Raw genomic sequence first — 56678 nt, 5'->3', positions numbered from 1 at the left:
GGGTCCCGGGGGTCCATGGCGCCTATTGTAGGCCAGTCCCTATAGTGGGTCCGCACCCACTATTCATGGAGCGGAGTCATGGACGCACTGCACCCCCGCCTGCTGGTCACGGACTTTCCCCGGTCGTTCGCCTTCTACGAGGCGGTGCTGCCCCGGCTCGCCGGAGCGAACCTGGCCCGGGGCGGTGCGGGCGGCCCGTACGCCAGCTGGGACGTCGACGGCCAGGGCCTGCTGTCGCTGTTCGACCGCCGGGGGATGGCGGCGATCGCGGGCGATATCGGCGGCGGTGGCGCCGCCATGCTGGTGTGCCGGGTGGATGATGTCGACGAGGGCGCGCGGCTGTGCGCCGAGCACGGGGCGGTGCTGGTCGCGGCGCCGACCGACCGGCCGCAGTGGGGTCCGGGGCTGCGTACGGCGCACCTGCGCGACCCCGACGGCGTGCTGATCGAGCTCCAGTCGTACTGACCGGACAGCCGGGTTCAGCGCTCGGCGCCGGTCCCGGCCGGTCCCAGGTCCAGGACCCAGGTCTGGCCGACGAGGTCGTGGCCGAAGCTGCGGTGCGGCCGCTCGTCGGCGAGCGTGAACCCGAACGCCTGGTAGATCCGGCGCGCCGAGGTCAGCACGTCGTTGGTCCACAGGGTGACCTGCCGATAGCCGGCGTCGCGGGCGAAGTCCAGGCAGGTCTGGACCAGCCGGGTGCCGACGCCGAGGCCGCGGGCGGCCGGGTCGACCAGCAGGATCCGCAGCTTGGCGACCCCGGGCTCGTCCCCGGCGACGAGGAACACGCATCCCGCGCGTACGCCGTCGACCTCGGCGATCCGGGCCGCCTCCCGGACCGGGTCGTGCGCACCGGCGTAGTCGGCCACGATCCGGGCGACCAGCGCCTCGAAGCCGGTGTCCCAGCCGAACTGCCGGTCGTAGAGCTCGCCGTGGGCCATGACCACCCAGCCCAGATCGCCGGGCCGGTCCGCCGCCCGGATCGCGACGCGCGAACGGCGATCCTGCGGGCTCATGGGCGCCTCCTGGTGGCACGACACTCTCCGCCACGGTACGCCGAGCCGGTCCGGGCGCCCGGCTGGAAACTGTCGGGGCGCGACGGTAGTTTCACCCGCGCCGCCGCAGCCGATCACGGCCGGTGGAACACCGACGAGGAGGTGGATGCGGGTGAATGCTGCCCTGACACCGTTCGAGCAGCGCAGCGCCGCGCGGGTCGTCGCCCCGGCCCGGCCGCGCAAGCTCGCCAAGGTGCCGTTCGTGGAACTGGCCGACGGACGCCTGCAGGGAGTCGTGTCGAGCGGTTCGGACATCGAGCGGGTGTACGTGTCGTCGGTCTCGGCCGACCACACGTTCCACTGCAGCACCAACAACAACCGCCCGTGCGGGGGCATCCGCCTCAGCGGCTGCAACCACCTGCGCGCCCTGGCCGACGAGGCGGTGCTGCAGTACGGCATCGACCGTGTCGCCCGCTACCTGCGCGCCGACCTGCCCGACGGGGCGTCGACCGGCTGGGACGTGCTCGTGGCGATCAAGGCCAGGCACGAGGCCACGGCGGGCGCGCCGGTGTTCGCCCGGTTCCTGCGGCACCTGTCGTACCTGGAGCTGGCCGCGTCGACCGAGCCGGTGACCGAGATGCACTGGTTCCCGGCGGGCGGGGCGGTGCGCTGATGCGGTTCGACCTACTGACCGCGCCGGGCGACGGCGTCGCCGAGGCGTACGAGGTGGTGGACGGGTTCGACGGCGCGCTGGTCCCCGGCCTGCTGCGTCCCGGCGCCGAGCAGATCACGGCGCTGCACGCCCTGGCCGCGGCCCTGTCGGGCACGCCGCTGGCGGGCCGGGTCGCCGAGGCGGTCGAGAAGACGGTCGCGGGCTCGGTCTCCGACGAGCACCTGGCGGCGCTGGCCGCGGCCCGGTCGGCGCTGCTGGGCGCCTGCCACGACGAGCTGCTGTCGCGACTGGACGAGGCCTGCGGACGTACCCGCGCGTCGTGGCCGGGCGCCGCGGGCGCCTCGGCCGGGGGAGCGAACCTGCTCGCCGCGGCCCGGTCCTGGCTGTCCGAACTGGCCGTCGCCGGGTGGCGCGGCATCGACCACGACCTGGTGTCCCAGGCCGACCAGCTGGTGCAGGCCCTGCTGGCCGACCCGCCCCTGCGCCGCCTCGGCGTGCTGCTGGACGGATTCGCGGGGGAACTGCGTGCGTGCGCGCCCGGCGCCACGATGCCGCGTGTACCGGTGCGCCGCTGGGCCGACCTGTGGTCGCGGGCCGTGCTGCTCGCGCAGCCGGGCGCGCTCGCGCCGACGCCGGGCGGCACCGTGTCCGGGCGGCTGCTGCCGCTCGGCGTCGACCTGCAGGAGCACCCGACAGCCGTGCAGGCACAGGTCCACGCGGTGCTGGAGACCGCCGACGGCCCGCGCCTGGTGCGGGCCAGCGTGTCCGCGCCGAAGGTCGACACGCTCGCCGGTCCGGGCACGTGGCAGCTGCTGCGCGGGCACTGCTCGCTGCTGGCGGCAGTCACCGGGCAGCGGTCCGTGGACCTGGCCGACATGCCGGTCACGGCAGGCGGCGACCTGCTCTGGTCCGACGCGTACGCCGTACCCGGTGCCCCCGCCGACGCCTTCGCCACCGCCCGGATCCAGCTCGCCGCCGCGACCGCGCCCCCGGCCCCGCCGCTGGAGCGCCACCCGGTCCGCATCGCCGAACCGGTGCTCGTCGAGGGGTACGCCGCCGCCGTCACCGACGACGGCATCACCCTGACCCTGCCCGGCCTGGAGCTGGCCGTCGACACCGACCGGATGCACAACGCCGGGCCGCTCACCCCCGAGCTGGTCGCCACGTCGACCGCCTGCCTGGGCCTGCTGCGCTGGGACGGCCGCTGGACGATCCAGCCCCTCGCCGTCGAGGCGCCGGTCAAGCGCAAGACCACCGCCGTGCACGCCGGCGCCTGGGCGGGCGGGGCCACCGACGCCGCCGGGGCCAAGGTCGAGGCGGCCGCCGCCGACGCGGTCAAGGTGCTGCGCGAACGCGCGGGAAGGCTGCTGCGCCGATGAGCCTGGACGCCGACCTCAACCGCCGCCAGGTCCTCTACTGGCGGCTCATCGCCCGGCTGTTCAGCCGCGAGGAGCAGGCGAGTCTCGAACAGGCCGGCCTGGCCGTCGTCGAGGACATCGGCCTGCCCGCCGCCCTGCTCGACCCGCAGGTGTCGGTCGACACCATCGTGCAGCGCTTCCCGGACCTGGCCGCCGAGTTCGACGGTCTGATGAAGCCGGAGACCACCGACGGCGAACGCGACAGCGCCGCCGAGGTGCGCCGGGCCGCGCTGGCGGCCAAGCTGCTGCTCAACGTGTTCGACACCGGCTCGGGCTCGGTGTCGGCCACGCAGCTGTCCCGCTGGCAGTCCGACGCGGGCTGGCTGGAGCGGGCGCTGGGCCAGGAGCCGGGCAGCCTGCGCCGCGGCGGCCGCGGCGCCGGCAGCGGCCCGGACGGCGCCGGTATGGGCGCGACCCTGGGCGAACTCGAAGGAGATCTGGTCGGCCGGATGCAGCTGCGCGAGGTGCTGGCCGATCCGAAGCTCGCCGCGCAGCTCACGCCGAGCATGTCGCTGATCGAGCAGCTGCTGCGGGACAAGTCGAACCTGTCCGGGGTGGCGCTGGCCAACGCCAAGTCGCTGATCCGGCGGTTCGTCGACGAGGTCGCGGCGGTGCTGCGTACGCAGGTGGAGCGGACGGCGGTGGGGACGGTCGACCGCAGCGTGCCGCCCAAGCGGGTGTACCGCAACCTGGACCTCGACCGCACCATCTGGAAGAACCTGACCAACTGGAGCCCCGAGGACCAGAAGCTCTACGTCGACAAGCTGTTCTACCGGCACACCGCCAGCAGGACGACGCCGTCGCGGCTGATCGTGGTGGTGGACCAGTCCGGGTCGATGCTCGACTCGATGGTCAACTGCACCATCCTGGCCTCTATCTTCGCGGGGCTGCCGAAGGTCGACGTGCACCTGATCGCGTACGACACCAGGGCCATCGACCTGACCCCGTGGGTGCACGACCCGTTCGAGGTGCTGCTGCGCACCAAGCTCGGCGGCGGCAACGACGGCCCGGTCGCGATGGCCATGGCCCGCCCGAAGATCTCCGAACCGCGCAACACCGCCATGGTCTGGATCTCGGACTTCTACGAGTTCGACCGCTCCCAGCCGCTGTTCGACGGCATCACGGCCGTGCACGGCTCCGGCGTGAAGTTCATCCCCGTCGGGTCGGTGACCAGCTCCGGCCAGGGCATCGTCAACCCCTGGTTCCGGCAGCGGTTCAAGGACCTCGGCACGCCGGTGATCTCCGGCCACATCAGCAAGCTCGTGTTCGAACTCAAAAAGTTCCTCGCCTAGGAGAACCCTCCATGTCTGACATGCTGCGCGCCCCCGCCGAGACGAAGTACGCCGAGGAGCTCGACTGGCTGGAGTCGGTCGACACCGGCCCGAAGCCGTTCTCGTGGCGGCTGTCCCCGCGCATGGTGCGCCTGTTCATCCTCGGCTCCGAGCGTGCCGACGGCCTCGACCGCGAGATCGCCCAGAAGTGGTTCGGCGACCGCAGCTTCGTCGAGCGCGCCATCGTCACCCTCGCCTCCGACCGCGGCCTGCTGCTCATCGGCGACCCGGGCACCGGCAAGAGCTGGCTGGCCGAGCTGCTCGCCGCCGCGATCTGCCGCAACTCGACCCTGGTCGTGCAGGGCACCGCCGGCACCACCGAGGACCACATCAAGTACTCCTGGAACGTGTCGGCGGTCATCGCCAACGGCCAGTCCCGCGCCTCGATGATCCCGTCGCCGATCATGACCGCGATGGAGAACGGCGTCATCGGCCGGTTCGAGGAGCTGACCCGCTCCACCAGCGACGTCCAGGACGCCCTGATCTCGATCCTGTCCGAGAAGTACGTCTCCATCCCCGAGCTCGACGACGACAACATCGTCTTCGCCAAGCCCGGTTTCTCGATCATCGCCACCGCCAACAGCCGCGACCGGGGCGTCAACGACCTGAGCTCGGCGCTCAAGCGCCGCTTCAACTTCGTGCGCATCCCGGTGGTGACCAACAAGAAGAGCGAGGCCGAGATCGTCCGGTTCCGCACGGTCGAGTTGCTGCGCCGCCACCAGATCGAGCTGGACGTCCCGCCGACGCTGCTGGACATCCTGCTCCAGAGCTTCGCCGACCTGCGCGCCGCCGCCGCGTCGGCGGGCAGCGACGACGAGAAGCTGGAGTCGGCCCTGTCGACCGCCGAGCAGATCGGCGTCCTGGAGGACGCGATCCTGCACAGCAACTTCTTCGGCGACCGGTCCCTGCAACCGCAGACCCTGGCCGGGTCGCTGGTCGGCTCGCTGGCCCGCCGCACCCCGGAGGACCTGGCCATCCTCAACAAGTACTGGCACGGCGTGGTCGAGCCGCGCAGCAAGGCCGAAGGCGGCCTGTGGCCGCAGTTCCTCGAAGGCGGCCGCGAAGCGATCAAGACCCTCTCATGACGCACACCTTCGACGCGCTGCGCTCGCAGCTGCTCGACGCCGCCGCGGCGATGTCGGACACCCCGGACGCGCTGTCCGGGATCCTGTCCGGCATCGTCGACGACGTCGGCCGGGCCCTGGCCGAGCCGCTGGAGATCTTCCCGGTCTGCCACCACTCGCCCGCCTCCGCGATCGCGATGGCCCGGCGACTGCGCGAGAAGCAGCCCAAGGTCATCTACCTGGAGCTGTGCGAGGACATGACGCCGCTGCTCACCGAGCTGCGTAACTGCAAGCTGCCGGTGGCGGTGCAGGCGTTCGCGTCCGAACTCGACGGTTTCCCGCAGGAGTGGTCGCCGCTGTCGGTGGTCGCGCCGATCACCGAGGCGTCGGCCGAATACCAGGCCATCGCGTACGCGCTGGACACGCCCGGGGTCGAGCTGGTGCTCGTCGACCGGTCCACCGACCACGTGTTCCAGTGGCAGCCGCGCAAGGACAAGGCCGCTGGCGAACCGGCCGCCGAACCTGCCGAGGGCGAACCGGTCGAAGGCGCCGAGCTGCACGGCGACGCCGTCGGCGTCGAGATCGGCGACCTGCGGCCGCGCTTTGCCGAACTGGAGCAGCACCTGCTGCACCACGGCAAGGTCCGGCACTGGTCGGAGTGGTGGGACCAGTTCGTCGAGCAGCCCCTCGGCGACGCCGACTACGACACGTACCGGCAGGTCATGGTCCTTATCGGCAGCCTGTTCCGGCGGCTGGCGCCCGGCGCGCACGACCGGGTCGCCTCCGACGAGGAGCGCGAGCGCTACATGTGGACCCGGATGCGCCAGCACCTGGCCGCCTCCGGCGCCGACAGCGCCGACTGCCTGTACGTGTGCGGCGCGTTCCACGCCGCCAGCCATGTCGCCGAGTTCGGCCTGCACGGCGACGACTCGTACGAGATCAGTCCCCGCACCGCCACCAAGTGGCACCACGGCCTGATCCCGTCCAGCCACTCCGCGATCGAGGCCCAGTTCGGGCTGGCCTCGGGCTCGGTGTCGATCGCGGCGGCGGTCTTCGCCAAGTCCGTGACCCGCACCGGCGTCGTGCCGTACCGGCTGGAGGGCCAGCAGGGCAGCAGCGCGGCCGGGAAGAAGAAGGCCAAGGCGGCGGCGGTCGTGTCGCCGGTGTCGCAGCAGGTCGCCGACCGGCTGTCGGGGTTCCTGGCCCGCCCGCCCGTGCTCGACGCCCTCGACGAGGACGAGCTGCTCGGCTGGTCGGTCGAGATCGTGCGGCTGGCCCGGCGCAACGGCTACCTGTCCAGCACCGCCGACGCGATCGCCGTGTTCGAGACGTCGATCCTGCTCGCGGGCATGCGGGGGCGAGCCCGGCCCACGCCGTACGACTTCCAGGACGCCGCCGTCACCTGCATCGAGAAGGAGAGCGTCCCCGGGCGGCGCGACGTGCGGCGGCTGTGCGAGATCATGCTCGGCGGCGACCGGGTCGGCCAGGTCGGCTACGACTCGCTGCCGCCGCTGGCCCGCGACGTGCACGACCGGCTCGCCCCGCTGAACCTCAAGCTGGAGCAGCGCGGCGTGCAGCGGGCGCTGCTCGACATCGCCGGTGACCCGGCCCTGGCCCGGTGCTCGGATCTGCTGTGGATCCTGCGCCACCTGCTGCCGCACGGCGCCGCCCGCCCGATCATGGGGCAGCGGCGGCTGGGCGAGAAGCCGATCCAGGAGTCGTGGGACCTCGCGCTCGGCACCCACCAGCGCGAACTCATCGAACTCGGCTACGAGGGCATCACCGTCGAGCAGGTGCTCGAACAGCGGCTGCGCCGCGCCGTGTGGGGACCGCAGGCCACCGCCGCGGTCGCGCTCGGCGCGGTCGAGGACGCCACGCTGTACCTGCGCAGCCGCCGCTTCGCCGACGAACTCGGCGCCCGCGCCGTCGACCTGCTCGCCGCCGAGCGCACCGTCGACGACGCCCCGGAGGTGCTGCGGCGGGCCCGGCGGCTGCTGGCCCACTATCGCGCCACCGAGCCGGTGCTGCCCGCCTGGCTGGAGTCGTTCGTCAAAGCCGGGTACGCCCACTACTGCACCCTGCTGCCCAACGCCTTCGTCGACGCCGAGTCCGGCACCCGGCAGGTCGCCGCGATGCTCGGCTTCCTGTTCAGCATGGAGAGCCTGGCCCTGTCGCTGGGCTGCGACCGGGCCCAGCTGGAACTGGCCGTGGCGCAGTCGCACCCGACCACGCCCGCCAAGACCGCGCTGCTGTGGGCGGCGCAGCAGCAGCTCGGCATCCTGACCCGTGCCGAGCTGCGGGAACGTACCGAGCAGCTGCTCGACAACCCGCTGGTGCTGCCCGCGTATCCGCACTATCTCAGCGGGTTCGTGCAAGCTCTGGAGCCGGTCCCGGCGCTGACCGGGTTCGTGGTCGAGGCGATCTCGAAGGCGTTCGCGCGGCTGCCCGACCCGATCCTGCTGCCCTGGCTGCCCACGCTGATCACCACGCTGCGCAAGGAGGGCGGCGACCACGTCGCGCTGCTCGCGCGCGAGGCAGGCCGCATGTTCCCCGGCAGCCTGCCCGCCCTCGACACCTGGACACCACCGTGGTCCGCCCCTGCCGCCGCGCCGACCGGCACGCCGCCGACGGGCCCGGCGGTCGCGGGCCCGCTCGCCACCCTCCTCACGACCCGTCCCGACGCGACGGACGCCCTCGCGGTCCTGCTCGGCTGCCAGGGCGACTGGACCGCGACCACCCCCACCCCACCCGACAACCCCCTCCACCACCTCCTCACCCGCCACCCCGACCCCGCCACCGCCCTAGCCCACACCATCGCCTCCTAACCCACCCGGCCCGGCACCCGCCCGGCGCCTGCCCCGCCCGGCACTCGGCTCGGCCCGGCACCCGGCTCGGCCCGGCACCCGGCTCGGCCCGGCCCGGCACCCGGCTCGGTTGATCATGAACTTATGTCAGGGTTCGACGGCGTGTCGCCGCCCTGGCGCCGTGATCACCGTCGGCGGTGCCGATTCGCCGGCCGAGGAGTCGACCGCAGACGGCGATCTTGAATAGAGATCGCCGTCTGCGGTCAAAACCCCCTGATTAAGTGCATGTTCTGACCGCTGGCGGCGATCTTGCCGGGTCTCGTCGCGCTACCGGCGGACGGACGGCGTAGCGGCGGCACGGTGGCCGCCCGGTGGCGATGCGCACCGTGCCGGTGGCGATGCGCACCGTGCCGGTGGCGATGCGCACCGTGCCGGTGGCGGTGTACACCGTGCCGGTGGCGGTCCGCGCCGTGCCGGTGGCGATCTGCGCCGTACCGGTGGCGGTCTGCGCCGTGCCGGTGGCGATCTGTGTCGCGTCCGGCCCGTCGTGGCGGCTGGATGCTGGTCGCTTTGTCGGCTTCGGCGCCATCCCGCCTGATCCAACCAATTGACAGACGTCTGTGCGTGCCCCTAGGGTCCGGACACAGTACGCATTCACGGCGACCTTCCGGGTGGGCGCCCCGTTCACCATCCCCCGGAAGGGAACAGCCATGCATCGTCGTCCGTTATGGACGCTGGTCATCGTCGGCGCCCTCGTCCTGACCACCTCACCCGCCTCGCCCGCCGCGGCGGCCGCCCCGCCGACCGGCGCCGCCGCTGCCGCCGGGCTGGCCCGGCCCGCAGCCGATTCTCCCGCCCTGCTCGGGGCCGTCGCCCCGATCGGCGGCGTCGTGCCCGGCCTGACCGGTGCAGCCGCCCAGCAGGCGGCGGGCGCCGCAGCCGAGCACTTCCGGTCCACCCGGACGTCCGCAGTGGCCGCGGCTCAGCTGCACACCTCGTGGGGCATCCAGTTCCCGATCAACGCCAGCCAGGGCCTGCGCGCCACTCAGAGCGTCGTCACCGGCGCCGGCACCACCACCACGGGCGGCGACTACGTGTACGCCCCGACCGCCATCCCGGCCGGCAGCGCCTGCATCGAGATGACAACCGCGTATACGCCGACGGGGCCGAACCTGTGGGCCTGGGACTGGTGCGGCGGACGCGACGGCGTCGGGAAGCTCACGCCCATGAACGCGTCGTTCCTGGCCACCTACACGACCATGGTCAACGGGCGGCCCGCGTACAGCCTCGACGAGCACAAGACGTCGACCACGGCCAACACCTGGACGGCGTACCTGTACAACTTCCAGACCCATGCCTGGGACGTGTACTTCACCAGCTCCGGCGTCTACGACCTGCCGCAGTTCCCGTTCGGCTGGGACATGTTCGAGGTGTACACGTCGGTGAACCCGGCCACCGGCGCCGGGTACTACTGCCGCGACCTGGCCGGCCGGGCCTTCGAGAGCAGCAGCATCCAGCTGTCGGTGAACGGGGCCTGGACCCCGGCCACCGCCGCGACCGCGCCCACCGACAGCACCCGGCCGCCCTCGGGCAGCAGCTTCGACTGCCCGGCGCTCACCTTCTCGATGGTGCACGCCAACGACGACTGGCTCGACCAGATCGGCACGGCACCGGCCACGGCCTCGTACGAGGCCGAGGCGAGCGGCAACACCCGGGGCGGCCAGGCCGCCGTACGCAGCCTGTCGACCGCCTCGGGCGGTGCCGTCGTCGGCTACGTCGGCAACGGCACCGCCAATTACCTGCAATTCAACAACGTCAACGCCGCCACCGCGGGCAGCCGTACGGTGACGGTCTACTACGCGTCCGGGGAGAACCGGTCGGTGACCCTCAGCGTCAACGGCGGCAGCCCGGTCTCGGTCAGCACGCCGAGCACCGGCGGCTGGAACACGGTCGGCTCGGTGAGCGTCACGCTGAACCTCGCGGCCGGGGCCAACACGATCCGCTTCGCCAACCCGACCGGCTGGGCGCCGGACCTGGACCGCATCACTGTGTCCTGACCTGACCTGACCTGACCTGACCCGGCCTGACCGGACCGGGTGCGGGGGCCGTCGCCGGCTCCCGCACCCGCGGTTCAGACCGCTGTGGGCCGCGCGGCATACCCAGGCAACGTGCTGTCCTTGGCCTGCGCGAACCGTTCCACCGCCCCGAGCGCCCCCAGCAGCGGCAGCCGGGCGACCGCGTCGCGGACCCGCCTGCCGCCCGCGGTCCTGGGCACCATGAGCCGGACGTTCATCCCGATCTGCTGCTTCCTGCGGACCAGCTCACGGTGGCTCTCCTGGTATGCGGGGAACGCGGCGCGATGATCGCCGCCCGCCGCGGCCAGCACCCCGGCCAGCCGGTACGCGCCGACCAGGGCCAGTTCGGCACCGGCGCCCGAGGCGGGTGAGGCGCACCAGGCGGCGTCACCCACCAGCGCCACCCGGTCCGAGAACCAGGAGTCCATCCGCACCTGGCTCAACGCGTCGAAGTAGAAGTCAGGATCGGCCTGGGCCGCCGCGAGCAGCTCGGTGATCCGCCAGGACGGCTCACCGGCGAACGCGTCGCGCACCAGGCGCTTGTGCTGCGCCACGTCGCGCTGGTCGTAGGACAGGACGCCGGATCGGAACATGAAGTACGCCTTGGCCTGGGCGTGGTTGCCGGAGCGGTAGATCCCGGCCATCTTGCCCGGCAGGTTGTACATCGTCACCCACCGGTCCTCGCCCAGTGCCGCGTCGGTGTTCGCGAACGCGAAGTAGTGGTCCTTGTGCCGGACGTGGCGTTCCTCCGGCCCGAAGGCCAGCCTGCGCACCGTGGAGTGCAGGCCGTCCGCCCCGATCACCAGGTCGAAGCGGCGTGGTTCCGCGCGGTCGAACGCGACCGTCACCCCGTGGCCGTCCTGCTCCAGCGATCGGATCGAGTCGCCGAAGTGGAACTCGACCCCGGCGCCGGCCGCCTCGTGCAGCAGCGCGACCAGGTCGCCGCGCATGATCTCGACCGAGCCCGGTTCGCCGGTGTGGATGCGGGCGATGCTCCGGTCGTCGGCGTCGACGAACTTCATCCCCCGTACGTCGGTGGCGGCCGCGCGGACCTGCGGCATGATTCCCATGCGCGCGCCGACGAGCACAGCCTGGCCGCGCACGTCGACCCCGTTGCCGCTCTCGCGCGGCCCCGGCGCGCGCTCCACGACGGTGGGCTGGAAACCGTAGCGGGCCAGCCAGTGTGCGGTGGCCAGCCCGGCGATGCCCGCGCCCGATATCAAGATCCGCTTATTCATTCAGGGTCCCCCGGCGGTATAGTAACTGGAACGAGTGTTCCAGTTGAGTATGTGGAAGGGACGTTCCAGATGTCAACACCGGGGGCGGGCGGGCGCAGGGCTGACGCCGTCCGCAACAGACAGCTGGCGCTGGAGGCCGCGACGGCGCTGCTGGCCGACCGGGGCACCCCGCTGACCGTCGAGGCCATCGCGAAACGGGCAGGCCTGGGCATGGGCACCGTCGTGCGGGCCTTCGGCGGCAAGGACGCCCTGCTCGACGCCGCAGTCTCCGGCCTGCTGGCACCGGTGGTGCACCGGGGTCGCGACCTGCTGGCCGCATCCAGCCCCGAACAGGCGCTGCGCGCCTTCCTCGCCGAGCTGATCGCCTTCCAGTCCGCGCACCACGCCATCGCCGACCAGGTCGACGGCCTGGACCTGCCGGCCACCTCCGCCCTGCGGACCGAGCTGGAGCGGCTGGTGGAAGACATGGTCATCGGGGCGCGGGCTGACGGCGCGATCCGCACCGACCTCGAACCCGCCCTGCTCACCACCCTGATCGGCCAGACCGCCTACGCCATCGCGCGGGCGCAACCCGTGTCCCCGCACCTGCGCGAGTCCTTCATCACCGTCTTCATGGACGGCCTGCGCCCGCAGCCGGCCGTCCAGGCCGGGCGCCCGACGCGCGAGGGGAACCGGGGCGGTGGGCTCCGCCGCTGACCGGACCGGCGTCGATCGGCGCCGGCTCCCAGAGCGAGCAGCCGGTCGCCAAGCACCTGGCGGTGGTCGTCCGGCCGGGCCGACCGGCTCAGCGCCAGGATTCCGAGCCGCGACGGCGGGCCCGGACCAGCGCGGACGCGGCGGTCGCCAGGAGCACCAGCGCGGCCAGCCACAGCGGCGCCGACTGCCCGGCCCAGCGCAGCAGCAGACCGCCCGCCCAGGCGCCGAGCACCATGGCGACGACCGAGGCCAGCCGGCGCGCCTGCACCACCGCCGGTGAACTGCCCGCTGCCAGGCCGGTGACGGTCCTGGTCAGCACGGTGGTGGTCAGCTCGGGGATGCCGAGCCTGCCCACGACCGCGTTCTGCCCGCCCATCGCGACGGCCAGCAGCGCGATCAGGACCGGCGTGACGCCCTCGGGCCGCATCCCGGTGCGGGCGACGGCGATCGCCGAGACGGCCAGGACGGCGGCCTGGACCGCGCACGTCCCGGCCAGCAGCAGCCCCCGGTGTGGCCGCAGGTCGAGGGCGGCGCGGCCGCCGATCGCCGCGCCGACGACGAACGCCACGATCGCGACCAGGCTCGACACGACGGAGATCCCGCCGACCCCGGCCAGGGCGAACCCGAAGAAGACCACGTTGCCGGTCATGTTGGCGACGAACACGTGGCCCAGGGTCAGGTAGCTGAACGCGTCGACCAGGCCGCTGACCACGGTCAGCGCGATCAGCAGCCGGGGCAGCGGCCCGTGCTCGGGTGCGTTCGCCACCACTTCATTCTGGCCAAGCCGCGGTCGCCGGGATGGAGATCGCCGTTTCGGGCGGTGCGGCGGCCCGAAACGGCGGTCGGCGTGCCGCGGCTCAGTCCAGCACGCGGTGGTCGGCGTGCAGGGAGCGGTCGAGGCGGATGGTGATGAACTCGTCGTCGTCGGGCTGGCCGGGGGTGCGACCGGACGAGAACGGGAAGTTGTTGTCGTTCAGCACGGCCAGGGTCCGGTTGTCGAGGATCAGCACGTCCTCGATGGTCTGGAACGGGAACCGGAACACGTCGGCCGTCCCGCCCAGGTGCTGCGGGTCGGCGATGGCGAGCAGGTCGGCCACCAGCGACTTGTCGGCCAGGCCGTCGCGGTCGCGGTCGGCCAGGTCCACCAGGAAGATCTTCTTGAACGCGGCCGCGTCGCCCTGGGCGTTGTCGCGCTCGATGACCAGGAACCGCTGCTTGTCCACGGCGATGAAGTCGCCGATCGCGTTGCCGGTCGCGGCCAGCGGGTACGCCCAGCGCCTGCCCGTGTAGGCGTTCGCGGCCCGGTCGAACTGGCTGATCCGCAGCGTGCCCGGGACGTCCCCGGCGACGGTGCCCTCCAGCAGCGGGTACAGGTAGCGCCCGTCGGGCGAGGCGGCCATACCCTCGAAGCCCTTGCTGCTGGGCAGGTTCGCGGTGACGCCGTCACGCGCGGCGCTCTCGGGCGCGTGCACGCCCTCCAGCGGGATCGGCGCGGCCAGCAGCCGCCCGGCCCGGTCGAAGTGCAGCAGGTACGGCCCGAACTCGTCGCCGATCCAGTAACCGCCGTCGGCGTCCTTGACGATCGACTCGACGTCGAAGTCCGACCCGGTCAGCACCCGGTCGGCGCGGGTCAGCGGCCACGGCACCAGCCCGTTCGGGTCGGTGAGGTTGATCCCGCCGACCACGTCGACGGTGTGACTGCCGAACGCCGGGATGATCCGGTGGATGCGCAGCACGAAGTCGGCGCTGTTGGCGATGTTGCCGTACCCGTTGTCGGACAGCACGTCGTAGCTGCCGTCGCGGTTGCGCGCGATACCGCTGAAGCCTTGCACCGGCTGGTCGGCGAAGGGCGGCGTGATCCCGTTGACCGGCGCGGCGCCGAGCAGCGACCCGGACGGGTCGCTGGCCGGTACGAACGTCGCGGCGGGCAGCTTGGCGAAGCCGGTCAGCGTCGCCGGGCCGAAGTCGGCGGTACGGCCGCTGTCGGCGGGGGCGGCCGAACCGCTGGCGGGCAGGGCGACCGCCAGGGTCAGGACCGCCAGGCCGGTGACGGCCAGGCGAGGAAGGCGGGTCATGGAACCTCCTTGATCAGGTCAGCTCCCCGGGACGCTAGACAGCCCGGTTGAACCCGCCGCGAACACGCGTGCAACTGGCAGTGGAGACCCGCCGCCGCGCCCGGTTCACGCCGCCGGACGCTCCATGTGTCGTGATGTTTCACGAAAGGCTTTTCAGGGCATGCCGTCTGCCGCATAAGTCCAGTTCGGACACTCTGCCGGATTCATTGAACATCTGCATTGCGGAGAAAGCCGAGATCGATCCAGCGGCGGAACGAAACTAGTTGCCGCTGTGCCTTTCATCGCGTTTTCGAGCTTAGCTGAATCATCTTTTCCGCGCGGGCGCGGCGATCTCGCCGGCGGACTCGAGACGATCCGGCCGACGCCCTTCCGTGCGTGATCAGCCAGGGTGCCGAGCCGGGCATCCGCCTGCGGCTGCACGTCGGGCCACAATGGATTGACGCCGATCGGGGTTGCGTGGGTTGCCATCTCTACGGCTCTTTTTTGTGGCATAGATCAGTTTGCAGATATGTGTTGTGCCGGGTGTTGCGGCTGCCATACCTTGGATGGGTCGCAGGGGCCTCTCCGACCATCCGGAAATACCCGCCCGACGAAACGGGGATCCAAAATGAATCGTGCCATCTGGCGCGCGGTAAGCGCGCTGGCGCTGATCGGGGCGACGGTGCTGAGCACCGCTCCCGCCGCGAGCGCCGTCCCGAACCAGAGCGCGGCGGCACGGCCCGCCGCCATCGCCGCCGCCAAGCTCACCCCGGCCTCGAACATCGGCGTCCTGGCCCTGTCGTGCCCCTCCGGCATGCTCTGCATCTGGCCGAACACCGACGGCAGCAGCGGCCGGTGCACCTGGGTGAACGCCGACAACGACTGGCGGAGCACCCCGGTCGTCTGCTCCTGGACGTCCTCGCAGCCGGTCAAGGCGGTCTACAACAACGGGACGAGCGCGTCCTACGACGGCGTGTGCCTGTTCCAGGGCGCGAACTACGTGACCGCGAAGGTCTGGGTGGAGCAGGGCGCCTGGGGGAGCGATCCCACCGGGTGGAGCCTGCGGTCCCACAAGTGGACCCGCCCGACCGACCCCTGCTGATCAGCTGACCCCTACGCCGAGGGCCGCCACGCCGCGTCCGGACCGGACGACTCGTGACGGCCCTCGGGCCTGTTCGCCGACTACGGGTTCTGGGTCAGCAGGTGGGCCTTGAAGCCCTCGCCGAACGTGGCGGTCGGGCTGCCCGTGTAATCGTTGATGAGCACGTTGCCCTGGCTGCAACCCCACGGGTTCCACGTCCACGCCAGGTAGCTGACGCCGTGGCTGTCGGCCCACGCCATGACCTGGTCGATGTAGTCATGGGCGCAGGTGTTCTGGCCGATCTCACCGGCCACCACCGGCACCTGGGCGGCGACGCTGCCGATCTGGCTGTCCCAGCACGACGTGGTGACGCAGGCGTTGAAGTTGTACGAGTGCCACGACGCGACGATGTTGCCGGCCGGGTCGACCGGCTTGTACGCCAGCCACTGGGTCAGGTCGTTGGTCCAGGTCAGCCCGGCGACCATGATCACATTGGTGGCGCCGGTGGCGCGTACCGCGTTGACGAGGCTCTGCATGCCGGCCACCTGGTAGCCGATGCCGGTGCAGGTGCCGCCGTCGCGCAGGCAGGTCCACGCCGCGGTGGCGTTGGACCAGTTGTTGGCCGCGTCCGGGTAGGGCTCGTTGAACAGGTCGAACACGACCGCGTTGTTGCCCTTGAACATCGTCGCGAGCTGGGTCCAGAACGTCGGGGCGTACTGCGCGTCCGGCATCGGCTTCTGGCAGGTGGCGGTGGCGTCCGCGCAGGCCGAGGACGTGCCCGTGTACGAGCCGTGGTTCCAGTGCATCTCCACGATCGGAGTGATCCCGTTGGCGACGAGCAGGTCCGCGTACGCCTTGACGGCCTGCTGGTAGGTGCTGCCGCTGGGGGTGCCGAAGGTGCCGAGCCAGCAGTCCTCGTTGAGCGGGATGCGTACCGCGTGGATGTTCCACGCCTTCATCGCGTCGACGCTGGCCTGGTCCGGGGTCGGGCTGTCCCACATGCCCTTGCCCTGTACGCAGGCGAACTCGGCGCTGGACCGGTTGACGCCCAGCAGCCGGTAGGTGACCCCGGCGGTGGTCTGGATCTTGTTGCCGGACACGCGCAGTGCCGGCGCCGGACCACCGGTGCCGCCGGGGCTGACCGTGATCGAGGCCGGGGTGCCGGTCGTGGCCGCGCCGAGGTTGTCGACCGCGCGGGCGCTCACCGAGTAGGACCCGGCGGCCACGTTCGTCCAGGCGAACGTGTACGGCGAGCTGGTGTCCGTGCCCACCACGGTCGTGCCGTTGAGGAACTCGACCCGGGCCACGGTGCCGTCCGGGTCGCTCGCGGTGGCGGCGAAGTTCACGGTCGCCGGTGCGGTGAAGGTCTGCCCGGCCGTGGGGCTGGTCAGGCTCACCACCGGGGCCCGGTTGCCCGGCGAGCTGCTGGGCGACGGACTCGGGCTCGCACTCCGGCTCGGGCTGGCGCTCGGGCTGGTGGTGGAGCCGTTGCAGGCCACGCCGTTGAGGGCGAAGTTGGCCGGCTGCGGGAACGGGCTCGGCGGGGCCGAACCCGCGGTCGAGCGGGTCCAGTCGCCCTGCAGGCCGACGCTGGCGTTGGTCTGGCCGGTGCCGATGGTGCCGTTCCAGCCGATGTCGGTGGCGGTGACGGCGGTGGTGCCGCTGAACGTCGCGTTCCAGCCGCCGGTGCGGGTGTGGCCTGCGGGCAGCGTGAACGTCAGCGTCCAGTGGCTGATCGGATCGCCGAGGTTGGTGATGGCCAGGGTCGTGTTGAACCCGCCGGACGTCGGCGTCGACTGCCAGGCGCTGGTGTTCTGGTAGGTCACCGAGCAGCCAGCGGCCGCGCTGGCCACTGACGGCACGACGACCACGGCCAGGGCGATGCACGCCGCCGCAGCGACGCTGGAGATGAGGGCAGAGCGGTGTCTCATGTGGCGCCTCCATGACGCATCGAGATGCATGGGAAACGCGTGCCCTGGCTCACCGCTCACGACATTGAACCAGCTCGACCTGTTCGGCGCAACCGGTCAAGCTGTGCCGGATGTATGGCACGAAATCAGGAGCTCGGTGAATGGTGAACCGGTAAACCCACCGGGCCGGGCGTAACGGGTCGGGCTGCTGGATCGGTGAGCGGGAGAGACGGGAGATGACCATGAACCTGAAGACCACCACCTACTGGGCCACCACCGCCGTGCTGGCGTTCGTGATGCTGTCCGGCGGCGCCGCCGACCTGGTCCGGCTGCCTGCCGCCGCCCAGGGCGTGTACGACCTCGGCTATCCGCCGATGTTCCTCACCATCCTCGGCTTCTGGAAGGTGCTCGGCGGCGTCACCGTCCTGGCCCCGCGCCTGCCGCGCCTGAAGGAGTGGGCGTACGCCGGAGCGTTCTTCGACCTGTCCGGGGCGACCGTGTCGCACCTGGTCGCGGGCTCGTCGACGACGCAGGTCGCCACGACGGCGGCCCTGTCGGTGCTGACGCTGGTGTCCTGGGCGACCCGCCCGAGCGGCCGCATGCTGGGCGCGCTCACCGTTCCCGCCGTGCTGCGCCGCGACGAGGCGCGACCGCAGGTCGGCGAGGCCTGATCCGGGCCGGGACACAGGAAAAGGGAGGCTGCTCGCCTCCCTTGCCGTATTCAGTATACCGGCCCGGCAACCCTGGATTTATCCACCCGAATGACGATTTTCAGGCGCTGGACTGCGCATAGCCTCGGCAGGCCACCCAAGCCCACCTTCCCGGGGAGCACTGTGCCTGACGTCAGAACGTTGGAGATCGCCACCGAGCAGCAGGTCGTCGACCGCGTCTACGAGCGCGTCGAGGTGATGCGGGAACGGGCCCGGTCCCTGGCCCGCGAGGGCCACGAGCGCGCCAACGCCGGCCCGACCACCGGGCTGGTCGAACGCGACGCCATGGTCCTGCGCGCCGCCGACCAGCTACGCACCCTCGACGCCGAGGAGGAGGGCCTCGTCTTCGGGCGGCTGGACTACGACGACGGTGAGGCCTACCGCATCGGGCGGCTGGGGCTGCGCGAGGACGACATGGAACCGCTGCTGGTGGACTGGCGCGCCCCCGCGGCGGCCGCGTTCTACCGGGCCACGTCCGGCGCGCCGCTCGGCGTCGTACGCCGTCGAGTGATCATCTGCCGTGGCCCGCGGGTCGTCGACCTCGACGACGACGTCCTGGACCCGGACGCCGCGGGCGACCTGCGGGTGCTCGGTGAGGGCGCGCTGCTCGCGGCACTGCGGCGCTCGCGCGGGCCGCAGATGCGCGACATCGTCACCACGATCCAGCGCGAGCAGGACGAGGCGATCCGGGCACCCGCGCGCGGCGTCACCCTGATCACCGGCGGCCCCGGCACGGGAAAGACGCAGGTCGCGCTGCACCGCGCGGCGTACCTGCTCTACACCGACCGGGGCCGGTTCGCCGACGGCCGCGTCCTGGTGGTGGGCCCGTCGACGGTGTTCACCAACTACATCAGCCGGGTGCTGCCCGCGCTCGGCGAGGACAGCGTGCACCTGCGCGCCATCGGCGAGCTGTTCGAGGGCGTCACCGCCGTCCGGCGCGATCCCGCGCCGGTCGCCGCGGTCAAGGGCGGCGAGATCATGCGGCAGGTGCTGGTCGAGCTCATGTGGCAGGTGCCGCCGGCCGCACCGGACCGGCTCCGCCTCGTGTACGCGGGACAGGTGCTGACCCTCGACGCCGCCGCCCTGACCAGAGCCCGTGTCCGCGCCCGCACCCTGGCCGAGCAGGACGCGACCCCGCCCAACGCGGCCCGGCGGTTCGCGGCCGCCGCGCTGGTGGAGGCGCTGTGGGAGCGGGCCGACACCGCCCACCTCGACCGCGAGCTGTTCATCGACGAGGTCGGCGACCGCAGCGAGGTCCGGCGGTTCCTGCACGCCTGGTGGCCGCCGCTGACCCCGGCGGCGGTGCTGTCGTGGCTGGCCGAGGCCGACCGGGCCCGGCCGGTCCTGGACGCGGCGCAGGCCGAGACACTTGCCGCGTCGTACCGGCCGGGGGCGGACTGGTCCGTCGACGACGTGCCGCTGCTCGACGAGCTGGCCCAGCTGCTCGGCCGGGTGCCGCAGCCGAAGGCCGCGGTCGACACCGGGGTGCGGCTGCGTGAGCTCACCTCCGGGCCCCGGCTCGCCGAGACGTTCATGATCAGTTGCAGTCTGCACGACGGCTGGACCCTGTGGGCGCCCGGCGTCGCCACGCCCATCGCGCTGGCCGGGCCGCAGATCGACAACGACGCGGCCGTGGCCGCGCAGCGCTGGGCCGAGGCGGTGATCCTGCGCGAGGGGCACACCGTCGTCGGCTGGACCGACGGCTTCGACCCGTACGGCGAGGACGCCTACGTGCCCGTGCTGGCCGAGCCGCTGCCGCAGGCCGAGCCCGAGGACGAGCCCGTCGCCGAGGCCGACTACGCGCACGTGGTGCTCGACGAGGCGCAGGACCTGTCGCCGATGGAGTCCCGGATGATCGCGCGCCGCGCGGCGTACGCGTCGATGACGATCGTGGGCGACCTCGGCCAGGCCACGCACCCGCTCGCGGCCGCGACCTGGCCGGAGCTGCTGACGCGACTGTCGCGGCGGGACAGCCGGACGCTGGAGCTGCGGACCGGGTACCGGGTGCCGCAGCTGATCGCGGACTACGGGGCGCGGCTGCTGCCGCCGGAGATCGCGCCGACGGAGTCGTACCGGCCGGGCGGGGTGCTGACCGTGCGGCAGGTGGACGACCTGCACGCGGCGGTGCGCGAGGCGGTCGCCGAGGCGCCGCGCGACGCCTCGGTCGCGGTCATCGCCGCCGACCAGACGGCCGAGGTGCTGGGGGCGGCGGTGGACGGTGCGCTCGTGCTGCCCGCGAGCCTGGTCAAGGGCCTGGAGTACGACCACGTGATCGTGGTGGAACCGGCCGAGATCGTCGCCGCCGAACCGCGCGGCCGCAGCCGCCTGTACGTCGTCCTCACCCGGGCGGTGGCCGGCCTGGTAGTCCTCCACCGCGACCCGCTGCCCGCGAGCTTGACCTGAACTCAACTTGAGGTTCTAGGTTCGATGGCGGCCGTCCCAGCAGCGCGGCGGCCGCGATCACCCTGGAGGTGCACGTGAGCGAGCACGCCGACCCCGCCGTTCCGGACCGCTACCGGTACGCGGTGATTCCGCACATCATGGTCGCCGACGCCGTCGCGGCGATCGACTTCTACCGGCGGGCGTTCGGGGCACGCCTGGACTCCAGGGTGGACGCGCCCGGTGGGGGCGTCCTGCACGCGGAGATCAGCATCGGTCGGTCGGTGCTGATGCTGGGCGACGTCAGCGTGGAGGAGGCGGAGTCCGCCGTGTTCGCGGCGCCGACGGCGCTCGGCGGCGGCACCACCGTCACGCTGCACGTGTTCGTGCCCGACGTGGACAGCCTGACCGACCGGGCGTGGGCAGCCGGAGCCGAGATCCTTCAGCCGCCTGCCGACATGTTCCACGGTGACCGCACGGCCATCCTGCGGGACCCGTCGGGGCACCTGTGGGTGTTCCTGACCCATCTGGAGGACGTCCCCGCCGACGAACTGCGCCGCCGCCTCGCCGCCACTGCGTGAGTCGTCACGGCCCACACCACCTACGGTGTCGCTACACCATGGGTGGTGTGGGCGGTGGAGGGCAGGTGCCGAGCTGGCCGGGACGGGTCAGGGTTTGGGGTGGGCGAGGAAGAAGTCCCAGCTGAGGTTGCTGGCGTCGGGGCCGGACGGGTCGCCGTACAGGCTGCACGCGCAGCCGCCCGGGTAGGCGTGCCCGGCGCCGTCGATCATGTACTGCTCGATCAGCGCCGTGCCCGCCGTGTCGCGGTAGGTCAGGTGGGTGTAGCTGCGCCCGCCGGGCACCTGCCCGGTCTGGACGGTGTCGGCCGTGGCGTCGATGCCGTCGACGACGGCCCACTGCCCGGCGATGCGGTACGCCGTGGACGGCGGCACCACCAGGTCGGCGGTGCCCTGGAAGACGATCGCGGGCACCGGCCGGGCCCGGCTGCCCATCTCGGCCAGCGCCTTGCGCCCCGACTCCTGCGCCGACTGGAGTTGCAGCACGTCGCAGTCGTACTCGCAGCCGGCCATGACCGAGGTCGCGGCGAAGATGTCGGGGTAGGCGACGGCCATGATGTTGGTCATGACGCCGCCCGCGGACACGCCGGTGGTGTAGACCCGCCGGGAGTCCACGGTGTACTGCGAGCGGATCCGGTTGGTGATCCCGGCGATGATGGCCGGTTCGCCCCAGCCGCGGTGCTGGTTGGTCTCCAGGTACCAGTTCCAGCAGGTGGCGGGGTTGACCAGGTTGCTCTGGTCGGGGAAGACGACGATGAAGCCGCGCTGCTCGGCGACGCGGCTCCAGCCGGACAGCAGGTCGAAGCCGATGTCGTTCTCGGTGCAGCCGTGCAGGGCCACCAGCAGCGGCATCGGCGTGCCGGGCCGGTACGACGACGGCACGTACCCGTGGTAGTCGCGGGTGCCGTAGACGCTGGCGTACACGCCGTAGAAGGCGCCGCCCGCGGCGTGGGCCGGGGCGGGGACGGCCAGGGTGGCGGCGAGTGCGGCCAGGGCGGTCGCGGCGGCGGTGACGAGCCTGCGCAGCAGGCTTGGAGCGGTTCGGTCTGGGGACGGTGCAGACATCCCTCTCCTCTCGGACTCAAGATGCCAACCAATCGATTGGTTGGCTAATGGTTGGCACTATCCGCTCCGTCGACTACGGTGTCAACCAATCGATCGCTTGCCGTGGAAGGGCGACACCGTGACCGGTACGAGGTGGGAGCCGCGACGGCTCAGCGCGGTCGCCGTCGAGCTGCCCGCCGGGGTGACGCCCGCCGGGACCCGGGGCCGCATCCTGCTGGCGGCGCTGCGGCTGTTCGCCGAGTACGGCTTCCACGGCACCTCCATCCGCGACCTGGCCGGGGCCGTCGGCATCAACTCCGCCACCCTGTACGCGCACTACCCGTCCAAGGAGCACGTCCTGGCCGAGCTCGTGCTGCTCGGGCACGAGGAACTGCACCGGCGCCTCCAGCAGGCGCTGGTCGCGGCGCCGCCGGGCCCGGCCGAGCAGCTGTCGGCCCTGGTCCGGGCCCAGGTCGGCGCCCACGCCGATTTCCCGCTGCTGGCCCTGGTCGCCAACGCCGAACTGCACGCCCTGTCGCCCGAACGGGCCGCCCCCGCGCTGGCCCTGCGCGAGCAGTCGCGGCAGCTCGGGCTCCAGGTGCTGCGCCTGGGTATCGACCGGGGCGCGTTCCGGGTCGCCGACGCCGTCCTGGCCGCCACCGCGATCGGCTCGATGGGCATGCAGGTGGCGCACTGGTTCGGCCCCGACCAGCCGTACACCCGCGACCAGGTCGCCGACACCTTCGCCGGCTTCGCCCTCCAGATCGCGGGCGCCGTTCCCACCCCGAAAGGCTGATCATGCGTTCCCTCCAGCTCCCGGTGCCCGGTGGCACGCTGCACGCGCTGCGCTTCGGCGACGGCGACCGGATCGCCGTGGCCGCGCACGGCATCACCGCCTCGGCGATGTCGTTTCGCGCCGTCGCCCGGCATCTGCCCGGCGGCTGGAGCCTGATCGCGCTGGACCTGCGCGGGCGCGGCGGCAGCGCGGACGTCCCCGGGCCGTACGGGATGGACGCCCACGCCGCCGACCTGGCCGCCGTCGCCGAGCACCTGGGCGCGCCGGTGGCGCTGGTCGGCCAGTCGATGGGCGCCTACGCCGCCGTGCGCGCCGCCGCCCGCACCCCGCAGCTGTTCGACCGGCTGGTGCTGGTCGACGGCGGACTGCCGCTGCCAGTACCGGCCCAGTTCGACGCCGACCGGCTGCTCGAACTGACGATCGGCCCGGCGGTCGCGCGCCTGCGCGAGACGTACGCGTCGGTCGAGGCGTACGTCGACTTCTTCCGGGCGCACCCGGCGCTGGCCGGGGAGTGGAACGACGACATGGAGGCGTACGTGCGCTACGACGCCGTCGGCGAGCCCGGCGCCGTCCGCTCCCGCACCAGCACCGAGGCCGTGTACGCCGACGGCCGCGACCTGCTGGTCGGCGCCGCCTCCTTCGGCGACGACCTGCGTGCCCTGGCCGTCCCGGCCACGCTGCTGCACGCCCCGCGCGGCATGCTCGGGCAGGAGCCCGGGATGCTGCCGCAGCCGATCGTGGACCACTGGGCCGTGCAGGCGCCGCTGCTGGCCCCGGAGCTGGTCGCCGACACCAACCACTACACGATCCTGATGACCGACGGCCCGGCCGAGCGCATCGCGAGGCGGCTGACCGCGCCCGCGTGACCGCCCGGCGGTTGCGCCCCTGATCGGCGCGTTTGGCCGCCGGAGTCGCATTGGCAAGCCGCTGACCTCGGCCGACTTGTCCCAAACGGAACCCTCCCACCGGCGCCCCTTGCGAGCATGCAGGGGAGCCGATGGGAAGGGGAACCGATCATGGGATCCGTACGGCGTGCGCACGCCCTGGCCGCAGTGCTCACCGTCGCGGCGGTGCTGGGCGCCTTGACGTCGCCCGCCGCGGCCGGTCAGGCGCGCGCGGCCGACAAGCCGACGGTGGTGCTGGTGCACGGGGCGTTCGCCGACTCCTCCAGCTGGAACGGCGTGGTGTCGCAACTGCTCGCCCAGGGCTATCCGGTCCTGGCGGTGGCCAACCCGCTGCGCGGCGTCAAGAGCGACGCCGACCAGGTCGCCGCCGTGCTCAAGTCGATCGACGGTCCGATCGTGCTGGTCGGCCACTCCTACGGCGGCGAGGTGATCAGCGCCGCAGCCGACGGCAACCCGAACGTCAAGGCCCTGGTGTACGTCGCGGCGTTCGCGCCCGACACCGGCGAGAGCGCGGCCGACCTGTCCGCGAAGTTCCCCGGCGGCACACTCGGGCAGGCGCTCGCCCCGCCCGTGGCGGTGCCCGGCGGCGACGACCTGTACATCCAGCAGGACAAGTTCCGCGAGCAGTTCGCCGCCGACGTGCCCGTCGAGCAGGCCACGCAGATGGCCGTGACGCAGCGGCCCATCGCGCAGGCGGCGCTGGCGGAGAAGGCCGAAGCGGCCGCGTGGAAGACGATCCCGTCCTACTTCGTGTACGGCTCCGCCGACAAGAACATCCCGGCGGCGGTGCAGGACTTCATGGCCAAGCGGGCCGGTGCCAAGGAGACCGTGGTCGTCGGCGACGCCTCGCACGTGATCATGGTGTCGCATCCCGACGTCGTGGCCAAGATGATCCAGGACGCCGCGACCGCCTCCTGACAGGTCAGGTCTGCTTGCAGGTGCCCAGCGGTTTGCCGACCACCACGTCGACGGTCGAGCCGACGTCGAGGACCGTGCCGCCCGTCGGGCTCTGCCGGATGACGCCGCAGCTGGCCAGCGTCGCCTCGTAGTCGACCTGGGCCACGAACCCGAGCCGGTCCAGCTCCGACCGGGCCTCGCTCTCGGTCCAGCTGTACATGTTCGGCACGGCGCGGGCAGTGGGACTGGGGCTCGGCAGCGCGGACGGGCTGCCGCCGGCCGGATCGCCCGTCCCGCCGGACGGCCCCGGGCTCCGGCCGGGCGCTCGCCTGGTGACGGTGGGCGTCGGACCGGTCTTCGGGGCCGCCGTCGCCGCGGCCAGGGTCACGGCCGCGGACGGGGGCGCGGACGGCACCTGCCCCTGCGCATCGTCGGAGGAGCCGGGGGACAGCACGAAGGCGAGGGCCGCCACCAGGATCAGCGCCACACCCGCACCGACCAGCACGTCACGGCGCAGCCGGGTCGGGGCGGGGTCGGGCGCGGTCGCGGCGGCGGACTCGGCCGCGTCGGCGAAGGCGGCGGCGGTCGGCCAGCGGTCGGCGGGTTCCTTGGCCAGCGCCCTTTCCACCAGCGTCCGCGCGAGCGCCGGGATGCCCGGCGGCAGCGGCGGGGGATCGTCGTGCACGTGCTGGAGGGCCACGGACAGCGGGCTGTCGCCGGTGAAGGGCCGTTTGCCGGTCAGCAGTTCGTAGGCGACCACGCCCAGGGCGTACACGTCGGTGGCCGGTCCGACGTCCTCGCCGGTCACCTGCTCCGGGGCCAGGTAGGACGCGGTGCCCTGGATCTCGTCCGTCGCGGTGAGCCGGTCGCCCGCGACGATCCGGGCGATCCCGAAATCGGTCAGCGCGAGCCGTCCGTCGGCGCGCAGCAGCAGGTTGGCGGGCTTGACGTCGCGGTGCACGATGCCCTGCCGGTGGGCGGCGTGGATGGCCCGCGCGGCCTGCGCCATCAGGCGCAGCGCGTATCCCCGCTCCAGCGCGCCGCCCCGGCGCACCAGCGCCGACAGCGACTCGCCCTCGACGAACTGCATCACCAGGTACGCGATGCCGTCAGCCTGGCCGTAGTCGTAGATCTCGACGATGCCCGGGTGGCTCAGCGCCGCCATGGCGCGCGCCTCGGCCCGGAACCGGGCGGAGAACCCGGGATCGGCGGCGAGGTTGGGCAGCAGCACCTTCACCGCCACCCGGCGGCCCAGGACGGTGTCGTCGGCGGCCCAGACCTCGCCCATCCCGCCACGGGCGATCAGTGCCGCCAGCTCGTAGCGGCCGCCGAGCGTCATCCCCGGGTCAAGCATGCGCGCAAGCATTGGCCATCGATCGGCGGCCAGTCAAACCGGCGCGCTATCGGATCGTCGACTGTGGACGGCTGGTGACGTCGAGAAGGGCACCTTCCACCTCGTATCGCGATGAGAAGGTGCTCTTCCTCGGTGAACGGGTGGCGCGCGGTCGACTGAAACGGCACTTCGTGCCGGTGGGAGCGGCGATGATGAGCGGGAGGGGGTGGGCTCGTGTCGATCGGCCAGGGCTCGTTGCAGGTGACGTTCGCGTATCCGGCGTTCACCCGGCTCTACCGGACCAGCTCGCCGCGCCTGCTCGTCGACGGCGTGGATCAGCTCGTCCGCACCTGGGGCACCCACACGGTGGCCGTCGGCGCCGGACCGCACCAGGTCGCGGTACGGGTGGTGCCGACCTCGGGCCAGGAGTTCGGGCTCGCCGAGGCGGAGGTCACCGTCGAGTTCGCCGCGCGCACGAGCCTGTCGTACCGGGCACCGCACTTCCACGGCTCCCACGGCAGGCTGAAGGTGCTAGCGGCCGGTTAACCCGTACGCCGTCGCGACCCGTTCCAGCAGGTCGTCCTCGGCCGTCGGCGTGTCCACCGCGAACGCCGTCAGGCCGAGCGGGCGCACCTGCGCCGCGAGCCGCTCGGTGAACATCCCGTCGCGGTCGACCAGGTTCCGCAGCGCTCGTCCGGGGTCGCCGGTCCGGGCGATGAACCCCCAGCCGGTGCCGCCCCGGGACGCGAACACGGCTCGGCGGAACCGGGTCGTCGGCAGCAGCCACACCGCGTGCGCGCGGTCGGCCAGCAGCGGCGCGACCAGGTCGGGTAGCAGCCGGAAGCCTTCGGCCAGGACCGGCCGGTCGGTGGGCAGGCGCAGCAGGTCTGCGACGATCTGGTCGAAGCCCTCGCCGTGGTACCAGTGGAACGTGTCCAGCATCTGGCGGGGGCTGCGGTGCACCCAGCGCTCGTCCATGTCCATGGCGGCGAACGCGCTCAGGTGCGGGGCGTCGGCGGGGGACAGGCGGGCGGCGTGGTCGGCCATGACGTCGTCGGTGGCGTAACAGCGCATCCCGTAGCGGTCGGCCAGGCGCCGGGAGATCGTCGACTTGCCCGCGCCGCTGCCGCCGCCCAGCCAGTACACGTGGCGCAGCCGCGCCGCCGCAGGATGCATGTGCGTGTCCCTCCCCGGCCAGCGTATGCGCGACGCCTTCTGACGGCGTGACGGAAGGGCCGCGGCCCCGCGTGGGGACCACGGCCCTTCCGGTATCCGACCGTCAGCTGACCGGGGCGTGGTCGGCCTGGCGGTGGGAGTGGGGGATCAGCTCGACCGGCTCGACCGGCAGGTCGCCGACGCCCGACGCGACGGCCTCCGAGCGACGGCGCCGGGCCGACGGCACGATCAGCGCCGCCACGACCGCCAGCGCGGCCACCCCCGCGCACACCCAGAACCCGGACGTGAACGCCTCCTCCATGGGCAGGCCCTGCGGCGTGCTGTGGCCGGTGATCACCGCGGCGACCACGGCGGTGCCGATGCTGCCGCCGATGGTGCGCACGATGCTGTTGACGCTGGTCGCCTCACCGGTGTGCGTGGCGGGCACCGACTCGATGATGGCGTTGGACATGGCCGCGAAGGCCAGGCCCATGCCGGCGCCGGTGAGCACGCCGGAGGTGACCAGCTGCCACAGCTCGTCGTGGAAGGCGCCGGGCAGCGCGTACGCGGCGGTGACCAGGACGGCGCCCAGGAACATCGGCAGCTTGGGGCCGAAGCGGCGGTCCAGCAGGCCGGACAGCGGGCCGAAGAACAGCATCATCACGGTGGTGGGCATGAGGAACAGGCCCGCCTGCGAGACGGTCTTGCCGAAGCCGTAGCCGGTGGCGGCCGGCAGCTCCAGCAGCGTCGGGATGAGCAGGAACGTGCCGAACATCGCGAAGCCGAACGCCAGGCCGACCAGGTTCGTGGCCCATACGCCCCGGATGGCCAGCAGGCGCATGTTGATGAGCGGCTCGCGTACCCGCAGCTCGACCAGGACGAACGCGATCAGCGCGACCACGCCCACGGCCAGCAGCGTGATGGTCTTGGTCTCGTCCCAGCCCCACTCGCGGCCCTTGCTGATGGCCAGCAGCAGCGACACCAGCGACACCGACAGGATTCCCGCGCCGAGCACGTCGAGGCGGCCCGGGGTGCGCACCGGGGACTCCGGCACGCCGAAGAACACGCCCAGCAGCGCGACGCCGATGAGCATCAGCGGGAACCAGAACAGCCACTCCCAGGACAGGTGCTCCACGATCGGTCCGGCGAGCACGATGCCCAGGCCGGCGCCGACGCCGAAGATGGCCGACAGCAGGCCGACGGTGACACTGACCTTCTCCCGGGGCAGCTCGTCGCGGACGATGCCGATGGACAGCGGCATGATCGCGCCCGCCGCGCCCTGGAGCGCCCGCGCCGCGATCAGCACCGGCAGCGTGGTGGACAGCGCGGCCAGTAGCGTGCCCGCCGCGAGCAGGACCAGCACGACCAGCATCATCTTGCGCTTGCCGACCATGTCGCCGAGGCGGCCGAGGATCGGCGTCAGCACCGACGCCGACAGCAGGTAGGCCGTGATGATCCAGCTGATGTCGCCGGTGGTCGTGTGCAGGTCCCGCGCGATGGTCGGCAGGGCCGGGGCGACCAGTGACTGGAGCACCGCGAAGGCGAGGCCGCCGAGCGACAGGAACAGCACCACCAGGGTGCTGTTGGCGTGGCGTCCGCTGCGGACCGCGGGCGCGGGGGTGGCCGGCGCGGCCGGCGCGGTGTTCGCGCCGGTGGGCGCGCCCACCGTCTTGACTACGTGTTCCATTGATTCCCGCCGAAGTAAACAATTGATTACTTGGACGCTATCGCCGCTGCTCCAACTAAGTCAACGGTCGTTTACATCACATGGCGCGCCGGTTAAGGTTCGAACTGCTGTCGGTTGTTGCTAAGCGATCTCGATCTTCGAGGTATTCGGGTTTTGTGTCGTGTGCTGGCCACGCAATGGCGCCACTGGTTCTTGTCGGAGGGGCTGGCTAGGCTGCCGACGTCCTATGTGGTCATCATTTGGCAGGAGGTGCACGGTCGATGTCGGTGGGTGAACTCACCGCGACGGCGTCGTGTGCCGCCCTGTCGGCGGTGGTGGAGTCCGGCGGGCAGCGTGTGGGTGAGCGTGTGCTGGCGGTGCGGGTGGGTTGGCTGACCGGGCTGGTCGCCGGTATGGCCGCCCGAGTCGTGGCCGAGCACTGGACCGGCCCCGACCTGGACACCCTCGCTGCCGGTGTCGGTCCCGACGGGCGGCCGCTGCCGGCCAAGGGCTGGACGGCGCTGCGACGCCTCGGCTGGACCGCCCACCCGCCGCAGGGTGTGTACGTCAGTGACCGAGTATGTCGGTGTGCCGAGGAGGGGGCCGCCCGCGCGTTGCGTCTGGCCGTGCACCGCCGCCGGATCGTTCAGGCGATCATCGCGACATGGCCGCCTGGCGGCAGACGTGCCGACGGTGACTGGCGGGCGTTGCGTGACCTGCTACCGGCCGGGGTGTCGACAGCGGTGATCCGCAACCGGACGCGGCAGGTCGACGCCCACCTGGACCGTCACGGCGGCCTGCTGCCCGGCGACCTGCCGGACCTGGAGGCGGCCCCGCCGGCGGCCCGGCAGGTGTTGCTGGCCGCCACCGACCGGCAGCTGGTGACCCTGGCTCGCGACGGGGACCGGCGGGTGGTGGTGCGGGTGCAGCTGCCGCTGGTCGAACAACCTGCCTCACGCGCCGACTGGGCGTGGCATGTGATGACGGTGGCTCTGCCGCCGACCGTGCCCGTCGACGCTGCGATCTGTGTGCCGACGTTGCGGGTGGTCGGGCATCGGGTCCGGGTCGATCTGCCGTACCGGATCCCGGTCGTGCGCGCGGCCACGTCCGGGCACACGCTTGCCCTGGGGGTGGACTGGGGTGTCAACACACTGCTGACCGCCGCCCTCGGGCGGCTGACCGTGCAGGGCCGGACCGTCACCGACGGGCGGATGCTTCGTTACGACGCCACGGCCGTATCGGCAAAACTCCACCGCCTGCGCGGCCAGCGCGAGCATCTGGCGGCCAAACGCGACCACCACACCGTCCTGGCAGCCGGGCTGGCTCCGGCCGATCCGCGTACCGGGCGGCTGTCCGCGCTTGCCGAACGCGCCCGCGCCGAGCATGAACGGGTGTGCGCGCGCATCCGTAACCTGAACAAGGCCCTGGCCTGGTCGGCGGCGCGGTGGGCCGTGGACCAGGCCGTGGCCCTGCACGCCACCGTCGTCTACGTCGAGGACCTGTCCACGCTGCAGGCCCGTGGTACTTGTAGGGGCAATGCCCGGCTGTCCGGGCAGGTACGCGGGATCGTTCAGGACGCGATCGTGCACCTGGCCGCCAAAGCCGGTCTTGCGGTCGTCACGGTCCCCGCCCGCGGGACCAGCCGGTACTGCCCCCGCTGCGGCCACGGACACACCGAACTGAGGCACGTGCCCGCCCCGGACCGGCCGGGCGAACGGGGCTGGAAGTGGGCGGTCTGCCTCGGGTGCGGGCTGTCGACCGACCGCGACCACGCCGCCGCCACCCGCCCGGCTCGGCAGACCAGCACCCGCGGACCGAAGAACCGGCCCACCCCGAAGCAGCCGTCGGGGTCCAAACTTGCCCGCCGTGTGCCCGACCGGCGCACGGTCCCCGCCCCATCGGAAGGTGGCCAGCGTCCGGCGGGGCAGGAACCCAAGAAGCGACACCACCAACTGGTGACGCCGTCAGGCCCTGCACACGATCTCCTGAACCCCCGGCACCACCGGACCGGCTTCCACCACGTCCATGCCACCCCCGCCATCTGCCTACCCGCAGACTTCGGACCAGGCACGACACGGCCACGCCCCACCCGGAACATCCGAATCACTCGGACAAACTCAGGAAATCAGAGACGCTGGTCGCGAGGAGGCGGATGACAGTGAGCACCGACACCGGCCAGCGGCGCCGCGACGCGGCCAAGACCCGCCAGCTGCTGCTGGAGGTGGCACGCGGCCGCTTCGCGCGCGACGGGTACGCGGCCACCACCGTGCGCGACATCGCCGACGAGGCGGGCGTCAACGTCGCCCTGATCAACCGCTACTTCGACTCCAAGGAGGGCCTGTTCGAGGCCTGCCTCGGCTACGCCGTCGACGAGCTTTCCCGCGCCGCGGGCGACGTGCCGCGCACCGACATCCCCACCGCGATCGCCGCGCAGGCCGCGGGCACCACCCCCGAGGGCGGCCCCAACCAGGTCCTGCTCCTGCTGCTGCGCTCCTCGGGTGACGAGCGCACCGAGGCGATGCGCCTCGGCGTGCTGCGCCGCTTCGCCGAGCGGCTGGCCGCCACGGCAGGCTGGCAGCCCGACGCCCCCGACGACGGCCAGCTCATGCTCCGCGCCCAGCTCGTGCTGTCGGCCGCCATCGGCGTCACGCTGCTGCGCGTCTCCGGCCTGCAACCGCTCACCGCCGCCACCGAGCAGGAACTCGTGGCGCCGCTACGTGACCTGGTCGACGGCCTGCTGCACCCCGGCCCGCCGCGCTGACCGGCGCCGGTACCATCGCCGATCATGGCGGACTGGGCGATGCGGCAGGCGACTGCCGCCGATCTTGAGAGCGCGGTCGAGCTGCGGGCCGTGGTCCTGCGCGCGGACCTGGAGCGGCTGGGCCGCTACGACGACCACCGGGTGCGCCAGCGGCTGCGCGACACCTACGTGCCCGCCAACACGCGGGTGATCGAGGTCGACGGCGCGTTCGCCGGATGCGTGGCGCTGCGCCCCGCCGACGGCGGCCACTGGCTGGAGCACTTCTACCTCGACCCGCAGGTGCAGGGCCGGGGGGTCGGCTCGGCGGTCCTGCGCGAACTGCTGGAGCAGTGCGACCGCGACGGGGTACGGGTGCGGCTGATCGTCCTGCGCGGCAGCGAGGCCGGGCGGCTGTACGCGCGCCACGGCTTCACCGTGGCGTCCGAGGAGCCGGTGGACGTGCTGATGGTCCGCGAGCCGGCCGGCGTGCTCGGGGGCGGCGGCGGGCGATCCTGATCCGCATCGGTTCGGCGCGGCCCGGGACGGGGCCCTGCCGAACCTCGTCCACGCGGACGGTTCCGGCGCCATGGTGCCGGGCGCAGGTCGCGGGACGACCACCTTCCCCAGGTCATCTAACGGGTGCCGACTCCGGCGTGGCGTGCCCACTGGTCAGTACACGGCCCTGACCGTGTCCACGGTCATCAGCAGCAGACAGCCGGCGATCACCGCCAGCGGCGCGAGCCGCAGCACCCGGGCCACGACGCCTGGCACCCCGGTCAGGGCGGCGGGTGGACCGCTGAGCCAGGTCCGCCTCGGCGTGGACGCCGCGGCGAACCCCATCACAAGCACCCCGACGAACATCACCCCCGCCCCCATCGACACGTGCAGCGACAGCTGCCCCAGCGCGGCCTTCGGTCCGTGGGCGAAAGAGTCCAGGAAGACCTGCCGCACCGCGATCCCCGCGGGGGTGGTCTGCGACATCATCGCGATCGTGGAAGAGGAGTCGGCGCCAGCAGCCATGTTGTGGACCGCCAGGGCGAGGAAGACGGCCTGCGGAGCCAGGAGATAGGCGGGCGCGGCGTCTACCAGGCCGGCCGCGGCCCGCGCGAGCGTGCTCCTGCCCATGCCGCGGAAGCTCCGGGTCAGGAAGGCGAACACGACGACGGCCAGCGCCGGATACAGCATCAGGTTCGGGGTGCCGATCACCGCCGCGGTCGCCTCGTGCCCGGCCAGGTTGTGGCCGTTGTAGGAGGCGAGGTAGAAGGACCAGCCGATGTTCATGAAATGGTGGAACGGGTGACCGCCCAGGTCGACGGCGTCAGCCCGCTGGATGGCGGCGAGCTCCTTGGCCGAGGCGGCCTCGTAGGTGACGAAATACCACGGCAAGAACCAGCCGAGCGCGGCCAGCAGGCCGCCGAAGATCAGCAGCCGGGCCCGGTTCGGCTGGTGGAGGCGCAGTCTGCGGCGTTCGATTCTGGGGACCGGCTCCGGCTCCGGCTCCGGCTCCGGCTGCGGCTGCGGCTGCGGCTCGGGCTGCGGCTCGGGCTGCGGCTCGGGCTGCGTCTGCGTCTGCTGGTCGATCCGGTCGTTCCGCGCCAGGTCGCGGTCGCGGCCGCTGTCGTCCCTGGTGCTCGGGGTCTGGCTGCCGGGCGAGTCCTGCCGGTCCTGGCTGTCCTGCCCATCCTGGCCGTCGTGCCGCCTGCGGCGCTTGCGGCGGTCCGCGACCCGCTCGCGCAGCCACTTTTCGAAATGGGCCTTGGCCGCCTTCGTGCCCTCCTTGCGGAGGATCTTCAGTACGGCCCGGATCGTCTCCTTGCCCTCGGGCGTTTGCGCCATTTCGACCATCGACCGCCAGGCGGCGCGCAGACGGGCGCGCCATCGGCGGCCCGGTCTCGGCTCGTCCTTCCGTACGTGCTCGTCCGCGCCGGGCGTCTGCTGCGGCACGGTTGCCGTACCGGAACCGTCGCGCGGCGCGGAGCCGTCGGTCGCCGGTTCGGCCCGAGTCGGCGTCGGGGCCGGCAGATCCGGGATGTCGACCACTTCCGCCCGACGGTCGGACAAGCGCCTGCCAGGCTCCTCGTCGGGTTCGGAGCCGGGTGCCTGCGCCATGTGACCACCTCTGCGAGAGCCGTGGCGGCGCCCGCACCCAGTTGCGACGTGCACAGGCGGCCGTACCAGCGGACGGGCGACCCGCGGTGGAACCCGCCAGGTCACTTCACGAAGCCGTACGACTCCACAGGGTAGGGATTGTTTCGCCGTTCCCGGGAGGCCCGAACGCAGCGTCTTGAATGGACGGTCGGCGTGCCGGGCCCCCGGGGGGATGAGGCGTCAGGCGAGGTCGAGGTCGCGCAGCTCGTCGCGCAGGCGGGACACCTGCGCCATGTAGTCGTTCTCGGACACGTCGCCGCGCACGCGCGCCACGTCCAGCTCCGTCAGGGCCAGCTCGATCTCCTCGACGGTCCGCTGCCGGGGCGGCTCGGGCGCCGGTGCGGGGGCGGGCGGGGGAGTCTGCGCCTGCGGGGGCACATACGCCTGCGGCGCCGGGGCGACCGGGGCCGGGTGGTAGGCCGGGTAGCCGGGGTGCGTGGCCGCCGGGACGGGCTTGCGGAACCAGTCGCCGGACTCGCGCCGCGCCAGCAGGATGGTCACCGCGATCAGCGCGAGCAGGCTGAACGCGCCGAGGACCGTCGCCGCGACCTTGTAGTACGGCGGGTAGCCGTCGGGCAGCCGCTGGGCGAAGCGGTGCACCCCGGAGGCGGTGTTGCTCCAGGCGTTGACGTACGCGATGCCGCTGAAGGCGGGGGTGCCGGACGAGCCGCCCGCGCAGACTCCGCACAGCAGGGCCAGGCCGCCCGCGATCCAGGTCAGCACCCGGCCGGTACGGCTGCGGCCGCGCACCGCCGCCGCCAGCGCGAACATCACCACCGCCGCGATCAGCGTGACCGCGATGACCATGACGGCCATACCCGTGGCCAGGCTCCGCATCGCCGCCGTGACCTGGGCGTCCACCCCGGCCCGGCGGACCGCCTCGGCCACCCGGTCCGGGTAGCTCCCGGCACCCGCGATCAGCAGCACCACGTCGCTCAGGTACGCCGCCCCGACCCCCGCCAGCAGCCACGCGGCCGCGCTCACCGACCGCGGCCGCGCATCGGGATCGGCGGGAACCCTGTAGTCCGGCGTCAGCTCGCTCATGTACTTCCTCCCCGTGGCGGCCCACCGCCATCGGCGAGCGCGCGGCCGACACGCTAGCAACCCCCGCCAACCCCCACCCTGACCAGGCCGCCCCGCCCCGTCCCGGCCGCCCCGGCCGATGATCGTTGTTCTCGGTCAGAACATCGCCCTCCAGGCCACCAACCGACCGAAAACAACGATCACCCCACGCGCCAACCCCAAGACCAGCCAAGTTGCCGGGCAATCGGGCACGCAGAGGCGGCCCATTCCCACGATTGCCCGGCAACTTGGCCGCCGCCTGGACCCCCGCACGGCCGGTCAGTTGCCGCCGTTCCATTTGCCGCGCCGGGAGGCGGCGACCCATACGCTCAGGCGAAACGGCCGCAGCCGCCAAAGGTACGGGCGACCGTGGCCGCCGGGTGCAATCGGGCCCCGCCTCGGCCGGCGGGGTCAGCGCTCGCCGGGGCCGCCCGGCCAGACGACGGCCTGCGCGGCGATGACCTTCTCGCCGTCGTAGGTGACCGAGGCGCTGCCGTGCAGGCGGTAGCCGAGGTCGAGCGCCTCGCTGACCCGGTGGCAGAACTTGTCGTCGTCGGGGCCGGTCAGCAGCCGGTATCGGGGCATGCCCTGCGGAGGCTGGTTGGTCATGCCGCCAGGATGCCACGTACCGGTCGGGCGCAGGCCCGGTTCAGGCGGTCGCGACGTACGGGAAGGCGGTCCCGGGCCTGGCGGTGACCGCGTCGGCGGTCAGCCCGATGCTGAACGCCGTGTTCGTGGCCAGGGAGAACATCACGTCCGGGGTGTTGTCGAGCAGGGACCGGCCGTTCCACTCGCCGAAGCCGTACACCCCGGGGCTGCCGATCGTGTACGGCATGACGTCGGGCAGCAGCCGCGCCACCACGGCCTCGGCGTACGCGCGGGGGTCGGCCGCGGTGCCGTACGCGCCGACGACCGCCGCGACCATGCCGGTCAGCCGCTCGGCGTGGGCCGCCACGTCGTCGGCCGGGTCGGTGCTGTTGAGCCGGTCGCCGAGGTCGCCGTCCTGCTGTGTGAACAGCGGCTGCATCATCGGGTGCCCGAACCGGTTGATCGGCCGCCAGCCGCCGTCGTCGGTGGCGAGGCTGGTCAGTCCCCATATGCCGACCCGGTCGCCGGAGCGGGCCGGGGCCAGCAGCGCGTCGTCGACTTCGAGCACGATCGAGTACACGGTCTGGCCCGCGAACGCGTTCTTGGCCTCGGCCGGGGTCCAGCGGCCCAGGTCGGCCCGGGTCCCGGTGGCGAACGCGGCGCCGATCGCGCCCAGCACGGTTCCGTCGATCCAGAACGGGTCGCCCGCGCGCCCGGCCCAGGCCCGCAGCCCGGTCGCGGTCACCTCGGCGCCGGTGGCGCCGGTGGCCAGCGGCTCGGCGGCCCCGCCGATGACCTTGTCGAGCTGGAGGGTCTGCCCGCCGCCGGTGCCGGGGTCGCCGAAGGTGACCCGGAAGGTCAGGTCCGGGCGGGCGTCGCCGTCGAGGTCGAGGTGGAACTCGTAGCGGGCCTCGGGGTGGAAGCCGGGCTGGGCGGGCTTGCCGGTGATCTCGGGTGCCAGCGAGTGGTTGACGTTCATGACCAGCGCGGTGCCGGTGGCGCCGCGGAAGACGTACACGTCGGTGAGGTCGAGCCGGACGTCCTCGCGCGCCTGCGGCGAATCGAGATGATGCGACATGGTGTGCCCCCTCGCAGGGCGCCCGCGGCGGATCGTCGCCGCAGCTCAGGGCCCCGACCTAGCCGACGTTACCGGGCTCGGCCGGGCCGTGGCGGCGAGTCGGGTCAGCCGAGCAGGCGGCGTTCCCAGGCCCAGGCGGCGATCTCGACCCGGTTGCGGGCCCCGAGCTTGGTCTGCACGCTGCCCAGGTGCGTCTTGACTGTGCCCAGCGAGATGAACAGCTGGGCGGCGATCTCGGCGTTGGTCAGGCCGCGCGCGGTCAGCCGGACCACGTCCAGCTCGCGCGGGGACAGGCCGTGGTCGCCGCCGCCGCGGCCGGGCAGCAGCGGGGTGAGGTGCTCCAGCAGCCGTACCGTGATCGACGGGCTGATCAGCGAGTCGCCGGAGGCGGCCGCGCGCACCGCCTCGACCAGCAGTGCCGGGCCGGAGTCCTTGAGCAGGAACCCGCAGGCGCCGTTGCGCAGCGCGGCGTGCACGTACTCGTCGAGGTCGAACGTGGTCACCACGACCACCTTCGGCGGGTCGGCGACCCCGGGCCCGGCGAGCTGGCGCAGCGCCTCCAGGCCGTCCAGGCGCGGCATCCGGATGTCCATCAGCGCCACGTCGGGCCGCACCCGGCGGGCCAGCTCCACCGCCTCGACGCCGTCGGCGGCCTCGCCGACGACCTCCATGTCCGGCTGCGCCCCGAGGATCATCCCGAAGCCGGTACGGACCATCGCCTGGTCGTCGGCGATCATCACACGGATCACGGGATCACCCTCTCAGCGGCATGGCGACGTCGACGAGCCAGCCTCGCTCGATACCCGGTCCGGCGTTGATCCGGCCCCCGACCGCCCGCACCCGCTCGGCGAGGCCGACCAGGCCGTAGCCGGTGCGGTCGCGCCCGGCGGCCGGGCGCGGCGGGGCGCCGTCGTCGGCCACCCGCACGAACAGCCACCCGGGCGCGCGGCGCACCGACACGTCGACCGTCCGCGCGTCGACGGCGTGGCGGCGCACGTTGGTCAGCGCCTCCATCACCACCCGGTACGCGCTGGTGGACACCTCGACCGGCAGCCCGTCCAGCGTCCCGTCCACGTGCAGGCGGGCCACCGCCGGGCTGGTCTGGTTGAACCCGGCCAGCAGCGGCGGCAGGTCGGCCGCCCCGGCCAGCGGCGCCAGCGGCGCGTCCGGTTCGCGCAGCACGCTGACCATGCGCCGCATCGACGCCATCGTCTCCAGCCCCGCGTGCTCGATCTGCTCCAGCGCGACCAGCGCCCGCTGCGGATCCTGCTCGGCGACGTAGCGGGCGCCCTGCGCCTGCACGATGATGCCGGTCACGTGGTGGGCGATGAAGTCGTGCAGGTCCCGGGCGAACTCGGCGCGCTGCGCGGCCCGGACCTCGTCCAGGGCCCGCTGCCGCCCGCTGTCGAGGATCCGCAGGTAGACACCGCCCGCCACGACGACCGCCGCGGCCAGGCCCTGCAGCAGCCCGAAGATCACCATCAGGTAGCCGGTGCCGCCGCGCAGCGGCATCGCGGTCACCGCCGCGCCGATCGCGAGCACCGCGAACGGGGCGGCGCGGGCCGGGGCCCACCGCGACACCACGTACAGCAGGCCCAGCATGCTCGCGCTCTCGGCCAGGCCCCAGGAGCCGATGGGGTGGTCGTAGGTGCCCAGCAGGTACACCGCGCCGGTCGCCGTCAGCGACGCGGCCGCCAGCAGCAGCGCGAGCGGGGTCAGCGCCTTCGAACCGGCCCGGTACGGCAGCAGCCACACCGCGCCGGCCACCATCGCCAGCAGCACGCGGCCCATCGTCATCGTGGAGCCGACGTAGATCAGGCCGAAGCGCAGGTCGGTGATGCCGAGCACGGCCAGGCCGACCAGGGCGGCCAGCCGGCCGAACACCAGCAACCAGGGGCGCAGGGGGGACGTCATCATGGCCGGTCAACAGTAACCAGTGCCGCGGCGGGGCCGGATCGGCCGAAAGTCATAGCGGCCGCGCCGACAACCTTTCCGGCGGCCGATGTGCCGCCGGTGCCCGCTGCGGCAGGCTCCTCAGCGCAGACATACCCCTGGAGGAGATGTGACTACGCAGCAACCCGGCGCCGACCCGCTCTACGCGGTGGCCGCGGTCGACCTGGTCAAGGTGTACGGCAGCGGCGACGCCGCGGTGCGCGCCCTGGACGGCGTCACGGTCGGGTTCACCCGCGCCGAGTTCACCGCGATCATGGGCCCGTCCGGGTCGGGCAAGTCGACCCTGATGCACTGCCTGGCGGGCCTGGACACCGCGACGTCGGGCCGGGCGCTGCTCGGCGGGACGGACCTGACCCGGTTGAGCGACCGGGTGCTGACCAAGGTGCGGCGCGAGCGGATCGGGTTCGTGTTCCAGTCGTTCAACCTGCTGCCGCAGCTGAGCGCGGTGCGCAACATCACCCTGCCGCTGGACCTGGCGGGGCGGCGGCCGGAGCCGGACCTGTTCGACCACCTGGTCACCACGCTGGGCCTGGCCGATCGGCTGAACCACCGGCCCAGCGAGCTGTCCGGCGGCCAGCAGCAGCGCGTGGCGCTGGCGCGGGCGCTGGTGTCGCGGCCCGAGGTGGTCTTCGCCGACGAGCCGACCGGCAACCTGGACTCGGCCGCCGGGGCGCAGGTGCTGACCCTGCTGCGCGACGCGGCCCGTGACCTGGGCCAGACCGTGGTCATGGTGACCCACGACCCGAACGCCGCCGCGTACGCCGACCGCGTCGTGCTGCTGGCCGACGGCCGCGTCGCCGGTGACCTGCACCAGCCTGACCGGGCGACGATCGCCGACGCGCTGGCGCAGCAGGCGGTGGCCCGATGAGCGCGGTGGTGCTGCGCACCCAGCTGTCCGGGGTGGCCCGCCGCCCCGCCCGGCTGCTGCTCACCGGCCTGGCCGTGCTGGTCGCCTCGTTCGTGGTGGGCGCGGCGATGCTGTCCCAGCAGATCACCGAGCGGACCATGCTGGACCGGCTCAGCGGCACCCCCGAGCAGGTCGCCTTCGTCGTCGGCGACGACTCGGTCCCGGCGACCGGCACCGACCTGGCGCGCATCCGGGCGCTGCCCGGGGTGGCCGAGGCGGTGGGCCGGTTCGACACCGGGGTGCAGCTCGGGACGGGCACGGGCGGGGAATACCTCCAGCTCAGCGCCGACCCGGGCACGGGCGTGCTGGCGCTGGCCCACGCCGTGTCGGGCCGCTACCCGCAGGCCCGCAACGAGATCGCGATCACGCGGCGCACCGCCGACCGGATGGGCCTGGCCGTCGGCACGGTGCTGCACGGCCGCATCGCCCAGGACACCCCGCCGGTCGACCTGACCATCACCGGCGTCGTCGAGGCCCAGTACGACTTCGGCAGCCAGGCCTACACGCTGGAGGACACCGTCGTGGCGCTGAGCCCCGGCGGCCCGACCGGGCGGATCGAGGTGCGCTCGGCCGACGGCACGGCGGCACCCGAGCTGCGCGACCGGATCCAGCAGACCGTCGACGCCGCGCCCCGGACCGCGCCGGACGGCGAGCAGCCGCAGGTCCCCGGCGTACGCACCGGGGCCGAGGTGCGCACCGCCGAGGCGCAGCGGGCGCTGGAGCAGGTGCAGGCCGTCTTCGTGGTCGTCGGGGTGTTCATCGCGGTCGCCGCGGCCGCCGCGCTGCTGGTCGTCGCGTCGACCTTCCGGATCGTGTTCGCCCAGCGCACCCGGCAGCTGGCCCTGCTGCGCGCGGTCGGCGCGGGCCGGGGCGGCATCGCCCGCGCGCTGGCCGTGGAGGGGGCGCTGACGGGGCTGGTCGCGGGCGTGACCGGGCTGCTGGCCGCGTTCGCGGTCGGCTACGGCCTGCCGCCGCTGCTGGACCTGCTCGGGGTCCACATCCTCGGGCCGGGCACCCCGCCGTTGGCGGCGCTCGCCGCCGTCCTCGTCGGCGCGGTCATGCTGACCGTCGGGGCGGTGCTCGCTCCGGCGTACACCGCCGCCCGGGTCGCGCCGCTGGCCGCGCTGCGTACCGCCCAGACCGAGACCGCGCGCCGCGACATCGGTGTGGTCCGCCTGGTCGCGGGCGGCCTGCTCGCGGTCGCGGCGCTGGGAGCGGCGCTGCTGGTCGCCAGCCGCCTGCCCGGCCGCGACCCGGAGAACTACGACCCGAGGCCGATGCTGCTGGGCATCGTCGGCTCCGGCGTGCTCGCGTTCGGCGCCCTGATGCTGCTGGGCCCGCTGGTGGTCCGGCCGCTGCTGTGGGTGGTCGGCTGGCCGCTGCGGCGCCTCGGGCCGGTCGGGCGGCTGGCCGTCGGCGGCATCGGCGGGGCGCCGCGCCGCGCCGCCGCGATCTCGGCCGTCGTCGCCCTCGGCGTCACCCTCATCACGGGGGTCCTCGTCGGCGGTGCGTCGGTGCAGGTCCTGGCCGACCGGGAGCTGGCCATCTCGGCCCCGGCCGACTTCGAGATGACCGCCGACAGCGACCCGATCCCGGCCGCCGTCGCCGATCAGCTGCGGTCCCGGCCCGAACTCGCCCACACCGCCGGCTACCGGCGGCTGGACGAGCTGCACATCGGCACCGAGAGCAACTGGGACGCCAACGACCTGGACCTGTCGGCCCTGCCCGCGCTGGGCAAGATCGACGTCGAGGCCGGGTCGCTGGCCGACGCCGGACCCGGGCAGGCCGTGCTCGCCGGGTACGTCGCCGACGTCCTCGGCCGCCACGTCGGCGACCAGCTCACCGTGACCCGGGGCGACAAGACCGTGCAGGTGCGGGTGGCCGCGATCGTGCCGGGTGCCGCTCCGCTGCACTCGTCGCTGATCCTCGACCGCACCGACCTCGACCGGCTCGGCGCGCCCGCCGGGCTGACCGGCCTGCTCGCCGACGCCGCCGCGCCCGGCGAGGACGGCCGCACCGCCGGGCAGCAGGCCATGCAGGCCGTCGCCGAAGCCGGCCGGTACCACGTCGTCGTGCTCGCCGACATGCGCGACGAGAACGAGCAGGTGCTCGTCGCGCTGCTCTGGACCGCGATCGGCCTGATCGGCATCACCGTCCTGATCGCCGTCGTGGGGGTCGGCTCGACCACCGCCCTGTCGGTGGTCGAGCGGATCCGCGAGTCCGGGCTGCTGCGCGCGGTCGGGCTGTCCCGGGCCGCGCTCGCGGCGATGCTCACGACCGAGTCCGGCCTGTACGGCGTCCTCGGCGCCACCCTCGGGCTGCTGCTCGGCATCCCGTACGCGTGGTTGTCGGTGCGGGCACTGGGCGTCGACGCCCCGCCGACGGTGCCGGTGCCCGCGCTGGCCGGACTGTTCGCGGCGCTGGTCGTGCTGACTGCGCTGGCCGGGGTGCTGCCCGCCCGCCGTGCCTCGAAGGTCAGCCCGGTGGCGGCGCTCGGCTCCGACGAATGACCGGCGGCGCCCGGGTCCGGTTCGCACCGGACCCGGGCGCCTTCGCTCAGGCACGCCGGGACACGTGCAGCAGGTACTCCTTACGGTCCAGCGGGTTGAAGTCGGTCCGGGCCCGCCCCGGCGCCGCCCCGCGTACCGGCCGGTAGTGGTCGAACACGCTGACCAGCACTCCCTCACCCTGGGTCAGCGACGGCAGCTCCCGGCGCAGCTCGTGCACCCGTACGGCGGGCAGGTCGGCCTCCAACTCGCAGGCCGCCCCGCCGACCGTGGTGGCCTGCGTGACCCCGCCCAGCCGACCCACCACCGGCACGACCGCGGCCAGCGCGTCGGCGGGCACCTCCAGGTGCACCCGGTGCACCGGCTCGTGCACCCCGGTGCCCGCCTGCCGCAGCGCGGCCATCAGCACCAGCGGCGTCAGGTCGCGGAAGTCGCCCGCCGAACTGGACCACCTGCTCCACCCGTACGGCGGCGGCGGGGTGTAGGACGAGTACGTCAGCGTCACCACGCAGTCGGTCACCTGCCAGCCGTGCAGCCCCTGCCGCAGGGTCCGCCGCGCGGTCTCCTCGACCGCCCTGATGAAAGCCGCCGGCAGCGAACCCGGCTCGATGCCCAGGCCGAACCGCACCCCGGTGCCCGGCGCGGCCGGTTCCAGCCGCAGCCCGACCCCGGCCCGGAACGGGTTCGCCCCGCCCATCGGCTCGGCGGCCGCCCCGATCCCGACCGGCCGTTCGATGTACACCGTCGTGGTCTGCTCGAACGCCACCTCGATGCCGTAATCGCGGGCCAGGGTCGCCTCGATGACCTCCTTCTGCACCTCGCCGTAGAGCGACACGGCCAGGTCGCCGCCCGGCCCGTCGTGGCGCAGGCCGATCAGCGGATCCTGCTCGGCGAGCTGCGCCAGCGCCGCGTGCAGCGCGCCGCGCTCACCCGGGCGGCGGGGCAGCACCACCGTCTCCAGCGTCGGCGGGGCGAACTGCCCGCGGTCGGCGGCGTGCGGCGGCGGCGCGCCCACCGTGTCGCCGATGCGCACCTCGGCCAGGCCGGTGACCTTGGCGATGCGGCCCGCGTCGACGGACGGGGCCCGCTCGGCGCCGCCCCGGTCGAAGACGCTGATGCCGGTGACCTTGCCGGTCCGGCCCTCGCCGAACGCCAGCCGGTCGCGCAGGCGGACGGTCCCGGCGTACAGGCGCAGGTAGGCGACCAGATCGCCGGCGCCGCCGCGCTCCACCTTGAACACCGTGCCCGACACCGGCGCCGCCGGGTCGCCGCCGGTCGCGGGCAGCAGGCCGGTGATGCCGCCGATCAGCTCGTCGACGCCCGCGCCGGTCATCGCGGACCCGAAGTACACCGGGTGCACCAGCGCCCGCCCGGTCTGCCCGGCCAGCGCGTCGCGCAGCCGCGGCCCCGGCACCGGGCGGTCGTCGAGATAGGCCCCGAGCAGGTCGTCGTCCTGCTCGGCCAGCAGCTCGACCAAACCTGCGACACCATGGGGGTACGGGTGGAACGCCGCGTCCTTCCCGCCGAGCCCCGACACGGTCCCCATCGGGGCGAGCGCCGGGGTCAGCCGGGAACGCAGCTCGTCGAGCAGGCTGCCGTAGCGCGCCCCGCCCCGGTCGATCTTGTTGACGAACAGCAGGGTCGGGATGCGCAGCCGCCGCAGCACCCGCATCAGCACGCGGGTCTGCGCCTGCACCCCCTCCACGGCCGACACCACCAGTACGGCGCCGTCGAGCACGCCCAGCACCCGCTCCACCTCGGCGATGAAGTCCGGATGGCCCGGGGTGTCGATCAGGTTGACGGTGGTCCCGCCCACGGCGAACGACACGACAGCCGACTTGATGGTGATGCCGCGCTCGCGTTCCAGCGCCAGCGTGTCGGTCTGCGTGCTGCCCTCGTCGACACTGCCGAGGTCGTCGATGACACCGGCGGCGTGCAGCAGCCGCTCGGTCAGGCTTGTCTTACCGGCGTCGACGTGCGCCAGGATTCCCAGATTCAGCGAAGGCAAGATGCGTCATGTCCTTTTGGAGAGTGATGGCGAGCAGGCGGGTGGACATGTACGCAGCTCGCATCGGACTCTCCTCGGTTCACGGACAGAACTTTCGGCAGTACATCAGCGGCCGCGCCGGGCCGCAACCGGGTTTGTCCGGTTCTGCGGCGTGAGCGGCGGCCCTGGCGGCGTGGGGCTGGCGCGGTGATCGCTGCTTGCGGTCAGAAGGTGGGCCTGGGGCGCGCCGAGTGACCGCAGACAGCGATCACCGCGGCCGCTGCCTCGAAGATCGCCGCTTCCGGTCAAGACCAGCGTGCGGAACCGGGTCGCTGGGCGGGCACGCGGCTCGGTAGGGTCCGCGGCGTGGTGTTCGATCGGCAAGGGGCGAGGGCGGTCGCGGATCGGTTCGCCCGCGAGCTGACCGCGAACGGGGCACGGGCGGTGGTGCTGGTCGGCAGCGTGGCGCGGGGCGACGCCCGGCCCACGTCCGACATCGACCTGGTGGCGCTCGGCGACGGGCCCGAATACCGGTTGGCGGTCTGCGACGGGTGGCAGGTGTCGCAGTCGTGGCGTACGGTCGAGCAGGTCCGGGCCGGGTTCGCGCATCCGGCCGGCGCGGGCGGCGCGGTCCCGGCCTGGCGCGGCGCGCTGATCCTGGCCGACCCGACCGGCGAGGCGGCCCGGTTGCAGGCCGAAGCCCGCGCCTGGGACTGGCCGCTGCTGGGCGGCGCCCCCGACGAGTGGGTGGCCGAGCAGATCACCGGGTACGCCGAGGAGGTGCACCGCCTCGTCGGCCAGTCCACCGGCGGCAGCCCCCGCGCCGCCGCCGTGATGCGCAGCCTGCTCGCGGTCCGCCTGGCCACGGTCCTGGCCGTGCACCACCGGATCCTCCACGACACCGAGAACCGCCTGTGGGACCTGGTCGCCGCGGCCGAAGGCCCCCGCTGGTCGGAGGCTCAGGACACGGCGCTGGGGATCACTCCCGGCGGCGGCGCCGAGATGCTGAGGGCGGCGATCGAGCTCTACGCGGTCGCGGCCCAACGCGTGGCGCACCTGCTCGACGCCGACCAGGCGGCGGTCGTACGTCTGGCGCTGGAGACCGCCCTTGGCGCCGCCTGAGCCGAGGCTCCCGCGCACGGGCCGCGATCAGCTGGCTCCGAGCTTTCGTCGAGGTGTGATCTATGCATAGACTGCAATCTATGCGTAAGATTAGCCTCGTGTTCGCGGCCGTCGCCGCGATGTTGCTGCTCGGTGCCGCTCCTGCCGCCGCCGCGACCGGTTGGACGTTCCACAGTGGTGGATACGACGACGACATCTTCTTCCACAACCCGTGCCAGGACAAGGGCGCCCAGCTGCTGGCGGCGCACACCATCGCCGACTACCGCTGCAACCTCAACTCCGGCACCGGCTACTGGGACCTTTACACGGTGAGCGGCACCTGGACCTACCACAGCCAGTACTACAACAACGACGTCTACGGCACCGCCTGTGGCAACGCGGGCAACGCGCTGGTCGCCAACGGCACCATCACCACCTACCAGTGCCGGTTCGACAACACGGCGTACGTCAAGCTCTGGGTCATCGTCTGATGCGCGCGGATGCTTCCGGCGCCCGCCGGGAGCATCCGCCGTCACGTCAGCGCGTCCAGGGCCGCGACCGCGTCGGCGGGCAGCGCCAGGTCGGCGGCGGCGAGGTTCTCGCGCAGGTGCTTCAGCGAGGACGTGCCCGGGATCAGCAGCATCGTCGGTGACCGCTGGAGCAGCCAGGCCAGCGCGACCTGGCGTGCCGTGGCGCCCAGCCCGGCGGCGATCTCGTCGAGCTCCTGCGACTGCAACGGGCTGAACCCGCCCAGCGGGAAGAACGGCGTGTAGGCCAAGCCCTCCCGCGCGCACCGGTCGACCAGCGCGTCGTCATCGCGGCGCACGATGTTGTACAGGTTCTGCACGCACACCACCGGCGCGATCGACTGCGCCTCGGTGAGCTGCTCGTCCGATACCCCGCTCACGCCCAGGTGCCGGATCAGCCCCTGCTCGCGCAGCTCGGCCAGCACCGAGAACGGCTCGGCGATCGAGCCGGGCGTGGGCCGCTCCACCCCGCCGACGCGCAGGTTCACCACGTCCAGGGCGTCCACGCCCAGGCGGCGCAGGTTGTCGTGCACCGCGCCGACCAGGTCGTCGCGCGACAGCGCGGGCGGCCACGACTTGTCCGGGCCGCGCCGCGCCCCGACCTTGGTCACGATCCGCAGCTGCGGCGGATACGGGTGCAGCACCTTGTGGATCAGCTCGTTCACCGTGTACGGCCCGTAGTAGTCGCTGGTGTCGAGGTGGGTGACGCCCTGCGCGACCACTTCGCGCAGCACCGCCGCGGCCTCGGCGCGATCGCGCGGCGGCCCCCATACCCCCGGGCCCGCGAGCTGCATGGCGCCGTATCCCATCCGGCTGAGGACGAGGTCGTCGGCGAGGGCGAGGCTACCTCCGGCAACGGTCATTACCTCACTCTATGCAGCAGCACCGGCCCTGGTCCCGGCGATCGCGGTGTCCAGTGCCGCTGCCGTGATCAGGTCCTCGTGGGTTCCGGCCGCCCCGCACGCGTACGCGCCCGACACCGCCCCGGCCCGCATGCACTCCTCGACCGGGTCCCCGGCCAGCCAGCGGCTCATGAACGCGGTGCTGAACGCGTCGCCCGCGCCGTTGCTGTCGACGACCGGCCGCTGGGGCGCCGCCACTGGGAAGCGCCTCACCTGCGGCTGCTCGCGGGTCAGCACGCGGGAGCCGGCGGCGCCCTCGGTGGCCACGACCACCCGGGCCCGGCCCAGTTCCAGGACGCGCCGCATGATCTCGTCGACCCGGTCCGGGGCGGCCTGGGCGCTGAAGAACACCAGGTCGGCGTCGCGCAGGAAGGGCAGCGCCCACGGGTTCTCGCCGTCCCACGCGTGGATGTCGGCCGAGGCCGTCACGCCCAGGCGCCGGGCCTCGGCGAACGCGCCGACCGCGTGCGTGGCGGCGATGTGGACGTGCCGGGTCCGTTCCAGCAGCGGCAGGTAGAACTCCGGCGGCAGGGCCAGGCCGTGCGGGTGGCGGCCGTCGAAGAAGGAGAAGCGGCGGCCCTGCGCGTCGACCAGGTTGACCGCGCGCGGGGTGCCGCCGGGTGCGGGCAGATGGGTGAAGTCGAGGCCGACCGCGGCGTACCGGCGCAGCACGAGCTCGCCCATCGGGTCGTCGCCGAGGAAGTCGGCGAGCAGGGTGCGCAGCCCCAGCGCGTGGAACCCGAGCGCGACGCCGTTGCCGGAGTGGGCGACGTAGTCGTGGATCGGCGCCACCGGCAGGAAGTCGCCCGGCGGCACGGACAGGGTCGGCACCCGCACGATCGTGTCGATGCCGACACCGCCGAGGACCAGGACGTCGAGATCGCGCATGGGTCGCCTTCCGGGCAGGGATCGAGTCAGCCCTGAGCGGTGGGCGGCCCCAGGCTACCGTCGCGGCCGCGACGCTGCTGTCCCCGCGCGGGCGTCGACGGAGTGCGACTCCACTCAACACGCCGCCAGCCCCGAGACATATGCACAGGTAGAGAGGGGTTTGACAACTAAGGTGACGGCATACCTGCTTCCACCGTCCGAAAGGGGATCAGCGTGCCTGGCGAACCCGGAGCATATGCGACCTGCAACAACATTCAGATCTGGTTCCGGGACGAGGGTCCCGAGACCGGTGAACCGATCCTGCTGATCATGGGCCTGGGCTCGCAGCTCATCGCCTGGCCGCAGGACTTCGTGGACGACCTCACCGGACGGGGCTACCGCGTCATCCGCTTCGACAACCGCGACAGCGGCCTGTCGGAGAAGATCGAATCGGCGGACGCCGCCGGGACCGACGCGACGCTCAACGCCGTGTACCAGCTCACCGACATGGCCGCTGACACGGTCGGCCTGCTGGACCACCTCGGCATCGACCGCGCGCACATCGTGGGCGCCTCGATGGGCGGGATGATCGCGCAGACCATCGCCATCCACCACCCCGAGCGGGTGCGCACCCTGTGCTCGATCATGAGCACCACCGGGGCGCCGTTCATCGGGCTGCCGACGCTGGAGGCGGCCGCGGCCGTGCTCGCCGAGACGCCCGCCGAGCGCGAGGCGGCGATCGCGCACATCGCCAACGTCATGCGGATCATCGGCTCCCGCACGCTGGAGTCCGAGGAGCGCGAGGCCCGGCTCGCCGGGGCGACCGCCGCCTACGACCGGATGTTCTACCCGGCGGGCACCAAGCGCCAGTTCGGCGCCATCGCCGCGGCGCCCAACCGCACCGCCGCCCTCGGCGAGTTCGCCGAGCGCGAGATCCCCGTCCTGGTGGTGCACGGCGGCGAGGACTCGCTGATCAACATCAGCGGCGGCCGGGCGACGCACAACGCCATCCCGGGCTCGGAACTGCTCGTGCTCGACACGATGGGGCACGACCTGCCGCAGAGCCTGCGCCCGCGGGTCCTCGACGCGATCGACGCGAACGCCCGCAAGGCGCTCGCCGTCGCCTGATCAGGGCCCTGATCGGCAACGGGTGGCCGGAGCACGACTCCGGCCACCCGTTTCGCGCGCTCAGGCCCTACGCGTGCACCGGGACCGCGACGGCGGCGGGCACGGCCGGTTCGGGCGCCTCGGGATCGAGGTGGGGCAGGACACGGTCCAGCCAGCGGGGCAGCCACCAGTTGGCGCGGCCGAAGACGTACATCGAGGCGGGGACGAGGATCAGGCGGACCACGGTGGCGTCGACGATCACGCTGGCGGTCAGGCCGAGCGCGATCATCTTGACCACCACGTTGGTCGACAGCAGGAACGCGGCGAAGACGCTGGTCATGATCAGTGCGGCGCAGGTGATGACCCGGCCGGTGGCGGACAGTCCGGCCGCGACGCTGTGCCGGTTGTCGCCGGTGGCCAGCCACGCCTCGCGGATGCGCGACAGCAGGAAGATCTCGTAGTCCATGGACAGTCCGAAGACGATCGCGAACATCATCGTCGGCACGTAGGACTGGATCGGGACCGCGTCGGCGAGCCCGAGCGCGGCCGACCCCCAGCCCCACTGGAACACCGCGACCAGCACCCCGTACGACGCGGCGATGGACAGCAGGTTCAGCACCGCCGCCTTGGCCGCCACGAGCAGCCCGCGGAACACGGCCAGCAGCAGCAGGAACGCCGCCGCCACGACGGCGGCCACGATGAGCGGCAGCCGCTCGGCGAGCAGGTCGCGGAACTGCAACTGCGACGCGGTCACCCCGGTCACGTAGCCGTGCGCGCCGGACCCGGCCAGCATGCCGGGCAGCGTGCGGTCGATGAGACGGTCCATCAGCTCGCCGGTGGCCTCGTCCTGCGGCCCGGTCCGCGGGGTGAGCTGCGCGACCAGCAGCGCGCCGTCGGGGCTGGGCGCGAACGGGCCGACGGCCCGCACCTCGGGCAGTTCGGCCAGGGCGGTGCGCAGCCGGGCGGCCAGCAGGTCGCGGTCCGTGGCGGTCGCGGGAAGTTCGACCACGACGGTGAGCGGCGCGTTGGCCCCGGCCCCGAACGCGTCGGTGACCGCGTCGAAGGCGCGGCGGTCGGTGTAGCTGGTCGGGTAGGCACGGGAGTCGACCTGGCCCAGGCGCAGCGACAGGGCGGGCAGGGCCAGCACGCCGAGCACGAGCAGGCCGCCGAGCAGGAACAGCCACGGGCGGCGGCCGACCAGGGTGGCGTAGCGCTGCCACGAGTCGGCGGTGCCGGTGGGCTCGCTGACCGGCGGGCGCACCCGCCAGCGGTCGATGCGCCGCCCGGCCAGGCCCAGCAGCGCGGGGGTGAGGGTCAGGGCGGCGACTGCGGCGACGGCCACGGCGATGCCGCCGGCCAGGCCGAGGCGGCCGACGAACTGAAGGCCCGAGCCGTACAGGCCGAGCAGGGCGACCACGACCGTGACCGCCGCGACCACCACCGCCCGGCCGCTGCGCGCGACAGCCGCCGCGGCCGCGTCGACCGGCGCCATGCCGTCGGCGACGAACCGGCGGTATCGGGTGGCCAGCAGCAGGGCGTAGTCGATGCCGACGCCGAGGCCCATCATCACCCCGAGGGTCGGCGACACCGAGCCGAGCGTGACCGCCGCGGCGGCCAGGCCGAGCACCCCGGTCCCGGCGGCGACGCCGAGCAGCGCCGACAGCAGCGGGATGCCCGCGGCCAGGACGCTGCCGAAGCCGAGCAGCAGCACCACGAGCGCGACGGCCACGCCGATGAGTTCGGAGCGCAGGTCGTTGGCCTTGGGCCGGGCGGCGGTGCCCAGCTGCCCGCCGTATTCGACGGTGAGCCCGGCGGCGCGGGCCGGGGCTACGGCGGCGTCGACCTGGTCCAGGTACGGGCGGCCGTAGCCCGCGGGGTTGCCGGCGAAGGTGACGGCGGCCAGGGCGGTCCGCCCGTCGGGGGAGACGGTGCCGGGCCGCAGCGGATCGGCGACGGCGCGCACGTTCGGCAGCGCGCCGAGGCGGGAGACCGTCGCGGCCAGCGCGTCCCCGGCGGCGGCCACGGTGGACCCGGCTGCGGCGGTGAACACGATCCGGCTGGTGAAGCCGCCGGTGGCGGGCTGGTGGGCCGCGAGCAGGTCGGCGCCCTGCTGGGCGGAGGTGCCGGGCAGGTTGTAGTCGTCGGCGAACTCGCCGCCCGCGGCGCGGTCGGCTGCCATCAGGGCCACGACGGCGACGATCCATGCGACGACGACCAGACCGGCGTGCCTGGCGCAGAACCGCCCGATCCGCAGCAGCGACCCTGGGCGGGCCTTCGATTCGGACACGGGTGACAGTATCGCCGTTCTCGCCGCCGCGCGTAGCCCCGGTATCGTCGCAGCTCGATGCAGTTCTGAGCAGCCGCGAGCTTGACCGTTACCATCGGTGAGGTGGCAGATGCAGTGCTCCTCGACCAGCTGCCGGAATGCGGTGACGGTACGTGCGCGACTGGCTGATCTGGCTCGGCACCGGGTTCGCACTGCTGGTGCTGTCGTGGGCGCTGCTCATCGCCGCGGCCCGCCTGCTGCCGCCCGGCATCCTGCGCGACCTCGCGGCGTTCGTGCCCGACTGCGTCACCACCGTGCGCCGCCTGCGCAAGGACCCGCGCGTGCCCCGCCGCGCCAAGATCGCGATCATCGCCGCCGGGATCTGGGTCGCCAGCCCGATCGACCTGATCCCGGAGTTCCTGCCGGTCATCGGCCCGCTCGACGACATCATCGTGGTCGCCCTGGCGCTGCGCTACGCCGGCCGCCAGGTGCCCCGCGACGTGCTGCTGGCCGCCTGGCCCGGCGACCCGCACCTGATGGAGCGCCTGCTCGGCCGCCCCCGCACCCTCCCCACCACCCCGCCACCCACCCCCTGACGCCGCTGACGCGGCGAAGATCGGCGTTTGCGGTCAGATCATTGGTGCTGAGTGAGCGGCACGACCGGAAACAGCGATCTTGCCGCCGCCGCCGCCGCGGCCCGCCCGCCCGTCCTCGCCCGGCCGGGTGAGGTGCGCGCCGTGGTGGCGGCGCCGCCGTTAGTCCCCGGGTGAGGGCGAGCGGGCGAGGAAGCGGCAGGGTGGCGGTACGGCGGCGGCTGGCGTACCTTGCCGCCGTGCTGACGCTGCTCGCGGGCAGCGGGTTCGCGGTCGACCGGTGGGTGTGGGCCCCAGCGATGATCTCGACGGCGGGAGCCGGCTTCGACCGGCCGCTGCCGATCCCGCCGCTGGCACCGTCGCACCGCGACCGCCACGGCCGCCGCGTGTACGACCTGCGCGCCCAGGCCGGCGAGCACGACTTCGGCGCGGGTCCGGTGCGCACCGAGGGCTTCGACGGCAGCTACCTCGGCCCGACCCTGCGGATGGCCCGGGGCGAGCAGGTGCTCGTCGACGTACACGATGATCTGCCCGAACCGACCAGCGTGCACTGGCACGGCATGCGCGTGCCCGCCGCCGCAGACGGCGGCCCGCACCAGCTCATCGCCCCGGGCAGCTCGTGGTCGGCGTCCTGGCGGGTTGACCAGCCCGCCGCGACCCTCTGGTACCATCCGCATCCGCACGGCGCGACCGCGCAGCAGGTCTACCGAGGCCTCGCCGGGATGATCATCGTCGACGACCCGGCGACCGGCTCGCCCGCGCTGCCGCACGAGTACGGCGTCGACGACATCCCCGTGATCGTGCAGGACAAGCGGTTCACCGCCGACGGGCGGCTCGACGCCGCCAACGCGCCCCTGGCGGGGATCGGCCTGCTCGGCGACACCGTCGCGGTCAACGGGGTGACCGGCCCGTTCCTGCCGGTGGTGACCCGGCGGGTGCGGCTGCGGCTGCTGAACGCGTCGAACGCGCGCACCTACGACTTCGGGCTCACCGACGGGCGCCGGTTCGCGCTGGTCGGCACCGACGGCGGTCTGCTGGAGGCCCCGGTGCGGCTGCGCCGGATCATGCTGTCGCCGGGGGAGCGGGCCGAGATCGTGGTGGACCTCGACCCCGGCCGGACCGAGGTGCTGCGCAGCTTCCCGCACCCGCTGGGCGCGGGCCGGCTCGGCGATCGGTTCGTCGGCGGCGACGACACCCTCGACATCCTGCAACTGCGGCCCGCGCCGGTGCTGCGGCCCGGCCCGGACCTGCCCGCGGTGCTCGCGCCGCTGCCTCTGCTGACCCGGGACCGGGCCGCCCGGACCCGCGAGTTCCACCTGGACGACGACGCGATCAACGGGCTGCCGATGGACATGGACCGCGTCGACGCGCGCCCGATCGCGGGCAGCACCGAGATCTGGCGGGTCGTCAACGACGACGGCATCCCGCACAACTTCCACGTGCACGGTGTGCAGTTCCAGGTGCTGACCGTCGCCGGGGCGGCCCCACCGCCGCAGCTGCGCGGCTGGAAGGACACGGTGTTCCTGCCGCCCGGCCGGCCGGTGGAGCTGATCATGCAGTTCCCGCGCCATCCCGGGCCCGGCGTCTACATGTTCCACTGCCACCTGCTGTATCACGAGGACTCCGGCATGATGGGCCAGTACGCCGTCATCGATCCGGGGAGCTGACGTGGACACGCGGGTGGAGCAGCAGTGGGTCCGATAACCGCGATCTACCGGTACCCGGTGAAGAGCGCCGCCGGTGAGGCGCTGCCCGAGGTGGACGTGGAGCCGGGCGGCCTGCGCGGGGACCGGCGCTGGGCCTGCCTGGACCAGACCGACGGCACGATCGCCAGCCTCAAGCACCCGCACCGCTGGGCGGGCCTGCACGCCGTCCGCGCGTCCATCCCGTCCGGGCAGGACACCGTCGTCCACGTCGGCGGCCGCGAGCTGCTCGCCGGGACCGCCGAGGCAGACCATGCGTTGAGTACTGTGCTCGGCCGCCCGGTACGGCTGAGCCGGGACGTGCCCGCCGACGCGCGGCTGCACCGGCTGCTGCCCGACGACGCGGGCATGGTGCCCGACTGGCTGGCCGCCGACCCCGGGCAGGCCCTGGTCACCGGCGTGGCCGGGGGCGGCGACGGCCGCTTCGTCGACTTCGGCGCGATCCATGTGGTCACCACGGGCGCGCTGGCCCGCCTGGCCGCCGAGACCGGCCGTGACACCGTTGCCGCAGCACCGTTTCGCCCCAACCACGTCGTCGACGCGCCCGCCGACCCGGAACCCGGCGCCGAGCTGCGCGCGGGCGAGGTGCTGCTGCGGGTCCAGCTGCCCACGCCGCGCTGCATCGTGCCCGCACTCGACGCCGCCGGGCAGCCGACCGACCGGGGGCTGCTGGCCGCGCTGGCCCGCCACCACCGCCAGGACCTGCCCAGACTCGGCCGCGCCGCCTGCTTCGGGGTGTACGCGCAAGTGCTGTCTCCAGGACACGTGAAGGTGGGTCAGCGGCTGCTGGCGGTTTCATGAACTGCACCGGATCTGTCCTTTGCCCATGCCTGTGGCAGAGCATCAGGCAACGGCAAAATTTCCAACATGATCGATATGAAGATGCTAGTTTCGCCGGATGGATCGTAAGAGCGACATAGATAAGCCGATTCGGGGCTTTCAGCAGATACTGCCCGCGCGGAATGGCCGCGACCCGGCCCCATGCGGACTATGTGGGCAGACGGTCCGTCTGACCAAGACCCATGTGCCGCCGCAGTGCGCTGGCAACACACACAAGGTCGGCCGTTCGGCTCTGGTTGTCCACACACCCGAGCAGGACCGGATTCCGAAGATGGTCCATGGAAGACCTCGGGACGGCGGCCTCTACGTATTCGGGCTGTGCCCTGGCTGTAATGGTCTTCAATCGACCTACGACGGGGCCTATGGTGATCTCGTCCGGTCGCTGAAGAGCCTATGGGTGCAGGACTGGGGCATGCGTCTCAAATGGCGTTGTCCAATGCCGTCCGCCGAGTTCAGGCCCGGCTCTGTGGCCCGATCGATCTTGATCGGGATGATGGGCATCAACCCGACGATCAGGGATGCCCATCCAGTTCTGGCGAAGGCGCTGATCGACAAGTCCCCCGTGGTGGGACTGCCTGAGGACGTTCGACTCAGAGTCGCTCTGGCTCGCGGACTCACCGCGCGCATCGCGGGTCCCAACGGCGGCTCTTTCGGGTTCGGAAACCTGGGCGTAGACCGGCCGTTGCCGCTGACCTCGCTCGCACACGTGTACTTTCCGCCGCTGGCCTGGCAGCTCAGTTCTCGCGATTCCTCCTTGCTGGATCGTGAGCGCTGGGCCGACGTGTCGGACTGGCTGGCATACGATCCGGCCGAGACGGCCGACCTGGCAACCCTCTGCCCCCCTCTTCCGCCTGTCGCCTATCCCTCTCATGTCCCTTGGGGACCGACCACCTGGGTTCAGCTGTGGTTCCAGGCGGCAGAGGTTGTGGAGGTCAAGGAGCTTCCGAAGGACCTTCTGAAGTTCTGACACTTCCGGCGGCGTGGCGAAGCCGAACTCCCTGCGGCAGCTGAAAGCGACATTTATGCCCGAAAGGGTTTGTAGCAGTCGGCTGACGTCGTCTTGGGCGATCCAGTTGATCGAAAGACTTGCGTTCTTGGCTCGTAGGTGAAATTTTCCTTTGCACTGGACCACTCATGTGGAGGAAATCTCATGCGGAGGAGAATCACCGCGGCAGCGGTGACCACGGCGCTGCTCGGCGCCCTGCTGCTGCCTGGTGGCGCGCAGGCCGTCCCGGCTGCTGGCGGTGCCCCGGCAGCCCAGGACACCGCCGACTGCGTGCTCAACCCGGCGCTGCCCAAGCGCCAGTTCCGGGCGATGTGGATCGCCAGCGTCGTCAACATCGACTGGCCGGGCGCGCCGGGCCGCGACGAGGAGACGCTCAAGGCCGAGTACCGGGCGTGGCTGGACCTGGCCCAGCGGCTCAACAACAACGCGGTGATCGTGCAGGTCCGCCCCACTGCGGACGCGTTCTGGCCGTCGCCGTACGAGCCGTGGTCGGAGTGGCTGACCGGCGCCCGTGACGGCAACGGCCCCGGCTGGGACCCGCTGGCGTTCCTGGTCTCCGAGGCCCACGCGCGCAACCTGGAGTTCCACGCCTGGTTCAACCCGTACCGCATCTCGATGCCGCAGGGCGCCGGGGCCGACATCAGCAAGCTCGCACCCAACCACCCGGTGCGCGAGCACCCGGAGTGGGCGCTGGCCTACCCGGTCAACGCCGCGGGCAGCCGCCTGTACTACAACCCGGGCGTCCCGGACGTGCGCGCGTTCGTGCAGAACGCGATCATGGACGCGGTCGACAAGTACGACATCGACGGCGTGCACTTCGACGACTACTTCTACCCGTACCCGGCGGCCGGTCAGGACTTCCCCGACGAGGCCACCTTCGCCCAGTACGGCGCGGGCTTCGCGACCAAGGCCGACTGGCGCCGCCACAACATCGACCTGCTCGTCCAGGAGGTCAGCGGCCGGATCAAGGCCAGCAAGCCGTGGGTGAAGTTCGGCGTGAGCCCGTTCGGGATCTGGCGCAACAAGGCCAGCGACCCGCTGGGCTCGGAGACCAACGGCACCCAGTCCTATGACGCCAACTTCGCGGACACCCGCAAGTGGGTCAAGGAGGGCTGGCTGGACTACATCGTGCCGCAGGTGTACTGGAGCATCGGCTTCGCCGTGGCCGACTACGCCAAGCTCGTGCCGTGGTGGTCCGACGTGGTCTCGGGCACGAACACGCAGCTCTACGTCGGTCAGGCCGACTACAAGATCAACCTGGCGGGGCAGCCCGCGGCGTGGTTCGACCCGTACGAGATGAGCAGGCACATCACGTTCAACCGGGACTACAACGTCTCCGGCAACGTCCACTTCTCGGCCAAGGACGTCAAGGCCAACCGGCTCGGCGCCACCGACATCGTCGCCTCCGAGCAGTACTCCAAGCCCGCCCTCGTGCCCACGATGGCGCAACTGCCCGCCAAGCCGCTGATGTTCCCGGTCGTCACCGGCGCCCACCGCGGCGACACCGGCGTCGAGCTGTCGTGGCGGCCCATCGCCGACGGCGTCGGGCCGTTCGGCCAGGCCGCCTCGTACGCGGTCTACCGCTTCGACGGGTTCACCCCGCGCCTGGGCGCCTGCGACCTCGCCGACGCCACCCACCTGATCACCACCACCCGCGGCACGTCGTTCACCGACGCCACCGCGGTGGCCGGCCAGCGCTACACGTACTACGTGACGTCGGTCGACCGGCTCTGGAACGAGAGTGCGGCCAGCCCGCCGCGACTGGTGCCCTGACACCCGGACCCGGACCCGTCCGCACCTGCGGGCGGGCCCGGCCCGCAATGAACGCGACATATCGGGTGGACGCGGGTAGCTTCGGGAGATGAACAGCGCAGCCGCCACCGTCGAACGGGCCGTCACCGAACGCGGTGAGCTCGTGCTCCGCGAACTCGACGGGCACTACGAGGTGATCAGCAACGGGGTGTTCCTCATGGACACCCGCGCCGGGCAGTCCGAGC

At 72.8% G+C, this 56678-nt stretch carries 51 protein-coding genes (2 of these 51 only partly in view); 31 read left to right on the top strand and 20 right to left on the bottom strand.

The window, feature by feature from the left end; all coding sequences use genetic code 11:
- Window positions 1-17, bottom strand: partial view of a MarR family winged helix-turn-helix transcriptional regulator gene (locus Cs7R123_RS27945; protein ID WP_212830743.1) — the 5' end (the start) only. 436 nt of this gene lie to the left of the window's left edge; 17 of the gene's 453 nt are visible here — the first part of the coding sequence; its start codon is at window positions 15-17; its stop codon lies beyond the left edge, outside the window.
- A 61-nt stretch (window positions 18-78) separates the two neighbouring features.
- Between Cs7R123_RS27945 and Cs7R123_RS27940 the strand changes: the two genes are divergently transcribed.
- Window positions 79-465 carry a VOC family protein gene (locus Cs7R123_RS27940; RefSeq protein WP_212830741.1) on the top strand — a complete coding sequence of 129 codons (387 nt, stop codon included), beginning with the start codon at window positions 79-81 and terminating at the stop codon, window positions 463-465.
- 14 nt (window positions 466-479) lie between these two features.
- Here Cs7R123_RS27940 and Cs7R123_RS27935 read toward each other — a convergent pair whose 3' ends face one another.
- Window positions 480-1013 (bottom strand): GNAT family N-acetyltransferase, encoded by a 534-nt coding sequence (locus Cs7R123_RS27935; protein WP_212830739.1) that lies wholly within the window; start codon window positions 1011-1013, stop codon window positions 480-482.
- A 151-nt stretch (window positions 1014-1164) separates the two neighbouring features.
- Here Cs7R123_RS27935 and Cs7R123_RS27930 point away from each other — a divergent pair, with 151 nt between their 5' ends.
- The 7 genes from Cs7R123_RS27930 to Cs7R123_RS27900 all read left to right on the top strand — a co-directional run bounded on the left by Cs7R123_RS27930 (window position 1165) and on the right by Cs7R123_RS27900 (window position 10339).
- Window positions 1165-1665 carry a hypothetical protein gene (locus Cs7R123_RS27930; RefSeq protein ID WP_244872190.1) on the top strand — a complete coding sequence of 167 codons (501 nt, stop codon included), beginning with the start codon at window positions 1165-1167 and terminating at the stop codon, window positions 1663-1665.
- Window positions 1665-3044 carry a hypothetical protein gene (locus Cs7R123_RS27925; protein WP_212830725.1) on the top strand — a complete coding sequence of 460 codons (1380 nt, stop codon included), beginning with the start codon at window positions 1665-1667 and terminating at the stop codon, window positions 3042-3044. Before Cs7R123_RS27930 ends, Cs7R123_RS27925 begins: the two co-directional genes overlap by 1 nt.
- Complete coding sequence (locus tag Cs7R123_RS27920) at window positions 3041-4375, top strand: VWA domain-containing protein (protein ID WP_212830724.1); 1335 nt, start codon at window positions 3041-3043, stop codon at window positions 4373-4375. The genes Cs7R123_RS27925 and Cs7R123_RS27920 overlap by 4 nt, the downstream gene beginning before the upstream one ends.
- An 11-nt stretch (window positions 4376-4386) precedes the next feature.
- On the top strand, window positions 4387-5499 hold the full coding sequence (locus tag Cs7R123_RS27915; protein ID WP_212830723.1) for an AAA family ATPase: 1113 nt from the start codon (window positions 4387-4389) through the stop codon (window positions 5497-5499).
- Window positions 5496-8303: a DUF5682 family protein gene (locus Cs7R123_RS27910; protein ID WP_212830722.1), complete on the top strand. Its 2808-nt coding sequence runs from the start codon at window positions 5496-5498 to the stop codon at window positions 8301-8303. Before Cs7R123_RS27915 ends, Cs7R123_RS27910 begins: the two co-directional genes overlap by 4 nt.
- Window positions 8304-8653: 350 nt before the next feature.
- Window positions 8654-8893 (top strand): hypothetical protein, encoded by a 240-nt coding sequence (locus Cs7R123_RS27905; RefSeq protein WP_212830721.1) that lies wholly within the window; start codon window positions 8654-8656, stop codon window positions 8891-8893.
- 99 nt (window positions 8894-8992) lie between these two features.
- Window positions 8993-10339, top strand: coding sequence for a carbohydrate-binding protein (locus tag Cs7R123_RS27900; protein WP_212830719.1), 1347 nt, complete (start codon window positions 8993-8995; stop codon window positions 10337-10339).
- Between the two features lie 74 nt (window positions 10340-10413).
- Here Cs7R123_RS27900 and Cs7R123_RS27895 read toward each other — a convergent pair whose 3' ends face one another.
- Window positions 10414-11595, bottom strand: coding sequence for an FAD-dependent monooxygenase (locus tag Cs7R123_RS27895; RefSeq protein WP_212830716.1), 1182 nt, complete (start codon window positions 11593-11595; stop codon window positions 10414-10416).
- Window positions 11596-11664: 69 nt separating this feature from the next.
- On the opposite strand from Cs7R123_RS27895, the gene Cs7R123_RS27890 reads away from it, so the two are divergent.
- The gene (locus tag Cs7R123_RS27890; protein ID WP_212830714.1) at window positions 11665-12291 is read left to right on the top strand and encodes a TetR/AcrR family transcriptional regulator; all 627 of its coding nucleotides are present in this window, start codon (window positions 11665-11667) and stop codon (window positions 12289-12291) included.
- 88 nt (window positions 12292-12379) lie between these two features.
- Here Cs7R123_RS27890 and Cs7R123_RS27885 read toward each other — a convergent pair whose 3' ends face one another.
- Window positions 12380-13057, bottom strand: a complete 678-nt coding sequence (locus tag Cs7R123_RS27885) for a YoaK family protein (protein WP_212830712.1) — start codon at window positions 13055-13057, stop codon at window positions 12380-12382.
- 91 nt (window positions 13058-13148) lie between these two features.
- On the bottom strand, window positions 13149-14366 hold the full coding sequence (locus tag Cs7R123_RS27880) for an esterase-like activity of phytase family protein (RefSeq protein WP_212830710.1): 1218 nt from the start codon (window positions 14364-14366) through the stop codon (window positions 13149-13151).
- Between the two features lie 607 nt (window positions 14367-14973).
- Between Cs7R123_RS27880 and Cs7R123_RS27875 the strand changes: the two genes are divergently transcribed.
- Window positions 14974-15447 (top strand): peptidase inhibitor family I36 protein, encoded by a 474-nt coding sequence (locus Cs7R123_RS27875; protein ID WP_212830708.1) that lies wholly within the window; start codon window positions 14974-14976, stop codon window positions 15445-15447.
- Between the two features lie 80 nt (window positions 15448-15527).
- Here Cs7R123_RS27875 and Cs7R123_RS27870 read toward each other — a convergent pair whose 3' ends face one another.
- On the bottom strand, window positions 15528-17357 hold the full coding sequence (locus Cs7R123_RS27870; protein WP_212830706.1) for a cellulase family glycosylhydrolase: 1830 nt from the start codon (window positions 17355-17357) through the stop codon (window positions 15528-15530).
- A 221-nt stretch (window positions 17358-17578) separates the two neighbouring features.
- Between Cs7R123_RS27870 and Cs7R123_RS27865 the strand changes: the two genes are divergently transcribed.
- The 3 genes from Cs7R123_RS27865 to Cs7R123_RS27855 all read left to right on the top strand — a co-directional run bounded on the left by Cs7R123_RS27865 (window position 17579) and on the right by Cs7R123_RS27855 (window position 21006).
- Window positions 17579-18007 (top strand): DoxX family protein, encoded by a 429-nt coding sequence (locus tag Cs7R123_RS27865; protein WP_212830704.1) that lies wholly within the window; start codon window positions 17579-17581, stop codon window positions 18005-18007.
- A 162-nt stretch (window positions 18008-18169) separates the two neighbouring features.
- Window positions 18170-20449 (top strand): UvrD-helicase domain-containing protein, encoded by a 2280-nt coding sequence (locus Cs7R123_RS27860; RefSeq protein WP_244872189.1) that lies wholly within the window; start codon window positions 18170-18172, stop codon window positions 20447-20449.
- Window positions 20450-20523: 74 nt separating this feature from the next.
- A complete protein-coding gene (locus Cs7R123_RS27855) occupies window positions 20524-21006 on the top strand; it encodes a glyoxalase/bleomycin resistance/extradiol dioxygenase family protein (RefSeq protein WP_212830700.1) in 483 nt (160 codons plus the stop codon).
- 87 nt (window positions 21007-21093) lie between these two features.
- On the opposite strand, the gene Cs7R123_RS27850 is transcribed toward Cs7R123_RS27855, so the two are convergent.
- Window positions 21094-22068, bottom strand: a complete 975-nt coding sequence (locus Cs7R123_RS27850) for a PHB depolymerase family esterase (RefSeq protein ID WP_212830698.1) — start codon at window positions 22066-22068, stop codon at window positions 21094-21096.
- 118 nt (window positions 22069-22186) lie between these two features.
- On the opposite strand from Cs7R123_RS27850, the gene Cs7R123_RS27845 reads away from it, so the two are divergent.
- From Cs7R123_RS27845 to Cs7R123_RS27835, 3 genes are all read left to right on the top strand, one after another.
- Complete coding sequence (locus Cs7R123_RS27845) at window positions 22187-22843, top strand: TetR/AcrR family transcriptional regulator (RefSeq protein ID WP_212830696.1); 657 nt, start codon at window positions 22187-22189, stop codon at window positions 22841-22843.
- Between the two features lie 2 nt (window positions 22844-22845).
- The gene (locus tag Cs7R123_RS27840; RefSeq protein ID WP_212830695.1) at window positions 22846-23709 is read left to right on the top strand and encodes an alpha/beta fold hydrolase; all 864 of its coding nucleotides are present in this window, start codon (window positions 22846-22848) and stop codon (window positions 23707-23709) included.
- A gap of 150 nt (window positions 23710-23859) precedes the next feature.
- A complete protein-coding gene (locus Cs7R123_RS27835) occupies window positions 23860-24666 on the top strand; it encodes an alpha/beta fold hydrolase (protein ID WP_212830694.1) in 807 nt (268 codons plus the stop codon).
- A 4-nt stretch (window positions 24667-24670) separates the two neighbouring features.
- Here Cs7R123_RS27835 and Cs7R123_RS27830 read toward each other — a convergent pair whose 3' ends face one another.
- Window positions 24671-25999, bottom strand: coding sequence for a protein kinase (locus tag Cs7R123_RS27830; protein WP_212830693.1), 1329 nt, complete (start codon window positions 25997-25999; stop codon window positions 24671-24673).
- A gap of 213 nt (window positions 26000-26212) precedes the next feature.
- Between Cs7R123_RS27830 and Cs7R123_RS27825 the strand changes: the two genes are divergently transcribed.
- Window positions 26213-26524 carry a hypothetical protein gene (locus Cs7R123_RS27825; RefSeq protein ID WP_212830692.1) on the top strand — a complete coding sequence of 104 codons (312 nt, stop codon included), beginning with the start codon at window positions 26213-26215 and terminating at the stop codon, window positions 26522-26524.
- On the opposite strand, the gene Cs7R123_RS27820 is transcribed toward Cs7R123_RS27825, so the two are convergent.
- Together Cs7R123_RS27820 and Cs7R123_RS27815 are read right to left on the bottom strand one after the other, a co-directional pair.
- Window positions 26510-27154, bottom strand: coding sequence for a hypothetical protein (locus tag Cs7R123_RS27820; RefSeq protein ID WP_212830691.1), 645 nt, complete (start codon window positions 27152-27154; stop codon window positions 26510-26512). The genes Cs7R123_RS27825 and Cs7R123_RS27820 overlap by 15 nt on opposite strands.
- A gap of 103 nt (window positions 27155-27257) precedes the next feature.
- Window positions 27258-28820 (bottom strand): MFS transporter, encoded by a 1563-nt coding sequence (locus Cs7R123_RS27815; protein ID WP_212830690.1) that lies wholly within the window; start codon window positions 28818-28820, stop codon window positions 27258-27260.
- 311 nt (window positions 28821-29131) lie between these two features.
- Here Cs7R123_RS27815 and Cs7R123_RS27810 point away from each other — a divergent pair, with 311 nt between their 5' ends.
- From Cs7R123_RS27810 to Cs7R123_RS27800, 3 genes are read left to right on the top strand one after another with little or no spacing between them, the layout of a single operon-like run.
- Window positions 29132-30955, top strand: a complete 1824-nt coding sequence (locus tag Cs7R123_RS27810; RefSeq protein WP_212830688.1) for a zinc ribbon domain-containing protein — start codon at window positions 29132-29134, stop codon at window positions 30953-30955.
- A complete protein-coding gene (locus Cs7R123_RS40865) occupies window positions 30952-31560 on the top strand; it encodes a TetR/AcrR family transcriptional regulator (RefSeq protein WP_212830687.1) in 609 nt (202 codons plus the stop codon). The genes Cs7R123_RS27810 and Cs7R123_RS40865 overlap by 4 nt, the downstream gene beginning before the upstream one ends.
- 24 nt (window positions 31561-31584) lie before the next feature.
- A complete protein-coding gene (locus Cs7R123_RS27800; RefSeq protein ID WP_212830685.1) occupies window positions 31585-32055 on the top strand; it encodes a GNAT family N-acetyltransferase in 471 nt (156 codons plus the stop codon).
- 153 nt (window positions 32056-32208) lie between these two features.
- Here the strand turns inward: Cs7R123_RS27800 and Cs7R123_RS27795 are convergent, their stop codons facing one another.
- The 6 genes from Cs7R123_RS27795 to Cs7R123_RS27770 all read right to left on the bottom strand — a co-directional run bounded on the left by Cs7R123_RS27795 (window position 32209) and on the right by Cs7R123_RS27770 (window position 38332).
- A complete protein-coding gene (locus Cs7R123_RS27795) occupies window positions 32209-33375 on the bottom strand; it encodes a hypothetical protein (RefSeq protein WP_212830683.1) in 1167 nt (388 codons plus the stop codon).
- Between the two features lie 492 nt (window positions 33376-33867).
- Window positions 33868-34731, bottom strand: coding sequence for a hypothetical protein (locus tag Cs7R123_RS27790; protein ID WP_212830681.1), 864 nt, complete (start codon window positions 34729-34731; stop codon window positions 33868-33870).
- Window positions 34732-35160: 429 nt separating this feature from the next.
- Window positions 35161-35358 (bottom strand): DUF1737 domain-containing protein, encoded by a 198-nt coding sequence (locus Cs7R123_RS27785; RefSeq protein ID WP_212830680.1) that lies wholly within the window; start codon window positions 35356-35358, stop codon window positions 35161-35163.
- 40 nt (window positions 35359-35398) lie between these two features.
- Window positions 35399-36415, bottom strand: a complete 1017-nt coding sequence (locus Cs7R123_RS27780; RefSeq protein WP_212830677.1) for a DUF4331 family protein — start codon at window positions 36413-36415, stop codon at window positions 35399-35401.
- A gap of 104 nt (window positions 36416-36519) precedes the next feature.
- Window positions 36520-37164, bottom strand: a complete 645-nt coding sequence (locus Cs7R123_RS27775; RefSeq protein ID WP_212830675.1) for a response regulator transcription factor — start codon at window positions 37162-37164, stop codon at window positions 36520-36522.
- 4 nt (window positions 37165-37168) lie between these two features.
- Window positions 37169-38332: a sensor histidine kinase gene (locus Cs7R123_RS27770; RefSeq protein WP_212830673.1), complete on the bottom strand. Its 1164-nt coding sequence runs from the start codon at window positions 38330-38332 to the stop codon at window positions 37169-37171.
- Between the two features lie 145 nt (window positions 38333-38477).
- On the opposite strand from Cs7R123_RS27770, the gene Cs7R123_RS27765 reads away from it, so the two are divergent.
- Both Cs7R123_RS27765 and Cs7R123_RS27760 read left to right on the top strand, forming a co-directional pair.
- Entirely contained in the window at window positions 38478-39236 is a 759-nt protein-coding gene (locus Cs7R123_RS27765; protein ID WP_244872188.1) for an ABC transporter ATP-binding protein, read from the top strand.
- Complete coding sequence (locus tag Cs7R123_RS27760; protein WP_212830669.1) at window positions 39233-41785, top strand: FtsX-like permease family protein; 2553 nt, start codon at window positions 39233-39235, stop codon at window positions 41783-41785. The genes Cs7R123_RS27765 and Cs7R123_RS27760 overlap by 4 nt, the downstream gene beginning before the upstream one ends.
- 46 nt (window positions 41786-41831) lie before the next feature.
- On the opposite strand, the gene Cs7R123_RS27755 is transcribed toward Cs7R123_RS27760, so the two are convergent.
- Window positions 41832-43790: a translation factor GTPase family protein gene (locus Cs7R123_RS27755; protein ID WP_212830667.1), complete on the bottom strand. Its 1959-nt coding sequence runs from the start codon at window positions 43788-43790 to the stop codon at window positions 41832-41834.
- A gap of 345 nt (window positions 43791-44135) precedes the next feature.
- Here Cs7R123_RS27755 and Cs7R123_RS27750 point away from each other — a divergent pair, with 345 nt between their 5' ends.
- Both Cs7R123_RS27750 and Cs7R123_RS27745 read left to right on the top strand, forming a co-directional pair.
- Complete coding sequence (locus Cs7R123_RS27750) at window positions 44136-44891, top strand: nucleotidyltransferase family protein (RefSeq protein ID WP_212830665.1); 756 nt, start codon at window positions 44136-44138, stop codon at window positions 44889-44891.
- 80 nt (window positions 44892-44971) lie between these two features.
- Window positions 44972-45361 (top strand): hypothetical protein, encoded by a 390-nt coding sequence (locus tag Cs7R123_RS27745; protein WP_212830664.1) that lies wholly within the window; start codon window positions 44972-44974, stop codon window positions 45359-45361.
- A 41-nt stretch (window positions 45362-45402) separates the two neighbouring features.
- Here the strand turns inward: Cs7R123_RS27745 and Cs7R123_RS27740 are convergent, their stop codons facing one another.
- Both Cs7R123_RS27740 and Cs7R123_RS27735 read right to left on the bottom strand, forming a co-directional pair.
- Window positions 45403-46260, bottom strand: a complete 858-nt coding sequence (locus Cs7R123_RS27740; RefSeq protein WP_212830662.1) for an oxidoreductase — start codon at window positions 46258-46260, stop codon at window positions 45403-45405.
- A 9-nt stretch (window positions 46261-46269) separates the two neighbouring features.
- Window positions 46270-47187 carry a carbohydrate kinase family protein gene (locus Cs7R123_RS27735; RefSeq protein ID WP_212830660.1) on the bottom strand — a complete coding sequence of 306 codons (918 nt, stop codon included), beginning with the start codon at window positions 47185-47187 and terminating at the stop codon, window positions 46270-46272.
- Between the two features lie 213 nt (window positions 47188-47400).
- On the opposite strand from Cs7R123_RS27735, the gene Cs7R123_RS27730 reads away from it, so the two are divergent.
- A complete protein-coding gene (locus Cs7R123_RS27730; protein WP_212830658.1) occupies window positions 47401-48294 on the top strand; it encodes an alpha/beta fold hydrolase in 894 nt (297 codons plus the stop codon).
- 67 nt (window positions 48295-48361) lie between these two features.
- On the opposite strand, the gene Cs7R123_RS27725 is transcribed toward Cs7R123_RS27730, so the two are convergent.
- Entirely contained in the window at window positions 48362-50560 is a 2199-nt protein-coding gene (locus Cs7R123_RS27725) for an MMPL family transporter (RefSeq protein ID WP_212830656.1), read from the bottom strand.
- 152 nt (window positions 50561-50712) lie between these two features.
- Here Cs7R123_RS27725 and Cs7R123_RS27720 point away from each other — a divergent pair, with 152 nt between their 5' ends.
- The 6 genes from Cs7R123_RS27720 to Cs7R123_RS27695 form a co-directional block, all read left to right on the top strand.
- Window positions 50713-51135: a YkvA family protein gene (locus Cs7R123_RS27720; protein WP_212830654.1), complete on the top strand. Its 423-nt coding sequence runs from the start codon at window positions 50713-50715 to the stop codon at window positions 51133-51135.
- Between the two features lie 200 nt (window positions 51136-51335).
- Window positions 51336-52799 carry a multicopper oxidase family protein gene (locus tag Cs7R123_RS27715; protein WP_212830652.1) on the top strand — a complete coding sequence of 488 codons (1464 nt, stop codon included), beginning with the start codon at window positions 51336-51338 and terminating at the stop codon, window positions 52797-52799.
- A 24-nt stretch (window positions 52800-52823) separates the two neighbouring features.
- Window positions 52824-53636 carry an MOSC domain-containing protein gene (locus tag Cs7R123_RS27710; protein WP_212830650.1) on the top strand — a complete coding sequence of 271 codons (813 nt, stop codon included), beginning with the start codon at window positions 52824-52826 and terminating at the stop codon, window positions 53634-53636.
- Window positions 53637-53733: 97 nt separating this feature from the next.
- The gene (locus tag Cs7R123_RS27705) at window positions 53734-54642 is read left to right on the top strand and encodes a hypothetical protein (protein WP_212830649.1); all 909 of its coding nucleotides are present in this window, start codon (window positions 53734-53736) and stop codon (window positions 54640-54642) included.
- 183 nt (window positions 54643-54825) lie between these two features.
- Complete coding sequence (locus Cs7R123_RS27700; RefSeq protein WP_212830647.1) at window positions 54826-56454, top strand: glycoside hydrolase family 10 protein; 1629 nt, start codon at window positions 54826-54828, stop codon at window positions 56452-56454.
- Window positions 56455-56542: 88 nt separating this feature from the next.
- On the top strand, window positions 56543-56678 hold the start of the coding sequence (locus tag Cs7R123_RS27695; protein ID WP_212830645.1) for a spermidine synthase. It continues 518 nt past the right edge of the window; the window shows 136 of its 654 coding nt (coding positions 1-136); its start codon is at window positions 56543-56545; its stop codon lies off the right edge, out of view.

Origin of the sequence: Catellatospora sp. TT07R-123 (assembly GCF_018327705.1) — a bacterium.
Classification (GTDB): Bacteria; Actinomycetota; Actinomycetes; order Mycobacteriales; family Micromonosporaceae; genus Catellatospora.
The sequence above is the reverse complement of the archived record's forward strand: the minus strand, read 5'-3'. Positions and strand labels throughout refer to the sequence as shown.

Coding starts and splice junctions, on each gene's coding strand:
- Cs7R123_RS27940 (WP_212830741.1), top strand. CDS start 79: ATGGACGCACTGCACCCCCGCCTGCTGGTCACGGACTTTCCCCGGTCG.
- Cs7R123_RS27935 (WP_212830739.1), bottom strand. CDS start 1,013: ATGAGCCCGCAGGATCGCCGTTCGCGCGTCGCGATCCGGGCGGCGGAC.
- Cs7R123_RS27925 (WP_212830725.1), top strand. CDS start 1,665: ATGCGGTTCGACCTACTGACCGCGCCGGGCGACGGCGTCGCCGAGGCG.
- Cs7R123_RS27920 (WP_212830724.1), top strand. CDS start 3,041: ATGAGCCTGGACGCCGACCTCAACCGCCGCCAGGTCCTCTACTGGCGG.
- Cs7R123_RS27915 (WP_212830723.1), top strand. CDS start 4,387: ATGTCTGACATGCTGCGCGCCCCCGCCGAGACGAAGTACGCCGAGGAG.
- Cs7R123_RS27910 (WP_212830722.1), top strand. CDS start 5,496: ATGACGCACACCTTCGACGCGCTGCGCTCGCAGCTGCTCGACGCCGCC.
- Cs7R123_RS27900 (WP_212830719.1), top strand. CDS start 8,993: ATGCATCGTCGTCCGTTATGGACGCTGGTCATCGTCGGCGCCCTCGTC.
- Cs7R123_RS27895 (WP_212830716.1), bottom strand. CDS start 11,595: ATGAATAAGCGGATCTTGATATCGGGCGCGGGCATCGCCGGGCTGGCC.
- Cs7R123_RS27890 (WP_212830714.1), top strand. CDS start 11,665: ATGTCAACACCGGGGGCGGGCGGGCGCAGGGCTGACGCCGTCCGCAAC.
- Cs7R123_RS27880 (WP_212830710.1), bottom strand. CDS start 14,366: ATGACCCGCCTTCCTCGCCTGGCCGTCACCGGCCTGGCGGTCCTGACC.
- Cs7R123_RS27875 (WP_212830708.1), top strand. CDS start 14,974: ATGAATCGTGCCATCTGGCGCGCGGTAAGCGCGCTGGCGCTGATCGGG.
- Cs7R123_RS27870 (WP_212830706.1), bottom strand. CDS start 17,357: ATGAGACACCGCTCTGCCCTCATCTCCAGCGTCGCTGCGGCGGCGTGC.
- Cs7R123_RS27865 (WP_212830704.1), top strand. CDS start 17,579: ATGAACCTGAAGACCACCACCTACTGGGCCACCACCGCCGTGCTGGCG.
- Cs7R123_RS27850 (WP_212830698.1), bottom strand. CDS start 22,068: ATGTCTGCACCGTCCCCAGACCGAACCGCTCCAAGCCTGCTGCGCAGG.
- Cs7R123_RS27840 (WP_212830695.1), top strand. CDS start 22,846: ATGCGTTCCCTCCAGCTCCCGGTGCCCGGTGGCACGCTGCACGCGCTG.
- Cs7R123_RS27835 (WP_212830694.1), top strand. CDS start 23,860: ATGGGATCCGTACGGCGTGCGCACGCCCTGGCCGCAGTGCTCACCGTC.
- Cs7R123_RS27830 (WP_212830693.1), bottom strand. CDS start 25,999: ATGCTTGACCCGGGGATGACGCTCGGCGGCCGCTACGAGCTGGCGGCA.
- Cs7R123_RS27820 (WP_212830691.1), bottom strand. CDS start 27,154: ATGCATCCTGCGGCGGCGCGGCTGCGCCACGTGTACTGGCTGGGCGGC.
- Cs7R123_RS27815 (WP_212830690.1), bottom strand. CDS start 28,820: ATGGAACACGTAGTCAAGACGGTGGGCGCGCCCACCGGCGCGAACACC.
- Cs7R123_RS40865 (WP_212830687.1), top strand. CDS start 30,952: ATGACAGTGAGCACCGACACCGGCCAGCGGCGCCGCGACGCGGCCAAG.
- Cs7R123_RS27800 (WP_212830685.1), top strand. CDS start 31,585: ATGGCGGACTGGGCGATGCGGCAGGCGACTGCCGCCGATCTTGAGAGC.
- Cs7R123_RS27795 (WP_212830683.1), bottom strand. CDS start 33,375: ATGGCGCAAACGCCCGAGGGCAAGGAGACGATCCGGGCCGTACTGAAG.
- Cs7R123_RS27790 (WP_212830681.1), bottom strand. CDS start 34,731: ATGAGCGAGCTGACGCCGGACTACAGGGTTCCCGCCGATCCCGATGCG.
- Cs7R123_RS27785 (WP_212830680.1), bottom strand. CDS start 35,358: ATGACCAACCAGCCTCCGCAGGGCATGCCCCGATACCGGCTGCTGACC.
- Cs7R123_RS27780 (WP_212830677.1), bottom strand. CDS start 36,415: ATGTCGCATCATCTCGATTCGCCGCAGGCGCGCGAGGACGTCCGGCTC.
- Cs7R123_RS27770 (WP_212830673.1), bottom strand. CDS start 38,332: ATGATGACGTCCCCCCTGCGCCCCTGGTTGCTGGTGTTCGGCCGGCTG.
- Cs7R123_RS27760 (WP_212830669.1), top strand. CDS start 39,233: ATGAGCGCGGTGGTGCTGCGCACCCAGCTGTCCGGGGTGGCCCGCCGC.
- Cs7R123_RS27745 (WP_212830664.1), top strand. CDS start 44,972: ATGCGTAAGATTAGCCTCGTGTTCGCGGCCGTCGCCGCGATGTTGCTG.
- Cs7R123_RS27740 (WP_212830662.1), bottom strand. CDS start 46,260: ATGACCGTTGCCGGAGGTAGCCTCGCCCTCGCCGACGACCTCGTCCTC.
- Cs7R123_RS27735 (WP_212830660.1), bottom strand. CDS start 47,187: ATGCGCGATCTCGACGTCCTGGTCCTCGGCGGTGTCGGCATCGACACG.
- Cs7R123_RS27705 (WP_212830649.1), top strand. CDS start 53,734: ATGGATCGTAAGAGCGACATAGATAAGCCGATTCGGGGCTTTCAGCAG.
- Cs7R123_RS27700 (WP_212830647.1), top strand. CDS start 54,826: ATGCGGAGGAGAATCACCGCGGCAGCGGTGACCACGGCGCTGCTCGGC.